The organism is Rubrivivax gelatinosus (assembly GCF_016583785.1).
Classification (GTDB): Bacteria; Pseudomonadota; Gammaproteobacteria; order Burkholderiales; family Burkholderiaceae_C; genus Rubrivivax; species Rubrivivax gelatinosus_B.
This window is the reverse complement of sequence record NZ_NRRU01000007.1, coordinates 1-57081: the sequence shown is the minus strand read 5'-3', so window position 1 is coordinate 57081 and position 57081 is coordinate 1. Positions and strand designations below refer to the sequence as shown.

The 57081-nt window shown below is 71.4% G+C and carries 48 protein-coding genes (1 of these 48 only partly in view); 10 read left to right on the top strand and 38 right to left on the bottom strand.

Features of this window, described 5'->3' with window-relative positions; genetic code table 11:
* Window positions 1–471, top strand: partial view of a protein-methionine-sulfoxide reductase catalytic subunit MsrP gene (msrP, locus tag CKO43_RS03385; protein ID WP_200377827.1) — the end only. It extends 501 nt beyond the left edge of the window; 471 of the gene's 972 nt are visible here — the last part of the coding sequence; its start codon lies off the left edge, out of view; the stop codon is at window positions 469–471.
* Window positions 472–475: 4 nt separating this feature from the next.
* Window positions 476–1105 carry a ferric reductase-like transmembrane domain-containing protein gene (locus tag CKO43_RS03380; RefSeq protein WP_200377826.1) on the top strand — a complete coding sequence of 210 codons (630 nt, stop codon included), beginning with the start codon at window positions 476–478 and terminating at the stop codon, window positions 1103–1105.
* On the opposite strand, the gene uvrA is transcribed toward CKO43_RS03380, so the two are convergent.
* Entirely contained in the window at window positions 1106–6949 is a 5844-nt protein-coding gene (uvrA, locus tag CKO43_RS03375; protein ID WP_200377825.1) for an excinuclease ABC subunit UvrA, read from the bottom strand.
* Between the two features lie 160 nt (window positions 6950–7109).
* Here uvrA and CKO43_RS03370 point away from each other — a divergent pair, with 160 nt between their 5' ends.
* Window positions 7110–8243 (top strand): ABC transporter substrate-binding protein, encoded by a 1134-nt coding sequence (locus CKO43_RS03370; protein WP_242481040.1) that lies wholly within the window; start codon window positions 7110–7112, stop codon window positions 8241–8243.
* Between the two features lie 81 nt (window positions 8244–8324).
* Here the strand turns inward: CKO43_RS03370 and CKO43_RS03365 are convergent, their stop codons facing one another.
* Window positions 8325–10469, bottom strand: a complete 2145-nt coding sequence (locus CKO43_RS03365; protein WP_200377824.1) for a D-(-)-3-hydroxybutyrate oligomer hydrolase — start codon at window positions 10467–10469, stop codon at window positions 8325–8327.
* Window positions 10470–10700: 231 nt separating this feature from the next.
* Here CKO43_RS03365 and CKO43_RS03360 point away from each other — a divergent pair, with 231 nt between their 5' ends.
* The 3 genes from CKO43_RS03360 (at window position 10701) to CKO43_RS03350 (ending at window position 13719) form a co-directional block, all read left to right on the top strand.
* Window positions 10701–11678, top strand: coding sequence for a Bug family tripartite tricarboxylate transporter substrate binding protein (locus tag CKO43_RS03360; protein WP_200377823.1), 978 nt, complete (start codon window positions 10701–10703; stop codon window positions 11676–11678).
* Between the two features lie 55 nt (window positions 11679–11733).
* Entirely contained in the window at window positions 11734–13269 is a 1536-nt protein-coding gene (locus CKO43_RS03355; protein ID WP_200377822.1) for a malonate--CoA ligase, read from the top strand.
* A gap of 93 nt (window positions 13270–13362) precedes the next feature.
* Complete coding sequence (locus CKO43_RS03350; RefSeq protein WP_200377821.1) at window positions 13363–13719, top strand: iron-sulfur cluster assembly protein; 357 nt, start codon at window positions 13363–13365, stop codon at window positions 13717–13719.
* Between the two features lie 81 nt (window positions 13720–13800).
* Here the strand turns inward: CKO43_RS03350 and CKO43_RS03345 are convergent, their stop codons facing one another.
* On the bottom strand, window positions 13801–15498 hold the full coding sequence (locus tag CKO43_RS03345; RefSeq protein WP_200377820.1) for an MFS transporter: 1698 nt from the start codon (window positions 15496–15498) through the stop codon (window positions 13801–13803).
* A gap of 483 nt (window positions 15499–15981) precedes the next feature.
* Here CKO43_RS03345 and CKO43_RS03340 point away from each other — a divergent pair, with 483 nt between their 5' ends.
* Window positions 15982–16932, top strand: coding sequence for a helix-turn-helix domain-containing protein (locus CKO43_RS03340; RefSeq protein ID WP_200377819.1), 951 nt, complete (start codon window positions 15982–15984; stop codon window positions 16930–16932).
* 7 nt (window positions 16933–16939) lie between these two features.
* On the opposite strand, the gene CKO43_RS03335 is transcribed toward CKO43_RS03340, so the two are convergent.
* The 9 genes from CKO43_RS03335 to CKO43_RS03295 all read right to left on the bottom strand — a co-directional run bounded on the left by CKO43_RS03335 (window position 16940) and on the right by CKO43_RS03295 (window position 25708).
* Window positions 16940–19090: a 3'-5' exonuclease gene (locus tag CKO43_RS03335; RefSeq protein WP_200228946.1), complete on the bottom strand. Its 2151-nt coding sequence runs from the start codon at window positions 19088–19090 to the stop codon at window positions 16940–16942.
* A complete protein-coding gene (locus tag CKO43_RS03330; RefSeq protein ID WP_200377818.1) occupies window positions 19087–19452 on the bottom strand; it encodes a response regulator transcription factor in 366 nt (121 codons plus the stop codon). The genes CKO43_RS03335 and CKO43_RS03330 overlap by 4 nt, the downstream gene beginning before the upstream one ends.
* 142 nt (window positions 19453–19594) lie before the next feature.
* Window positions 19595–21010, bottom strand: coding sequence for a putative nucleotidyltransferase substrate binding domain-containing protein (locus tag CKO43_RS03325; protein WP_200228944.1), 1416 nt, complete (start codon window positions 21008–21010; stop codon window positions 19595–19597).
* An 18-nt stretch (window positions 21011–21028) separates the two neighbouring features.
* On the bottom strand, window positions 21029–22762 hold the full coding sequence (locus CKO43_RS03320; RefSeq protein ID WP_200228936.1) for a cation acetate symporter: 1734 nt from the start codon (window positions 22760–22762) through the stop codon (window positions 21029–21031).
* 138 nt (window positions 22763–22900) lie between these two features.
* A complete protein-coding gene (locus CKO43_RS03315; RefSeq protein WP_200228934.1) occupies window positions 22901–23209 on the bottom strand; it encodes a DUF485 domain-containing protein in 309 nt (102 codons plus the stop codon).
* A 235-nt stretch (window positions 23210–23444) separates the two neighbouring features.
* On the bottom strand, window positions 23445–24014 hold the full coding sequence (locus CKO43_RS03310) for a 2-hydroxychromene-2-carboxylate isomerase (protein WP_200377817.1): 570 nt from the start codon (window positions 24012–24014) through the stop codon (window positions 23445–23447).
* Window positions 24011–24226, bottom strand: coding sequence for a DUF1289 domain-containing protein (locus CKO43_RS03305; RefSeq protein ID WP_200377816.1), 216 nt, complete (start codon window positions 24224–24226; stop codon window positions 24011–24013). The genes CKO43_RS03310 and CKO43_RS03305 overlap by 4 nt, the downstream gene beginning before the upstream one ends.
* 67 nt (window positions 24227–24293) lie before the next feature.
* Window positions 24294–24791 carry a YbaK/EbsC family protein gene (locus CKO43_RS03300; protein WP_200377815.1) on the bottom strand — a complete coding sequence of 166 codons (498 nt, stop codon included), beginning with the start codon at window positions 24789–24791 and terminating at the stop codon, window positions 24294–24296.
* A complete protein-coding gene (locus CKO43_RS03295; RefSeq protein WP_200377814.1) occupies window positions 24788–25708 on the bottom strand; it encodes a hydroxymethylglutaryl-CoA lyase in 921 nt (306 codons plus the stop codon). The genes CKO43_RS03300 and CKO43_RS03295 overlap by 4 nt, the downstream gene beginning before the upstream one ends.
* A gap of 62 nt (window positions 25709–25770) precedes the next feature.
* Here CKO43_RS03295 and CKO43_RS03290 point away from each other — a divergent pair, with 62 nt between their 5' ends.
* Window positions 25771–26064, top strand: a complete 294-nt coding sequence (locus tag CKO43_RS03290; protein ID WP_200377813.1) for a hypothetical protein — start codon at window positions 25771–25773, stop codon at window positions 26062–26064.
* Between the two features lies 1 nt (window position 26065).
* Here the strand turns inward: CKO43_RS03290 and CKO43_RS03285 are convergent, their stop codons facing one another.
* The 5 genes from CKO43_RS03285 to CKO43_RS03265 are packed head-to-tail and all read right to left on the bottom strand — an operon-like array spanning window position 26066 to window position 31643.
* On the bottom strand, window positions 26066–28072 hold the full coding sequence (locus tag CKO43_RS03285; RefSeq protein ID WP_200377812.1) for an acetyl/propionyl/methylcrotonyl-CoA carboxylase subunit alpha: 2007 nt from the start codon (window positions 28070–28072) through the stop codon (window positions 26066–26068).
* Between the two features lie 26 nt (window positions 28073–28098).
* Window positions 28099–28704, bottom strand: a complete 606-nt coding sequence (locus tag CKO43_RS03280) for a DUF4126 domain-containing protein (protein WP_200228922.1) — start codon at window positions 28702–28704, stop codon at window positions 28099–28101.
* Entirely contained in the window at window positions 28701–29489 is a 789-nt protein-coding gene (locus tag CKO43_RS03275; RefSeq protein WP_200377843.1) for an enoyl-CoA hydratase/isomerase family protein, read from the bottom strand. Before CKO43_RS03275 ends, CKO43_RS03280 begins: the two co-directional genes overlap by 4 nt.
* A complete protein-coding gene (locus tag CKO43_RS03270) occupies window positions 29489–30028 on the bottom strand; it encodes a DinB family protein (RefSeq protein WP_200377811.1) in 540 nt (179 codons plus the stop codon). Before CKO43_RS03270 ends, CKO43_RS03275 begins: the two co-directional genes overlap by 1 nt.
* Window positions 30029–30032: 4 nt before the next feature.
* Window positions 30033–31643: a carboxyl transferase domain-containing protein gene (locus CKO43_RS03265; protein WP_200377810.1), complete on the bottom strand. Its 1611-nt coding sequence runs from the start codon at window positions 31641–31643 to the stop codon at window positions 30033–30035.
* A 182-nt stretch (window positions 31644–31825) separates the two neighbouring features.
* Between CKO43_RS03265 and CKO43_RS03260 the strand changes: the two genes are divergently transcribed.
* Window positions 31826–32446 (top strand): hypothetical protein, encoded by a 621-nt coding sequence (locus CKO43_RS03260; RefSeq protein ID WP_200377809.1) that lies wholly within the window; start codon window positions 31826–31828, stop codon window positions 32444–32446.
* A 31-nt stretch (window positions 32447–32477) separates the two neighbouring features.
* Here the strand turns inward: CKO43_RS03260 and CKO43_RS03255 are convergent, their stop codons facing one another.
* The 16 genes from CKO43_RS03255 to CKO43_RS03180 form a co-directional block, all read right to left on the bottom strand.
* Window positions 32478–33932 (bottom strand): TrkH family potassium uptake protein, encoded by a 1455-nt coding sequence (locus tag CKO43_RS03255; RefSeq protein WP_200377808.1) that lies wholly within the window; start codon window positions 33930–33932, stop codon window positions 32478–32480.
* A gap of 8 nt (window positions 33933–33940) precedes the next feature.
* Complete coding sequence (gene trkA / locus CKO43_RS03250; RefSeq protein ID WP_200228911.1) at window positions 33941–35362, bottom strand: Trk system potassium transporter TrkA; 1422 nt, start codon at window positions 35360–35362, stop codon at window positions 33941–33943.
* On the bottom strand, window positions 35359–36798 hold the full coding sequence (locus CKO43_RS03245; RefSeq protein ID WP_200377807.1) for a DUF3482 domain-containing protein: 1440 nt from the start codon (window positions 36796–36798) through the stop codon (window positions 35359–35361). Before CKO43_RS03245 ends, trkA begins: the two co-directional genes overlap by 4 nt.
* Window positions 36795–38150: a DUF2868 domain-containing protein gene (locus tag CKO43_RS03240; RefSeq protein WP_200377806.1), complete on the bottom strand. Its 1356-nt coding sequence runs from the start codon at window positions 38148–38150 to the stop codon at window positions 36795–36797. Before CKO43_RS03240 ends, CKO43_RS03245 begins: the two co-directional genes overlap by 4 nt.
* Before the next feature lie 35 nt (window positions 38151–38185).
* Window positions 38186–38674: a MaoC family dehydratase gene (locus CKO43_RS03235; protein ID WP_200228906.1), complete on the bottom strand. Its 489-nt coding sequence runs from the start codon at window positions 38672–38674 to the stop codon at window positions 38186–38188.
* 137 nt (window positions 38675–38811) lie between these two features.
* Window positions 38812–39990, bottom strand: coding sequence for an acetyl-CoA C-acyltransferase (locus tag CKO43_RS03230; protein ID WP_200377805.1), 1179 nt, complete (start codon window positions 39988–39990; stop codon window positions 38812–38814).
* Entirely contained in the window at window positions 39983–41773 is a 1791-nt protein-coding gene (gene aceK, locus CKO43_RS03225; RefSeq protein WP_200377804.1) for a bifunctional isocitrate dehydrogenase kinase/phosphatase, read from the bottom strand. Before aceK ends, CKO43_RS03230 begins: the two co-directional genes overlap by 8 nt.
* A complete protein-coding gene (gene can, locus CKO43_RS03220) occupies window positions 41773–42435 on the bottom strand; it encodes a carbonate dehydratase (RefSeq protein ID WP_200228903.1) in 663 nt (220 codons plus the stop codon). Before can ends, aceK begins: the two co-directional genes overlap by 1 nt.
* A 59-nt stretch (window positions 42436–42494) precedes the next feature.
* The gene (locus tag CKO43_RS03215; RefSeq protein ID WP_200377803.1) at window positions 42495–43673 is read right to left on the bottom strand and encodes an isovaleryl-CoA dehydrogenase; all 1179 of its coding nucleotides are present in this window, start codon (window positions 43671–43673) and stop codon (window positions 42495–42497) included.
* 91 nt (window positions 43674–43764) lie between these two features.
* Window positions 43765–44190, bottom strand: coding sequence for a MerR family transcriptional regulator (locus CKO43_RS03210; protein WP_200228901.1), 426 nt, complete (start codon window positions 44188–44190; stop codon window positions 43765–43767).
* Between the two features lie 330 nt (window positions 44191–44520).
* Entirely contained in the window at window positions 44521–45357 is an 837-nt protein-coding gene (locus CKO43_RS03205) for a M48 family metallopeptidase (protein ID WP_200377802.1), read from the bottom strand.
* A 47-nt stretch (window positions 45358–45404) separates the two neighbouring features.
* Window positions 45405–46091 carry a GntR family transcriptional regulator gene (locus tag CKO43_RS03200; protein ID WP_200228897.1) on the bottom strand — a complete coding sequence of 229 codons (687 nt, stop codon included), beginning with the start codon at window positions 46089–46091 and terminating at the stop codon, window positions 45405–45407.
* Window positions 46088–46972: an ABC transporter permease gene (locus CKO43_RS03195; RefSeq protein ID WP_200377801.1), complete on the bottom strand. Its 885-nt coding sequence runs from the start codon at window positions 46970–46972 to the stop codon at window positions 46088–46090. The genes CKO43_RS03200 and CKO43_RS03195 overlap by 4 nt, the downstream gene beginning before the upstream one ends.
* Entirely contained in the window at window positions 46973–47851 is an 879-nt protein-coding gene (locus tag CKO43_RS03190; protein ID WP_200228893.1) for an ABC transporter permease subunit, read from the bottom strand. It abuts the gene before it with no gap.
* A 241-nt stretch (window positions 47852–48092) separates the two neighbouring features.
* Complete coding sequence (locus CKO43_RS03185; RefSeq protein WP_200228891.1) at window positions 48093–49361, bottom strand: ABC transporter substrate-binding protein; 1269 nt, start codon at window positions 49359–49361, stop codon at window positions 48093–48095.
* 26 nt (window positions 49362–49387) lie between these two features.
* Window positions 49388–50410 (bottom strand): ABC transporter ATP-binding protein, encoded by a 1023-nt coding sequence (locus CKO43_RS03180; RefSeq protein WP_200377800.1) that lies wholly within the window; start codon window positions 50408–50410, stop codon window positions 49388–49390.
* Window positions 50411–50584: 174 nt separating this feature from the next.
* Here CKO43_RS03180 and CKO43_RS03175 point away from each other — a divergent pair, with 174 nt between their 5' ends.
* Window positions 50585–51316 (top strand): aspartate/glutamate racemase family protein, encoded by a 732-nt coding sequence (locus CKO43_RS03175; RefSeq protein WP_200377799.1) that lies wholly within the window; start codon window positions 50585–50587, stop codon window positions 51314–51316.
* Here CKO43_RS03175 and CKO43_RS03170 read toward each other — a convergent pair.
* The 5 genes from CKO43_RS03170 to lnt form a co-directional block, all read right to left on the bottom strand.
* Window positions 51259–52056, bottom strand: coding sequence for a lysophospholipid acyltransferase family protein (locus CKO43_RS03170; protein ID WP_200377798.1), 798 nt, complete (start codon window positions 52054–52056; stop codon window positions 51259–51261). The genes CKO43_RS03175 and CKO43_RS03170 overlap by 58 nt on opposite strands.
* The gene (gmhB, locus tag CKO43_RS03165; protein WP_200228883.1) at window positions 52056–52661 is read right to left on the bottom strand and encodes a D-glycero-beta-D-manno-heptose 1,7-bisphosphate 7-phosphatase; all 606 of its coding nucleotides are present in this window, start codon (window positions 52659–52661) and stop codon (window positions 52056–52058) included. The genes CKO43_RS03170 and gmhB overlap by 1 nt, the downstream gene beginning before the upstream one ends.
* 130 nt (window positions 52662–52791) lie before the next feature.
* Window positions 52792–54906, bottom strand: a complete 2115-nt coding sequence (gene glyS / locus CKO43_RS03160; protein ID WP_200377797.1) for a glycine--tRNA ligase subunit beta — start codon at window positions 54904–54906, stop codon at window positions 52792–52794.
* Between the two features lie 4 nt (window positions 54907–54910).
* Complete coding sequence (glyQ, locus tag CKO43_RS03155) at window positions 54911–55828, bottom strand: glycine--tRNA ligase subunit alpha (RefSeq protein WP_200228881.1); 918 nt, start codon at window positions 55826–55828, stop codon at window positions 54911–54913.
* 32 nt (window positions 55829–55860) lie between these two features.
* Window positions 55861–57081, bottom strand: a 1221-nt coding sequence (lnt, locus tag CKO43_RS03150) for an apolipoprotein N-acyltransferase (protein WP_200377796.1), incomplete at its 5' end; no start/stop codon positions are given.

The window sequence follows — 57081 nt, the reverse complement described above, 5'->3', positions numbered from 1 at the left end:
AACGCACGCTACGTGCAGTTCGAGACGCTGGCCGACCGGGCGCAGATGCCGGGGCTGAGCTCCAACGTCATTCCCTGGCCTTACGTCGAAGGCCTGCGCATGGACGAGGCGATGCACCCGCTGGCGCTGCTCGCTTTCGGCCTGTACGGCGAAGTGCTGCCGCCGCAGAACGGCGCGCCGCTGCGCCTGGTCGTGCCCTGGAAGTACGGCTTCAAGTCGGCCAAGAGCCTGGTCGCGATCCGCTTCGTCGAGCAGCAGCCACGCAGCGCCTGGCAGGCGACGGCGCCGCAGGAATACGGCTTCTACGCCAACGTCAACCCGAACGTCGACCACCCGCGCTGGAGCCAGGCGAGCGAGCGCCGCATCGGCGAAGGCCTGTTCGCCAAGCGCCGGCCTACGCTGCTGTTCAACGGCTACGAAGCGCAGGTCGGCTCGCTCTACGCCGGCCTCGACCTGAAGAAGAACTACTGAGCCCGTGGCCCCGGTCAATGCGCTGCTGCTGAAGCCGGCGACCAAGCCGATCGCCTTCGTCCTCGCGCTGCTGCCCCTGGCCTGGCTGGTCTGGGGCGCGGCCGCGAACAAGCTGGGGGCGAACCCGGCCGAGGCGCTGATCCGATCGACCGGCGACTGGACGCTGCGTTTCCTGTGCCTGACGCTGGCGCTGACGCCGCTGCGCCAGGCCACCGGCTGGCACGCGCTGGCGCGGCTGCGGCGGATGCTGGGGCTGTTCTGCTTCTTCTACGCCGTCGTGCACTTCCTGTGTTTCGCCTGGCTGGACATGGGCTTCGACGTCGACGCGATCCTGCACGACATCGCCAAGCGCCCGTTCATCCTCGTCGGCACCGCCGCGCTGCTGACGCTGCTGCCGCTGGCCGCGACCTCGTTCAACCGCGCGATCAAGGCCTTGGGCGCGCGCCGCTGGCAGGCGCTGCACCGCCTGGTCTACGCCACCGCGGCGCTGGCGCTGCTGCACTTCTTCTGGATGCGTGCCGGCAAGAACGACTTCGCCGAGGTCGCGGTGTACGCCGCGATCGTCGGCGCGCTGCTGGGCTGGCGGTTGTGGCGCCGGCTGCGGCCCGCGCCGCGGGTGCAGCCGGCGCGCTGATCAGCGCGCCAGCACGGCCGCCAGCGCGTGCCCGGTGTGGGTACCGGCGGCCACCACCTGCTCGGGCGTGCCGGCGGCGACAACGCGGCCGCCCTCGCCGCCGCCTTCGGGCCCCAGGTCCAGCACCCAGTCGGCCTCGGCGATGATGTCCAGGTCGTGCTCGATGACGACGACGCTGTGGCCGGCGTCGACCAGCCGGTGCAGCACACGCGCCAGGCGCTCGACGTCGGCCATGTGCAGGCCCACCGTCGGTTCGTCGAGCACGTACAGCGTGTGCGGCATGCGGTTGCCGCGGCGCGTGACGTCGTCGCGCACCTTGGACAGCTCGGTGACGAGCTTGATGCGCTGGGCTTCGCCGCCGGACAGCGTCGGGCTCGGCTGGCCCAGCGTCAGGTAGCCCAGGCCGACATCCTTCAGCAGCTGCAGCGGGTGCGCGATCGCCGGCATGCTGGCGAAGAAGCCGACGGCGTCGTCGACCTCCATGCGCAGCACGTCGCCGATGCTCTTGCCGCGCCAGGTGACGGCCAGCGTCTCCGGGTTGAAGCGGGCGCCGTGGCAGACGTCGCAAGACACCTTCACGTCGGGCAGGAAGCTCATCTCGATCGTGCGCAGGCCCTGGCCTTCGCACGAGGGGCAGCGCCCGTCGCCGGTGTTGAAGCTGAAGCGGTTCGCGGCGAAACCGCGAGCCTTGGCTTCCAGCGTCTCGGCGAAGAGCTTGCGGATCGCGTCCCAGAAGCCGATGTAGGTCGCCGGGCAGGAGCGCGGCGTCTTGCCGATCGGCGTCTGGTCGACCTCGAGCACGCGGTCGATCGGCTCGTAGCCCGCCAGCCCGCGGCAGCCGACGAGGCCGTGGAAGCCATTGGCCAGCATCGCGTCGCGGCCGGCCTTGGTCGACTTCTGCGTCACCGCGGCCTGCACGCTGGCCAGCAGCACGTCGCGCGCCAGCGTGCTCTTGCCCGAACCGCTGACGCCGGTGACGGCGACCAGGCGCTTCAGCGGCACCGCGACGTCGACCGACTTCAGGTTGTGCAGCGACGCGCCCGAGAGCTTGAGCGCCGGCGCGTCGGCCTCGACCGGGCGCCGCGCCTGCAGCGGGTGTTTCGGCGGCGAGGCCAGGAAACGCCCGGTCAGCGACTCCGGCGCCGCGCTCAGGTCGGCCACCGTGCCCTGGGCGACCAGGCGGCCGCCGCGCACGCCGGCGCCGGGGCCGATGTCGATGATGTGTTCGGCGCGCCGGATCGTGTCCTCGTCGTGTTCGACGACGACCAGCGTATTGCCCTGCTCGCCCAGCTTGTGCAGCGCGTCCAGCAGGATGCGGTTGTCGCGCGGGTGCAGGCCTATCGTCGGCTCGTCGAGCACGTAGCACACGCCCTGCAGGTTGCTGCCCAGCTGCGCCGCCAGCCGGATGCGCTGCGCCTCGCCGCCCGACAGCGTCGGCGCGGCCCGGTCCAGCGTCAGATAGCCCAGGCCGACGTCCTCGAGGAACTGCAGCCGGCTGCGGATCTCGGAGACGATGTCGCGCGCGATCTCGGCGTCGCGACCCACGAGTGCCAGGCCCTCGACCCAGGCGCGGGTCTCGCGCACCGACAGGCGGGCGATCGTGCCGATCGGCGCGTCGTCGAAGGTCACCGCGCGCGCCGCCGGGTTCAGGCGTGCACCCTGGCACTCGGGACAGGGCTGGTCGGCCAGGCCGTCGATCTCGGGCTCCTCCGACGGGAAACTCTGTTCGCGGCCCTTGTTGTCCTCGTCGCGCACCGAATCGTCCAGCGCCTTGCGCTGCTCGCGCGTCAGCGCCAGGCCGGTGCCGACGCAGTGCGTGCACCAGCCGTGTTTGCTGTTGTAGCTGAACATGCGCGGGTCCAGCTCGGGGTAGCTGGTGCCGCAGACCGGGCAGGCGCGTTTGGTCGAGAAGACCTTGAGCTCGCCGATGCCGCGGCCGCTGCCGCCGTCCATCGCCTCGGCCAGGCCGTCCAGCGGGTGCAGCAGGTGCAGCACGCCCTTGCCCAATTCCAGCGCCTTGGCGAGCAGCGCGCGCAGCCCGGCTTCGTCGGCCGGGTCGACGACGATGTCGCCCACCGGCAGCTCGATCGTGTGCTCCTTGAAACGGTCCAGGCGCGGGAACGGCGCCAGCGCGACGAACTCGCCGTCGACGCGCAAGTGCGTGTGGCCACGCGCCACAGCCCACTTGGCGAGGTCGGTGTAGACGCCCTTGCGGTTGACGACCAGCGGCGCCAGCAGGCCGACGTGCTGGCCGCGGTGGTCGCGCAGCAGCTGCGCGGCGATGCTCTCGGTGCTCTGCGCGCGCACCGGCGCGCCGTCGTGCACGCAGTGCTGCAGCCCCAGCTTGACCCACAGCAGGCGCAGGAAGTGCCAGAGCTCGGTCGTCGTCGCCACCGTGCTCTTGCGCCCGCCGCGCGACAGGCGCTGCTCGATCGCCACCGTCGGCGGGATGCCCCAGACGGCGTCGACCTCGGGCCGCCCGGCGGGCTGCACGATGCTGCGGGCGTAGGCGTTCAGGCTCTCCAGGTAACGCCGCTGGCCTTCGTTGAACAGGATGTCGAAGGCGAGCGTGCTCTTGCCCGAGCCGCTGACGCCGGTGACGACGTTGAACTTGCCGCGTGGGATCTCCACCGACAGGCTCTTCAGGTTGTGTTCCCTGGCGTTGACGATGCGGATCAGCCCCTCTCCCTCTCGCGGGACGCCCGGGCTTGCCCCCTCTCCCGCCTGCGGGAGAGGGTCGGGGTGAGGGCCTGCGGACGTGGCACGGCTGCGGCGCAGGAGTGATTGCAGGGGTACGCCGGCACCCTCACCCCAGCCCTCTCCCGCGAGCGGGAGAGGGAGTGCACGTTCGGCCGCGCGTGCCACCCCCAGCCCCAGCGCCGCCTCGTATTCGCGCAGTGCAACGCCGGTATGCGAGCCCGGATGCGCCTTCAGGTCGTCGGGTGTGCCGGCGCAGATCAGCTCGCCGCCGGCTTCGCCGCCTTCGGGGCCGAGGTCGACGACCCAGTCGGCCGAGCGGATCACGTCCAGGTTGTGTTCGATGACCAGCAGCGAATGCCCGGCCTCGAGCAGCTTGCGCAGCGCGCGCATCAGCTTGACGATGTCGTCGAAGTGCAGGCCGGTGGTCGGTTCGTCGAACAGGAACAGCGTGCCCTGGCGCCGCATGCGCGTCTCGCGGTCGAGGAAGGCGCCGCCCCAGGGTGCGGTGGTCGACTGCAGCATCGTGCCCGGCCGCACCGCGTTGCGCGTGCCGGACGCGGCTTCGGCCAGGAAGCCGGCGAGCTTCAGGCGCTGGGCTTCGCCGCCCGACAGCGTCGGCACCGGCTGGCCCAGGCGCACGTAGTCCAGGCCGACGTCGACGATGGGCTGCAGCCGCTGCACGACCTCGCGGTCGCGCTGGAACCAGTGCGCGGCTTCGGCGACGGTGAGGTCGAGCACGTCGGCGATCGACAACTGCAGCGTGCCGCGCACCAGCTTGACGTCGAGGATCTCGGGGCGGTAGCGGCGGCCGTCGCAGTCGGGGCAGCGCAGGTAGACGTCGGACAGGAACTGCATCTCGACGTGCTCGAAACCCGAGCCGCCGCAGGTCGGGCAGCGGCCGTCGCCGGCGTTGAAGCTGAAGGTGCCGGCGGTGTAGCCGCGTTCACGCGCCAGCGGCGCGTCGGCGAACAGCTTGCGCAGTTCGTCGAAGGCGCCGACGTAGCTCGCCGGGTTGCTGCGTGCGGTCTTGCCGATCGGGCTCTGGTCGACGAAGACGGCGTCGGACAGCCAGTCCATGCCCAGCAGCCGGTCGTGCGCGCCCGGGGTCTCGGTCGGCTTGCCGAAATGGCGCGCCAGCGCCGGGTACAGCACGTCCTGGATCAGCGTGCTCTTGCCCGAGCCGCTGACGCCGGTGACGACGACCAGGCGCTGCAGCGGCAGCTCGACGCTGACGTTCTTCAGGTTGTGCTCGCGTGCACCTTCGAGCAGCAGCCGCGGCGTCGACGAGGCCACCGGGCGCCGGGTGCCCATGCCGACCTGGCGCCGGCCGCCGAGGTAGGCGCCGGTCAGCGTGTCGGCGTCGCGCGCTTCGTCGGGCGTGCCGTCGAAGACGATCTGGCCGCCGCGTTCGCCCGGGCCCGGGCCCATGTCGATCAGGCGGTCGGCGGCCAGCATCACCGCCGGGTCGTGTTCGACGACGACCAGCGTGTTGCCGGCGTCGCGCAGCCGGTGCATCGCCGTGACGATGCGCCCCATGTCGCGCGGGTGCAGGCCGATCGAGGGCTCGTCGAGCACGAACATCGTGTTCACGAGCGAGGTGCCGAGCGCCGTCGTCAGGTTGATGCGCTGGACCTCGCCACCCGACAGCGTGCGGCTCTGGCGGTCCAGCGTCAGGTATCCCAGGCCGACGTCGCACAGGTACTTGAGGCGGGTGCGCACCTCGTCCAGCAGCAGCTTCAGCGCCTCGTCGAGCATCGTGCCGGGCAGCGTCAGGCCGTCGAAGAAGCGGCGCAGCCGGTCGATCGACAGCTGCATCAGGTCGTGCAGGTTCAGCCCCGGCAGGGCCTCGAGCTGCTCGCGGCTCCAGGCCGCGCCCACCGGCAGGTAGCGGCGTTCGGGCGGCAGCACCGCGTCGGCGTCGGCCTTGGAGCCCAGGCGCCAGAGCAGCGGCTCGAGCTTGAGCCGCGCGCCGCCGCAGGCGCCGCAGGGCGTGTAGCTGCGGTACTTGGACAAGAGCACGCGGATGTGCATCTTGTACGCCTTGCTCTCCAGATAACCGAAGAAGCGGCGGATGCCGTACCACTGCTTGTTCCAGTTGCCGGTCCAGCTCGGCGAGCCTTCGATGACCCAGTCGCGCTGCGCCGGAGTCAGCTGGTTCCAGGCGGTGTCGCGCGGGATGCCGGCCTCGCCGGCGTACTTGATCAGGTCGTCCTGGCAGTCGGCCCAGGCAGGGGTCTGCAGCGGCTTGATCGCGCCGTTGCGCAGCGTCTTGCGCTCGTCGGGGATGACGAGGCCGAAGTCGACGCCGATGACGCGGCCGAAGCCGCGGCAGGTGTCGCAGGCGCCATAGGCCGAGTTGAAGCTGAACATCGCCGGCTGCGGCTCGGCGTAGCGGATGTCGCTCTCGGGGCAGTGCAGCCCGGTGCTGTATTTCCAGGTCGTGCCGTCGTCGCCGACGTGCACCGTGAGCCGGCCGCCGCCGCGTTTGAGCGCGAGCTCGATCGCCTCCATCACGCGCGAGCGCTCGGCGCCGGCAAAGCGGAAGCGGTCGGCGACGACGTCGAGAATCTTGCGGCCTTCGACCACGCGTTCGCCCTGCACACGCGTGAAGCCGGCAGCCGACAGCCACTGCTCCTGCTGCTCGGCCGTGGTGTCGGCCGGCAGTTCGACCGGGAAGCTGAACACCAGGCGCGGGTCGCCGGCGGCGGCGGCGCGCACGGCCAGGTCCTCGCGGATGGTCTCCGGCGTGTCGTGGCGCACCGCGAGCGCGGTCTCGCGGTCGAAGAGTTGCGCGGCGCGTGCGTACAGCAGCTTCAGGTGGTCGTTGAGCTCGGTCATCGTGCCGACCGTGCTGCGGCTGGTGCGCACCGGGTTCGTCTGGTCGATCGCGATCGCCGGCGGCACGCCGTCGACGCGGTCGACCGCCGGGCGGTCCATGCGGTCCAGGAACTGGCGCGCGTAGGCGCTGAAGGTCTCGACGTAGCGCCGCTGGCCCTCGGCGTACAGCGTGTCGAAGACGAGGCTGGACTTGCCCGACCCGCTGGGACCCGTCACGACCGTCAGCTCGCCGGTCTGGATATCCAGGTCGAGGTTTTTCAGGTTGTGCTGGCGGGCGCCGCGGATGCGGATGGAGCCTGTCGACATCTTGGAGGGCTCTGCGAATGGGCGAACTGGTCATTCTAGGAGCCGGCCGCGACGGCTGCCGGGGCCGGCACAAGCGCACGATCGAGCGCCGGGCGTGAACTCTTGATCCGCTATCTCAAACCGACGCCGGAGCCTGTTGGCTATCCTCAGCGTTTTAACGATGCGCCCGCGGTCCGATATGCGTGAACTCCGGAGATGTGCCGCCGTCCTGTTCCTGGGCGTGCTCACCAGCCTCGGCGCCTCGGCACAGATCCTGATCGGGCAGACCACCGCATTGACGGGCCCGGCCGCCTCCAGCGTGAAGGAAACGGTGGACGGCGCGAAGCTGTGGTTCAACCGCGTCAACGCGACCGGCGGCATCTACGGCCGGCGCATCGAGCTGATCTCGCTGGACGACCACGCCAGCGCGGAGCAGGCGGCAGCGAACGCCCTGCAGCTGATCACAGGACGCCAGGTCGTGGCGCTGTTCATGACCCGCGGCACGCCCCACACCGAGGCCGTGCGCCCGCTGCTGGCGCGTTATGAAGTGCCGCTGGTCGGGCCGCTGACCGGCGCGGCGCTGTTCCACAACCCGGTCGACCCGTGGATCTTCAACGTGCGCGCGCCCTACCAGCGTGAAGCCGAGAAGCTGGTGCAGCAACTGGCCACGGTCGGCATGAGCCGGATCGGTCTGGCCGTGTCCGACGACGCCTTCGGCGAGGACACCAAGGCCGGCGCGTTGCGCGGCCTGGAAGCCGCCAAGCTCAAGCCGCTGTTCGTCGAGGTCTTCAACCGCGCCAAGCCCAGCTTCGCCGGGCTGGCGCAGAAGGCCAAGGCGGGCGAAGCCCAGGCCATCCTCTTCTTCGGTGCGCCCGAGATCGTCGCCGAAGGCACGCGCCAGGTCCGCGCCGCCGGCTCGAACGCCCAGATCGGCACCCTGTCGAACAACGCGTCCGCCGGCTTCGTCAAGGACATGGGGGCCAACGCCGCCGGCACCATCGTCACCCAGGTGTTCCCCAACGAACGCTCCAGGGGCACGCCCATGGTCCGCGAGGCAATCGAACTCGCGCGCGCCGCCGGCATCCACGAGCTGACACCGGCGATGCTCGAGGGCTACGCCTCGGCCAAGGTGCTGGTCGAAGGCCTCAGGCGCACCGGCTCGACGCTGACGCGCCCAGGCCTGCGCCAGGCACTGGAAGGCCTGCAGCGCCTGGACATCGGCGGACTCGAACTCGGCTACAGCGCCAACGACCACACCGGCTTCGACTACGTCGAGGTGTCGATCATCAGCAGCGACGGCCGTTTCCGCCGCTGAGCCTGGACGTGCAAGGCCGGAAGGCCTTGCACGCCTGGCTCAGGCCCGAACGCGATTGCACGCGTGAGGGCTGAGTCCGGCTCACTTCGGCACGACCAGCGTGCCGTCGCCGAAGACGATGCGGTCGGCCTCGGCCGGCGCAGCCAGGATGGGCGGCACGTTGGCAGGCGCCAGTGCCGGCGCCGCGCCGCTGCTGCCGCCGCGCGGCACGGTGCGCACCAGCTGGCTCGGCGGCAGCGGCGTGCCCTGCGTCAGGTGGGCCCACATCGCGTCCAGCGCGCGGTTGAAATAGACGTGCAGCGGCACGAAACGTGTGTCGTAGCCGAGCAGCGCACCGAGCGCGATGAAACCGTCGAAGTGCTGGGCGTTGGTGACCTCGACGTAGCGCACCTGCTCGCCGCGCCCGTTGGCCTGGGTCTTGGCGAAATAGGCGCGCGCGGTGTGGTTCACCGGCAGCAGCGCGTCGCTGCGGCCGGCGACGATCAGCACCGGCTTGCCGCGCAAGCGGCCGTCCAGCTTCACTTCGGCGACGCCGTGGCGCACGCGTGACGCGGCTTCGCGCGCGCTGCCGGTCAGCAGCCGGCCGGCGGCGTCGCGCCCGCTGACCAGCGAGCGCTGGCACAGCGCGCCGTCGAGCGCGAAATCGGCCAGCCCGGTGCTCGGCGAGACCGCCAGGAAGTCCAGCCGCGGCCCGCCGACGGCGGCGTCGTAGACCAGGTTGACGCCGGTCGTCGGCGGCACGCCGTTGCCGGTGGAGAAGATCGAAGCCAGCGCTGTGGCCGACTGCGGCGCCGGCGCGCCGGCGGCGTCGGTGTTGGCCAGCGTGAAGCCGCACAGCCGGTCCTCGACGCCGAATCGGCCGTAGGCGTTGGTATAGGTCGTGACGATCGCGTTCGTCGCGAAGCGGTAGTGCGACTGGTGCAGGAAGTCGGCGTCGGTGGGCCAGCCGTAGGCGTGCAGCCGCGCGAGCGCGTCGGCGGCCTGTTCGGCCAGCGTCGCGCCGGCGAGCAGGCCCTTGGCCGCCAGCGCCGTGCAGCGGTTCTGCGCCGACGCGGTGAAGGCCGCCGGCCACAGCGCCGCTGCCACCGCGCTGCCGCCGCCGGCCGCCGGCGCCAGCAGCGCGCAGGGCTGGTAGAGGTTGGCGTAGCTGAAGTAGTCGGCCAGCGGCCGGCCGAAACTCGCCACCGGCGTGTCGCCTTCGCGGATCGCCAGGCCTTGCAGCAGCCGCGGCTGGGCGTTGGGTTCGCTGACGGCGACGCCGTCGATCAGGCCTTCGCGGTCTTGTTCGGCGGCGGCGAGCGCGGCGCCGCCGCCGTTGGACACGCTACTGGCGATGACGATGGTGTTGCGTGCGTTCAGCGTCGCTTCGTGGCGGCCGTCCTGGCCGGTCTTGCCGTAGCGCTCGTTGAGCACCCAGAACGCGAACCGCAGCGCCTGCAGCGTGTGCCGGCCCCAGTCGGCCTCGGGGTTCAGCTTGGAGTGCGCGTGTTTGTAGGCGACGCGGTACGGCGCCTGCGCGAGCAGAGCCTCGCGCTCGGCGTCGGCCAGCGGCGCGCGGAACAGCGCCTCGCTGCCGGCGGCGTCGGCATCGGCGAGCGTGCCCTCGCGCTTCGTGACGCTGTCGCTCGTCAGCTCGTGCAGGCCGTTGCCGCTGCCCTTGTCGGTGTAGGCGACGGCGCAGCCGCGCTTGAGCCCCCATTCGCCGGCGGTGCCGATGGCGCCGTAGATGCCGCGCGAGCCCGAGGACGTGGCGCTGACGATGCAGGGCCGCGCCGGGTCGAAGGACGCCGGCACCTGCACCATCAGCGTGACGTTCTCGCGGCCGCTGCCGTCGTCGGCCCAGGCGAAGCTCTCGCTGCCGGCGACCTTGCCTTCGCCCAGCGTGTCGTGGCCGTCGGCGTCGATGTTGGGCCCGTAGAACACGCCCATGCCGCCAGCGGCGGTGTAGTCGACGAGGGCGCGGTAGTTCACGTAGATCGCGTTGCGGCGCAGCTCGGCCGGCGTCGGGTGCAGCGGGTCGGCGAAGGCCGGCGTCGCGCCCATCAGCCCGGTCCTGCCCAGGCCGGCGGTCAGCAGGTCGTCGGCGACACCGTCGTAGCTCGCCTGGGTGACGGGCCCGCGCACGCCGGCGGGCAGCACGTTGGCCGGCGCCGCGGTTGCGGACGCGGCCCACAACAGGCCGGCGGCCGCGGCGGGCCAGGACATCGATCGCGGGGTCTGCTTCATGGTCGGTTCTCCTGGCGGTGGAGCGGGCCGACAGCCCCGCCCGGCGGCTGATGCGCCGGCGCGCAGGATGCACTGCCGCGCCAGCGTCGCGGCACGGTGGAAACCCACCGCCTGGAACAGGGGGAGAGCGCCGGGCATGGTCTTCGCCCTCGGGCTTCACCGGGGCTGCGGACGGCACCCGGGATGGCACGATCCCGGCGCCCGCGCCACGCGGGTGACCCAGGAGACGCCATGACCGACCGGTCCCGCCGCCGGCTGCTCGCCGCCAGCCCCGCGCTGCTGCTCCCGCACTGGGCCGCCGCCCAGGCGCCGAACGCGCAGCGCCCGGTGACCATCGTCGTGCCCTTCCCACCCGGCGGCGGCACCGACGCCTTCGCCCGGCCGCTGTTCGCGGCGCTGAGCAAGGCCAGCGGCCGCCAGTACCTGATCGACAACCGCGGCGGCGCCGGCGGCAACCTCGGCGCCAGCCTCGCCGCCAAGGCCGCGCCCGACGGCAGCAACTTCTTCATGGGCGCGGTGCACCACGCGATCGCGCCGGCGATGTACCCCAAGCTGGACTACAGCCTGGAGGGCGACTTCACGCCGGTGACGCTGGTCTCCAGCGTGCCCCAGGTCATCGTCGTCAACCCGCAGCGTGTCGCCGCGCGCACGCTGCCGCAGCTGCTGGAACTGCTGCGCAGCCAGCCCGGCAAGCTGAACTACGGCTCGGCCGGCAACGGCACCTCGCACCACCTAGCCGGCGAGCTCTTCAAGCTGCAGACGCGCACCTTCATCACCCACATCCCCTACCGCGGCGCCGGCCCGGCGCTGCAGGACCTGCTGGCCGGCCAGGTGGACCTGATGTTCGACGGCCTGGGCTCGTCGGCGACGCACATCAAGTCGGGCAAGCTGCATGCGATCGCGGTCGCGGGCCAGCGCCGCGCGCCAGGCTTCGCCGACATCCCGACGGCGCGCGAGTCGGGCCTGCCCGACTATCTGGTCTCGACCTGGTACGCGCTGTTCGCGCCCAAGGCCACGCCGCGCGACGCGGTCGAGCGCTTCGGTGGCGACGTGCGGCGCACGATCGCCGGCGACGAGCTGCGCGCCACCTGGACCGGCCTGGGCGCGGAACCGCCCGACCTGCAGGGCGAGGCGCTCGGGCGTTTCGTCGCCGCCGAGATCCGGCGCTGGGCCGACGTGGTCAAGAAGTCGGGCGCAAAGCTGGACTGAGCGACATCGAATCGTCCTAGCATGGGCTCAGGTTCATTCCCCCAGCAGGAGCCCGATGCCCGACCAGAACCTGTTCAGCGCGCTGCGCGCTGCCTTCCCCGAAACGCTGGACACGGCCGCGATCGAATGCGCCGACGGCCCCCAGCCGCTGGTCTACAGCTGGCGCGACCTGGAGCGCGGCACGGCGATGATCGCCAACCTGCTGGGCTCGCTGGCGCTGCCACCGCATTCGCGCGTGCTGATGCACGTCGACAAGAGCGTCGAGGCGCTGATGCTGCACCTGGCGGTGCTGCGCGCCGGCCACGTCGTCGTGCCGCTGAACATCGCCTACCAGGCGGCCGAGATCGAGTATTTCGTCGCCGACGCCGAGCCGGCGGTGCTGGTCTGCACGCCGCGCCATTTCGGCTGGGCCAGCCGCATCGCCTTCCAGGCCGGCACGGCGCACGTCTTCACGCTCGGTGACGACCGCCGCGGCACGCTGCTGGACCGCGCCGGGTTCCAGGACGACCAGCACGTGCCGGTGCGGCGCAAGGCCTCGGACCTGGCGGCCATCGTCTACACCAGCGGCACCACCGGGCGCAGCAAGGGCGCGATGCTGTCGCACGGCAACCTGCTGTCCAACGCGCGCGTGCTGCACGAAGCCTGGGGCTGGCGGCGTGACGACGTGCTGATCCACGTGCTGCCGATCTTCCACGTGCACGGCCTGTTCGTCGCCGCCCAGGGCGCGCTGCTGGCCGGCGCACGCATGATCTGGTTCGCCCGTTTCGACGCCGCGGCCGTCGTCGCCCGGCTGCCCGAGGCCACGGTCTTCATGGGCGTGCCGACGCTGTACGGCCGGCTGCTCGCCGAGCCCGGGCTCAACCGCGAGAGCTGCGCCGGCATGCGGCTGTTCGTCAGCGGCTCGGCGCCGCTGCTGATCGAGACCTTCCGCGCCTGGCGCAACCGCAGCGGCCACACCATCCTCGAGCGCTACGGCATGAGCGAGACGGTGATGCTGACCTCGAACCCCTACCGCCCCGAGGAAGGCCGCCGCGGCGGCACCGTCGGCCCGGCGCTGCCGGGGGTCGGGATCCGCGTGCGCGGCGAACGCGGCGAGGAACTGGCGGCGGGCGAGATCGGCGGCCTGGAGGTGCGCGGGCCGAACGTGTTCTCGGGCTACTGGCGCATGCCGGAGAAGACCGCCGAGGAGTTCAGCGCCGACGGCTGGTTCAAGACCGGCGACCTCGGCCGTGTCGACGCCGACGGCTGGGTCAGCATCGTCGGCCGCAGCAAGGACCTGGTCATCAGCGGCGGCTTCAACGTCTATCCGGCCGAGATCGAGAGCCTGATCAACGAACTGGCCGGCGTCGTCGAGTCGGCGGTGATCGGCGTGCCGCACCCGGACTTCGGCGAGGCGGTGGTCGCGGTCGTCGTGCCGCGCCCGGGCGCGGCGCTGGACGGCGCCACGATCATCGGCGCTTTACGCGAGCGCATCGCCCACTTCAAGGTGCCCAAGCAGGTGCTGGTACAGCCCGAACTGCCGCGCAACACGATGGGCAAGGTGCAGAAGAACCTGCTGCGCGACCAGCACCGCGGTTTGTTCGGGGCTTGAAGCGCGGCGCCGTCATTTGTCCATGACAAATCGGCAGCGCCATTCCTGAGTGTCCTAGTTGATTGCCGTCAGAGCCCCGCCATAATTACGGGTATGAACAAGACACAGCCGATCCGTCTGCTGCCCGAACCGGGCTGTGGCGGCTGCCAGCCCAGCCATTCCGGCTGCGGCGGCGGCTTCGGTCGCCCCTGCACCTCGCCCGAGCTGCGTGGCCAGCCCGAACTCGTGCGCTGCGTGCTGGATTCGCTGCGCGGCGTCGTCGACGTCGAGGGCGGCAACATCGTCGACCGCCAGCTCGTCAAGGCGCTGCGCATAGACGATGGCGAGGCCGAGCTGACCGTCAGCTTCGCGCCCAGCTGCGGCATCGGCCGCGACCTCGCCGAAGGCGCGTTCCAGACCCTGCGCCGGGTGCTGCCGAACACCGACGTCTACGTGCGCCACGCGGTCTGAAGACCGTGCGATGAAAAAAGGCCGGGCGCTCGCGCGACCCGGCCTTTGTTTTGGGGCGGCCGCACGAGGCGGCCGCGGGCGTCAATCCGCCGCGTAGATGTCGCGGTCCTTCGTTTCGCGCACGAAGAGCAGACCGATGACGAAACACACCGAGGCGATGACGATCGGGTACCACAGGCCGTGGTACATGTTGCCGTTGGCCGCGACCATCGCGAAGGTGATCGACGGCAGCAGGCCGCCGAACCAGCCGTTGCCGATGTGGTACGGCAGGCTCATCGAGGTGTAGCGGATGCGGGTCGGGAACAGCTCGACGAGCATCGCCGCGATCGGGCCGTAGACCATGGTCACGTAGATCACGAGGATGGTCAGGATGCCGACGATGGACCACCACTGCCCGCTCAGGAACTCGATCGGCTTGGCCTTGGCCGGGTAGCCCGCGCCCTTGAGCGTATCGCTCAGCTCCTTCTTGAAGCCGGCGATCGCCTTCGTCGAGTCTTCCGAGAACTTGTGGCCGCCGGCGATCGTCGTCGCCGTCGGCGGCGTGATCTGCTTGTCGCCGATCAGCACGATGGTCGGCGAGCCGGCCGGCAGCGCCTCGTTGCTGTAGCTGGCCGAGTTCTGCGTCAGCGCACGCTTGGCGATGTCGCAGCCGGAGGTGAAGTCGACCTCGCGTGCGATCGGGCTGCCCTGGAACGAGCAGGTGGCCGGGTCGGCGCGCACCACGATCTGCGAGGCGGCCTGGGCGGCGGCCAGTTCCGGGTTCGCGGCGTTGGTCAGCGCCTTGAACAGCGGGAAGTAGGTCAGCACAGCCAGCAGCATGCCGGCCAGGATGATGGGCTTGCGGCCGATCTTGTCCGACAGCGTGCCGAAGACGACGAAGAAGGGCGTGCCGATCAGCAGCGAGGCCGCGATCATGATGTTGGCCGTCGCCGGGTCGACCTTGAGCGAGCTGGTCAGGAAGAACAGCGCGTAGAACTGGCCCGAGTACCAGACCACGCCCTGGCCCATCACCAGGCCGAACAGCGCCAGCAGCACGATCTTGAGGTTCTTCCACTGGCCGAAGCTCTCGGTCAGCGGCGCCTTCGAGGTCTTGCCCTCCTCCTTCATCTTGCGGAACGCGGGCGACTCGTTCATCGACAGCCGGATCCAGACGCTGATGGCCAGCAGCAGGATCGAGACGATGAACGGGATGCGCCAGCCCCAGGCGGTGAAGGCCTCTTCACCCATCGCGGTGCGGGTGCCGAGGATGACCGCAAGGCTCAGGAACAGGCCCAGCGTCGCGGTGGTCTGGATCCACGAGGTGTAGGCGCCACGCTTGCCGTGCGGCGCGTGTTCGGCGACGTAGGTCGCGGCACCGCCGTACTCGCCGCCCAGGGCCAGGCCCTGCAGGATGCGCAGGCCGATCAGGATGATCGGCGCGGCGATGCCGATCGAGGCGTAGCTGGGCAGCACGCCGACGATGAAGGTCGACAGGCCCATGATCAGGATCGTCACCAGGAAGGTGTACTTGCGGCCGATCATGTCGCCCAGGCGGCCGAAGACCAGCGCACCGAAGGGCCGCACGATGAAGCCGGCGGCAAAGGCCAGCAGCGAGGCGATGAACTGCGCCGTGGGGTCGAGCGCGGCGAAGAACTGCTTGCCGATGATCACGGCGAGCGAGCCGTAGAGGTAGAAGTCGTACCACTCGAACACCGTGCCCAGCGAGGAGGCGAAGATGACCTTCTTCTCCTCGCGAGTCATCGGGGCGTTCGAGGGCACCGCTGCGGTGGTGGATGCCATGCCGGTTGTCTCCTGACGTTGCGTGCCGCACGCCCGACGGCGGCACTTGCGGCGCAATGTCGAGGCGGCCTCTGACCGCTTTCTGACGCCGAACTGAACGATTGCTTACGCTTTACGGTCGAACCCGTAAGCTCGCTTCCGCATGGCGGGATACGGGCTGGCGCTTCGGGAAATTCCTGAGTGCCGCACCCTGGCATCGGGGACCCGGGTTTTCCAGCGAGCGGTGGCGTTTTCCGGGCGCGACGGGCGCGCGGCCGTGGCCCAAGGCGGGGACCCGACACGGCAGCCTGGTGGGCAGCAGATGCACTTCGCGGAACGATCGCCGGGACTTCGTACCGGGCGGTACACGCGCGCCACGCCGTGCGCGCCAGTGCCGGGCGACCCACCCTTGGTGAACCCGCCACCGCGGCAGCGCGCATGGAATTTGCGTCGTGCCGCACGGCGCCCCTTCCGGCGCCTGCCCGCGAGCCGTCCTTCACCGCCATGCACCCGTCTCTTCAAGCGCCCCCGCCGCCCGCGCCGGCCCCGGAACTGCCCCCCAGCCTGGCGCGCGAGCTCGAACGCCTGGGCGCACTGCTGGCACTGGCCGAGCCGCTGCTGATCGGCGGCGCCGGCGGTGCCGGCAAAGCCTCGATCGCACGTGCGCTGCACGCCCGGCGGCCCGGCGGCGGCGCGCCGCTGGCGTTCATCGACGTCGGTGCCAGGCAGCTGTCGCGCGAGCTGCTGGCCCGCTGGTGCGATGGCGCGACGCTGTTCCTGCGCCATGTCGACGAACTCGAGCGCGGCGGCCAGCGCCTGCTGCTGGACGCGCTGGTCGCGGCCGAGGCGAGCACGGCGCAGCCGCCGCTGCAGCTGATCGCCACGTCCTGCGGCGATCTGCGCATGCGCGTGCTCAGCCGGCGTTTCGACGCCGCGCTCTACCACCGGCTGAACGCCTTCCCGTTCGACGTCGCGCCGCTGGCCGAACGCCCCGAGGACACGCTGTGGTACGCGCAGCGTGTGCTCGAGGACTTCGGCCGCGCCACCGGCCGCAGCCTGCAGCTGGGCGCCCGGGCCCGCGCGGCGCTGACGGCCTGCAGCTGGCCCGGCAACCTGACCCAGCTGCGCGCCTGCGTGCTGCGCGCCGCCGGCCAGTGCAGCAGCGCCTGCCTGGACGCGCTGCCCTGCGGCGACAGCCGCTGCCTGGTGGCCGCACCACGCCGTGCCGACGCCGCGCCGCGCGACGCTGGCGAACGGGTGCCGCCGTCCTCGGTCTCGGGAGCCGCGGCGATGCGCCGCGGCCAGCGCGGGCTGGCGGTCGAACGTGCGGCGCTGGTCGACGCGCTGGAGCGCAGCGGCTGGGTGCAGGCGCAGGCCGCGCGCCGCCTGGCGCTGACGATCCGCCAGGTCAGCTACGCGATCCGCTGCTACGGCATCGACGTCCAGCGGCGCTAACAGCCGCTCAGTAGGCGAGCTTGGCGAGCGCGCTCTGGCGCGAAGCCTCCAGCGCCTGGCCCAGCGTGCGGATGCCACGCGCCTGCAGCAGCGGCAGCATCTTCAGGAACACCTCGGCGGTGACGATGGCGTCGCCGAGCGCGGTGTGGCGGCCGAGCACGGTGACGCCCAGGCGTTCGGCGATCGCCTCCAGCGAATGCCCGTCCTGGTTCGGGTGCAGCAGCTGCGACAGCAACAGCGTGTCGAGCACCGGCAGGTCGAAAGACACGCCGGTGGCGCGCTCCTTCAGCTCGAAGAAACGCAGGTCGAAAGCGGCGTTGTGCGCCACCAGCACCGTGTCCTGCACGAAGGCGTGAAAGGCCGGCAGCACCTCGCGGATCGTCGGCTGGCCCACGACCATGTCCTGCGAGATGCCGTGGATCGCGGTCGTGCGCGCCGGGATGCTGCGCTGCGGGTCGACCAGCTGCTCGAAGCTCTCGTGGCGGCGCAGCTTGCCGGCGACGATGCGGGTGGCGCCGATCTGCAGGATCTCGTCGCCGGCCGACGGCTCCAGGCCGGTGGTCTCGGTGTCGAACACGGTGTAGGCGAGTTCGGCCAGGCTGCGCTCGGCCATCTCCAGCGCCATCTCGCGTGTCTGGAACAGGTCGAAGTCGTAGAACTCGGGGCGGCTCTCGCGGCGTGCGATCAGCCCGCTGTCCAGCGGCTCGGCGGCGTCGGCCAGCGGCAGCAGGAAGCGGAAGAAGGCCTCGGCCCGCACACGCTCGCGCTCGAACCAGAAAGCACCGCCGTGGCGCTGGACGACGTCGCGCACCGTCAAGGCGCTGGCCTCGCCGTCGATGTGCATGGCCTCGGTCTCCCAGGCGACCGCGGTCTCGGTGCTGACGCCGGGGCCTATCCAGGCGAGGTCGAGCTGGGCGCGTTCGCCGGCGCGCTGCAGCCGCAGCTGCACCAGCTTGACGCCGTACTCGTCGACCACGCGCCCGGCCAGGAAGACCAGCGCCTGGATCAGCGAGAAGCTGTCCAGCCGCAGCCACAGCGTCGGGTCGACCTCGGCGGCGGCGGTGCGGCAGCGGTGCAGCGCCTCGATGCGGCGCAGCGCCGCGGCGACGAAGTCGGCGCCCTGCATGTCCTCGAGCGGCCAGCGTGTGCGCTGGGTCTCGGTGGTGTAGTGCGCGAGCTCGCCGATGCGCCGGCCCAGCGCCTTCACCTCGTCGCGGATCACGCCCTGCAGCCGCGCCGCGGTCGGCGCGTCGAGTGCCGGGTCCTCGCTCAGTTCGACCGCGGCCTGCAGGTTGGCGAGCGAGGCGCGGCCGGCTTCGGTGTGTTCGTGCAGCCGGCGGTCGCGTTCGGACTCCTCGGCGAAGTCGCGCGTGATGTTGTCCAGCATCAGCACGAAGCCGGCGAGCGGGCCGGCTTCGTGTTCGCGCACCGGCGCCAGCTGCACCCGCAGCAGCTGGCCGCCGCGCGTGGCGGTGACGAACTGCGCCGACGGGTGCGGCACGCCGCGCTGCAGCCGCTGCTGCACCATCTCGAGCGCGTGCGCGACCAGCGCGCGGTCGAAGACGGCGTAGATCGAACGCCCGATGCCCAGGTACTCGGCGCCGCCGATGGCCGGTGCCGGCGACAGCGCGCGGAACTGCAGCCGCGCGCGGCCGTTGTAGAGCAGGATGCGGCCGTCGAGGTTGCAGACGACGACGCTCTGCGTCAGCTCGGCCATCAGCGCCGCGAGCCGGCTCTTCTCCTGCTCGACCAGGCGGCTGGCCTCCTGCACCCGGGCCTCGACGTCGGCACGCCAGGCGGCACGCTCGTGCAGCAAGGTGTTGATGGCCGCGGCCAGCGCGCGGCTGCCGGCGCCGCCGCGCGGCTCGAGTTCACGCCCGGGCTCGCCGGCCAGCAGCACCGGCAGCAGCTCGGCGATGCGCCCCGGCGCGGCGCCGAAGCGGTGCCAGGCCCAGCGCATCCAGACGCCGCCGGCGACCGCCAGCAGCACCGCTGCCAGCAGCAGCAGCGTCGCCCGCGGCGCCAGCAGCGCGGCCAGCGCGGCGCGTTCATCGGGAGAAAGCGTCGCCGCCAGCAGCAGCGCGGCCAGTGCCGCCGCCGCCGCCAGCAGCGCCGCCGGCGCCAGCGCCGCGGCCCATTCGTGCAGGCTGGGTTTCATGCCAGCAGCGCACGCACGCGCGCGGCCAGCTCGCGGGTCGAGAAGGGTTTGGCGACGAAAGCGTCGGCGCCCAGGCCCATGCCCTGGGCGACGTCGGTGTCGCGGCAGCGCGCGCTGAGGAAGACGACCTTGGTGGCGGCGAGCTCGGCGTCGGCACGCAGCGTCTGCAGCACCTCGAAACCGCTGCGCCGCGGCATCAGCACGTCCAGCAGCAGCAGGTCCGGGTGTTCGCGGCGCGCGGTGCCCAGCGCCTCGTCGCCATCGTGCGCGACGAGCACACGCCAGCCTTCGCGCCGCAGCAGGCATTCGAGCGGGATGACGCTGTTGGGTTCGGCATCGGCGACCAGCACGGTCTTGGTCATGTCGTCTCCTCGGCTCGGGTCGGCCGCGGGTGGCCGCCGGGCGCGTCGGCGCGGCGCCCGCCGCGATGCTCGGGCATCGCGCCGCGCGGCGCCAGTCGCGGCGAACCCGCGCACCGCAACGTGCAGTGTGTCGGCACCACCCTCAGAGCTTGTCGTAACGGAAGTGCTGGCGCAGGAAGGCGCGCAGGCGCTTGACCACCGCCAGCGAGTCGCGCAGCGGCTCGCGTTCGAGCAGGCCCAGCGCCGCCGGCTGCACCTCGTTGCCGGCGGGCTGGCCGGCAGCCAGTGCCTGCAGCTGGTGCTGCAGGCGCAGCGTCATCAGCAGGTGCAACGCGTCCTGCAGGTCGCGCGCCAGCGTCGCGTCCAGGCCACCGGCCGCCACCAGGGCCTGCAGCCGCGCGACGGTGCCGGTGGCACGCACATGGTGCTGCAGCGCGAGTGCACGCACGCCCTGCACGATGGGGAACAGGCCCTGCTTCTTCAGGTCCAGCGCCTGGTCGTCACGCCGGCCGGGCAACCAGCCCAGCCAGTGGTGCGGCTCCTGGAACTGCTCGGCGGCGGCGGCAAAACGGGCCAGGTAGGCGTCGTGGTCGCCGAACAGCCGGCCCAGGTGCTCGACCAGGCCGTCGAGCAGCGCGGCATCGCCGGCGACCGCGACCGCGTCGCAGAAGATCGCCAGCCGCATCGGCCCGTCGGCGTCGTGGCCCATCACCCATTCGCGCAGCTGCTCGCGCCAGGCGGCCACCGGGCGCCGCCACAGCGGATTCGTGACCATGATCTCGCCCGGACAGGGCGGGTAGCCGAAGTCGGCCAGCGCGGCGCTGAAACGCTGCGCCGCGGCTTCGGTGTCGGGGTGCTCGAAGCCGTCGCGCAGGATCAGCGCGTTGTCCTGGTCGGTCTTCAGCACCTGTTCGCCGCGGCCTTCGCTGCCCATCACCAGCAGGCAGCTGTTGGCCACCAGCTCGGCCGGCGCGACCAGCGACCACAGGCGCTGGAACAGCCGCGCGTGCAGCTCGCCCACCAGGTGCGCGATGCGCTCGACGTGCACGCCGCTGGCGGCGAAGAGCGCGATCATGCGGTCGATCTGCAGCGCCGCGGCGCGCAGCTCCTCGACCGAGGCCGCGTCGTCGATCTGCAGCGCCGCCAGGTGCGAGTGGTTGGCGACGAAGCTCACCAGGTCGAGCTGGCCGAGCAGGCCGACGATGCGTTCGCCGTCGCGCACCAGCAGCCGGTGCACGCGGTGTTTGACCATCAGCCACAAGGCCTCGAAGACCTCGGCGTCGGCCTGGACGTCGAGCACCGGAAAACGCGCCACCTCGCGCACCGCCAGCGCCGCCGGCGGTTCGGGCCGCAGCAGCGCGTCGCGCAGGTCGGTGGTGGTGAAGATGCCCAGGCGCTCGCCGTCCTGCACCAGCGCGTGCGTCAGCCCGCGTTCGGCGAGCTGGCGGCACAGCGACACCAGGTCGGTGCCGCCGTCCACCGTGTAGGGCTTGCGCACGTAGGCGTCGCGCACCCGCGCGGTGACCAGCGACAGCAGCTCCTGCCGGGGGTCGGACACGGGTGCGGGCCCCGCGCTTCAGTGGCCGCTGGCCGACGAAGCGCCAATGCCGGTCTCGGAACGCACCTGCTGGGCGAGGAAACCGGCGCGGTCGACCTTGGCGCGAGCGCTCTTGTCGAGCACCGAGAACAGCCAGATGCCGACGAAGCCGATCGTCATCGAGAACAGCGCCGGGCTGGTGTACGGGAACAGCGCCGAGCCCTTGGGGTTGCCCAGCGTCGCTTCCCAGACCGAGGGCGAGACGATGGTCAGGCCGACCGAGGAGATCAGGCCGAGGAAACCGCCGATCACCGCGCCCTTGGTCGTGCAGTCCTTCCACAGCACGCTCATGAAGAGCACCGGGAAGTTGGCCGAGGCCGCGATCGCGAAGGCCAGCGAGACCATGAAGGCGATGTTCTGCTTCTCGAACGCGATGCCCAGCACGACGGCGACGATGCCCAGGCAGACCGTCGTGATGCGCGAGACCTTCAGTTCGGCGGCGCTGTCGGCCTTGCCCTTCTTGATGACGGTGGCGAACAGGTCGTGCGAGACCGCCGACGCGCCCGACAGCGTCAGCCCGGCGACGACCGCGAGGATGGTCGCGAAGGCCACCGCCGAGATGAAGCCGAGGAAGACGTTGCCGCCGACCGCGTTGGCCAGGTGCACCGCGGCCATGTTGTTGCCGCCCAGCAGCCCGCCCTTGGCGTCGAGGAAGCCGGGGTTGGTCAGCACGAAGGTGATCGCGCCGAAGCCGATGATGAAGGTCAGCAGGTAGAAGTAGCCGATCCAGCCGGTGGCCCACATCACCGACTTGCGCGCTTCCTTGGCGTTGGGCACGGTGAAGAAGCGCATCAGGATGTGCGGCAGGCCGGCGGTGCCGAACATCAGCGCCATGCCGAAGCTGATCGCCGAGATCGGGTCCTTGACGAAGGTGCCCGGGCCCATGATGGACTGCCCCAGCACCGCCGCCTCCTCCGGCGTCTTGCCGCCCTTGGTCGCGATCTCGGCCTTGATGCGCACCGCCTCGGCGAACATCGCCTCGGGCGAGAAGCCGAAGTGCAGCATCACCATGAAGGCCATGAAGGACGCGCCGCCGAGCAGCAGGCAGGCCTTGATGATCTGCACCCAGGTGGTGGCCGTCATGCCGCCGAAGAGCACGTAGACCATCATCAGCGCGCCGACGATGACGACCGCGATCCAGTACTCCAGCCCGAACAGCAGCTTGATCAGCTGGCCGGCGCCGACCATCTGCGCGATCAGGTAGAAAGCGACGACGACCAGCGTGCCCGAGGCCGCGAATACACGCACCGGGGTCTGCTCGAAGCGGAACGCGGCGACGTCGGCGAAGGTGAACTTGCCCAGGTTGCGCAGGCGTTCGGCCATCAGGAAGGTGATGACGGGCCAGCCGACCAGGAAGCCGATCGAGTAGATCAGGCCGTCGAAGCCCGAGGCCATCACCGCGGCCGAGATGCCGAGGAAGGACGCCGCCGACATGTAGTCGCCGGCGATCGCCAGGCCGTTCTGGAAACCGGTGATGCCGCCGCCGGCGGTGTAGAAGTCGGACGCGCTCTTGGTTCGTGCCGCGGCCCACTTGGTGATGAACAGCGTGCCGACGACGAACAGCCCGAACATGCCGATGGCGGTCCAGTTGGTCGCCTGCTTCTGCGCCTGACCGAGGTCGGCACCGGCGGACCAGGCCGCGAACGAGACGCCGCCGAGCGCGGCCAGCGTCAGCAGGCGGCGCAGATGGGTGGAGAGGGAGGTTGAACGCATCGTGTCAGCCCTCGATGGCGCCAAACGCCACTTCTTTTGCATGAATCTGGAGCATCAAGCGGACGCCGCGGACGGGCTCCGCCCGGCCGCTGGCGGCGCCCCCTTGAGGGGGAGCGCCGAAGGCGCTGCGGGGGTGGGTCATTTCAGCACCGCCTTGGCGATTTCTTCCGAGAGGTCGTCGTAGCTGCTGTTGGCACGACGCACGTAGATCGCGGTGATCACGATCGTGAAGACGATGACGCCGAAACCGATCGGGATGCCGATCGTCATCACCCCGTCGCCCAGGCGCTGGGCGAGGAACTGCTTGTCGAAGGCGACGAGCGTGATGAAGCCGTAGTAGACGACCATCATCGCCGCCGTCAGCCACCAGCCGAAGCTGGAGCGCTTGGACTTCAGTTCCTGGTACTTCGGGTGGCTCGCGATACGCCGTGCGAGTTCTGCGTCCATGGTTTTGTCTCCGGTATTTGAGGACTTGGAGCCCATGGTTCAGGCGCGGACTGACCGCCTTCTGACGCAATGCCAACAGGGGCTGACGGGGAACTGAACCTGCGCTTACAAACGCGGCCGCTCCTCCTAAGAACGCTGCCGCCGGCTCTGCCGGCCCCCCGATTTGCCCTATCAGGGATAGTCCCGAGCGCGCTGGCAACCGCGGTCAACCGCGGCTTAAGGGCTCACCCGAGGTTCAGCGGGTGGCGCCGTGCAGCCGGTCGGCCAGCATCGGCAGCGCGTCCAGGCCCCAGAACAGTTCGCCGTCGAATTCGACCGTCGGCACGCCGAAGACGCCGCGTGCGGCCGCCTCGTCGGTGTGACGGCGCAGGGCGGTTTTCACCGCTTCGCCGGCCGGGTCCAGCGCCGGCGCGAGCGCCGCCGTCAGCGCCGCCAGCCGCTCGGGATCGTTCGGGTCGCCGCCTTCGGCCCAGACGTGGCGCAGCACGGCCTCGACGACGCGGCGGTTCGGCCCGCAGGCCAGCACCAGGCGCAGCAGCGCCAGCGAGCTGAACGGGTGCGGCGACGGCAGCTCGAACGGCAGGCCCTGCTGCGCCGCCAGCCAGCGTGTCTGGCGGTAGATCCAGTCGCGTTTGGGCGCGACTTCCACCGGCGCTTTCTGGCCCCAGTGTTTCAGCAGCCCGCCCAGCAGCACCGGGCGGTATTCGACCGCGACGTCCAGGCCTTCGAGCGCGTCGGGCAGGCGCTCGAACGCGAGGTAGGCGTAAGGCGAGACGGCATCGAACCAGAAGACCAGCGGCTTCATCGCTGCGGCGCCGGCGGCTGGCGCCGCGCCCATTCGATGCGGCGTTCGGCGATGCGCGCCAGCACCTCGCGCCGGCCCTCGTCGGGCAGCGTCGACCAGGCGGCGATCTCGCCCAGGGTGCGCAGACAGCCTTCGCACCAGCCGCTGGCCGCGTCCATGCGGCAGACGTCGATGCAGGGCGAGGGCACGCCGGCGGCCGGGCGAGTGGTCACTGGAGCACCCTTCGGCCTGCGGCCGGTCCCGCCAGGCGGGAATGAGCCCCGGACAAGTCCTGAGGGCTCATGCCTGCACCACGTCGGCCACCGGCGCGCCGGTCAGCGCCTCGAGCTCGGCCGGCGACAGCCGGAACACACCGTGCGGGTGCCCGGCTGCGGCCCAGATCACGTCGAAGCGGAACAGCTCGCGGTCGATCAGCGTGAAGGCCGGCGTCGCATGCGCCACCGGAGCGACGCCGCCGATCGAAAAGCCGGTGCGCGCCTTGACGAAGTCGGCGTCGGCGCGGCCGAGCGCACCGGCGATCGCGGCGACACTTTTTTCGCAGACGCGGCGGTCGCCCGAGGTCACGACCAGCACCGCGCTGTCGTCGGACTTGCGGCGGAAGATCACGCTCTTGGCGATCTGGCCGACCTCGACACCGAGCGCGGCGGCGGCCTCGGCCGAGGTGCGTGCGGGTGTCTCCAGCCACAGCGGCGCATGCGGGTGGCCACGTTCGGCGAGCACGCGCGTGACACGCTGGAAACCTTCGGGACGATCGAGCAGGGGGTCTTTGGCGTTCATGAGGCGGTTGCGGCGGCGGCGCGGCGCGCCAGCAGCGCGCGGGCGGCGCGCGAAGCCGGCGGCCGGCCGATGACGCCGGAGATGTAGGCGCCGGCGTCGACCAGCGCGTCCAGGTTGAGCCCGGTTTCGATGCCCATGCCGTGCAGCATGTAGACCACGTCCTCGGTCGCGACGTTGCCGGTCGCGCCCTTGGCGTAGGGGCAGCCGCCGAGTCCGGCGACGCTGGTGTCGAAGCAGTGCAGCCCCAGCTCCAGGCAGGCCAGGATGTTGGCCAGCGCCTGGCCGTAGGTGTCGTGGAAGTGGCCGCTGACCTCCACCAGCGGGTAGTGCTTCAGCGCACGTTCGACCGCCCGCTGCACCGCCAGCGGCGTGCCGACGCCGATGGTGTCGGCGATGCCGACGTGGTCGACGCCGATGGCCTTCATCAGCACGACGACACGTTCGACCTCGTCCGGCGTGACCTCGCCCTGATACGGGCAGCCGAGCGCGCAGGACACCGCTCCGCGCACCTTGACGCCAGCGGCGTGCGCCGCCTCGACCACCGGGGCGAAACGTTCGATGCTCTCGGCGATCGAGCAGTTGATGTTGCGCCGGCTGAAAGCCTCGCTGGCGGCGCCGAAGACGACGACTTCGTCGGGGCGGGTCGCCAGCGCCGCTTCCAGCCCCTTCAGGTTGGGCGTCAGCACCGAGTAGCGCACGCCGGGGCGGCGCTCGATCGCGGCCATCACCTGCGCCGCGTCGGCCATCTGCGGCACCCACTTCGGGCTGACGAAGCTGGTGACCTCGATCTCGCGGCAGCCGGCGTCCTGCAGCCGGCGCACGAGTTCGACCTTCTCGGCGGCTGTGACCGGCGCGGCTTCGTTCTGCAGCCCGTCACGCGGGCCGACTTCCACCAGGGTGACGTGCTTCGGTCTCATCGTGCGGCCACTATAACGAGCGTCATCCGACATCATCAGAGGGATGGATGCGGCGGCGGCCGGTGTCCAGACTGGCCGCTTCACCACCGGCCGACTCCATGCCCGACCCGACACCGCCGCAAGCCCTGGCCACGCGCATCGCCGCGCTGCTGGGCGCCACGCTCGAGACCGAGGTCGACGCCCGCCGCCTGCTCGCCGACCCGCTGTACCGGCGCGACGTGCTGCTGGTCTGCGACGCCCACGTCGACCACGAACTGGCAGTGCTCGCGGTGAAGTTCCGGGCCGCGATCGACGGCCCGCCCGCGGCGCCGGCACGCGGCCACGGGCGCGGCCCGGCGCCGCTGTCGCAGCGCTGAGTCACGCGTCCCCCGACAGCCGCAGCAGCTCGGCCCCTTCGGCGACCGCGTCGCCCGGCCGGTAAGGCAGCGCCAGCACGACGCCGTCGCGCGGCGCGACGATGGTGTGCTCCATCTTCATCGCCTCCATCACCGCCAGCGGCTGGCCGCGGCGCACCGCCTGGCCGGCCTCGACGAGCAGCGCGACCAGCTTGCCGGGCATGGGCGCGCTCAGGCGCCCGGTTTCGCCGGCATGGTCGCCGGCGTGCACGATCGGGTCGTGCAGCGTGATCTGCACGCTGCCGGCGGGCGCGAACACCACGCGCTTGTCGCCGTCGCGGTAGACCGCGAGCACCACGCGTTCGTCGCCGAGCACGATCTCGTGGCGCGCGGCGCCGAGTGCACGCGCGGCCAGCGGCCAGCGCGACGCGCCGATCTCGAGCGCGGTCTCGCCGCCGTGCTGGCGCTGCACCTGGGCGACGTGGCGCTGGCCGCCGATCTCGAGCTCGAAGCGCCGGCGCGCGCCGCCGTGCAGCCGCCAGCCGTCGCGCCGCGACCAGGGGTCGGCGTCCTGCGCCGCCTGCTCGGCCGCCAGCGCGTCGGCGACGACGGCGGCAGCGGCCCAGTGCAGCGCCAGCGGCGGCGCCTCGAACAGCGCCGCGTGTTCGCGTTCGATCAGCGCGGTGTCCAGGTCGGCCTCGGCGAAGGAGCGGCTGGCGACGACGCGGCGCAGGAAGGCGACGTTGTTCGCCGGCCCGACCAGGTGCGTCGCCGCCAGCGCGGCGTCCAGCCGCGCCAGCGCATGGGCGCGGTCTTCGCCCCAGACGATCAGCTTGGCGATCATCGAGTCGTACCAGGGCGTGATCGTGTCGCCTTCGCCGAAACCGCCGTCGACACGCGGCAGGCGCTCGTCGTGGCGGAAGGCCACGTGTTCGGGCCAGCGTGCGACGACGAGCCGGCCGCTGGCCGGCAGGAAACCGGCCTCGGGGTTCTCGGCGCAGAGCCGGGCTTCGATCGCATGGCCGTGCTGGCGCACCTGGGCCTGCGCCAGCGGCAGCGGCTCGCCGGCGGCGACGCGCAGCTGCCACTCGACGAGGTCCAGGCCGGTCACGGCCTCGGTCACCGGGTGCTCGACCTGCAGCCGGGTGTTCATCTCCATGAAATAAAAACGCAGCTCGCCGTCGCCGACTTCCTCGGCGATGAACTCGACGGTGCCGGCGCCGACGTAGCCGACGGCCCGGGCCGCGGCGACCGCGGCCGCACCCATCTCGGCGCGGCGCGCGGCGCCCAGGCCCGGCGCCGGCGACTCCTCCAGCACCTTCTGGTGGCGGCGCTGCACCGAGCAGTCGCGTTCGCCGAGGTGGATGCAGTGGCCGTGGCCGTCGGCGAAGACCTGGATCTCGATGTGCCGCGGCTTGAGCACGTAGCGCTCGACCAGCACCTGCGCGTCGCCGAAGCTGGCCTGGGCCTCGCGCTGGCAGGAGGTGAGCGCGGCGGCGAAGTCCTCGGCGCGGTCGACGCGGCGCATGCCTTTGCCGCCGCCGCCGGCGCTGGCCTTGATCAGCACCGGGTAGCCGATGCGCGCCGCCTCGGCCGCCAGGCGCGCCGGGTCGTTGTCGGCGCCGTGATAACCGGGCACCAGCGGCACGCCGGCTTCGGCCATCAGCGCCTTGGCGGCGGACTTGCTGCCCATGCTGCGGATCGCAGCCGGCGGCGGGCCGATGAAGACCAGGCCGGCTTCGGCGCAGGCCTGGGCGAAGTCCTCGTTCTCGCTCAGGAAACCATAGCCCGGGTGCACCGCCTCGGCGCCGCTGGCGCGGGCTGCTTCGAGGATGCGCTGCCAGCGCAGATAGCTGTCGCGCGGCGCGGCGCCGCCGATGGCCACCGCTTCGTCGCAGGCCTGGACGTGGCGCGCCTGGGCGTCGGCGTCGGAATACACCGCGACCGTGCGCACGCCCAGCCGGCGCGCGGTCGCGGCGACGCGGCAGGCGATCTCGCCGCGGTTGGCGATCAGGATCTTGCGGAACATCGGCATGCTTTCGGGGTTCGCGAAGTTCAGGACGCACGCGGCCGCGGCAGCAGCCGCGCGACGAGCGCACGCAGGAAACGCCAGAGCACGGCGACGATGACGACGCAGGCCAGCGCCGCCAGCGCGGTGGTGACGAGTGCCGCCACCGGGTGCTGCCAGGCCAGCCACAGCAGCGCCGGCACCGCGGCGTCGCCGGCCAGCGACAGCGCCAGGTTGCTGAAGGGTTCGGGCGAGGTGTTGGCCGCGGCGCGTGCCGTCGCCTTCGCGGCATGGGCGCTGGCCGCCAGCGTGCCGCCGAGCAGCGCCGCCAGCAGCGCGCCGGTAGCCGAGTCGGCACCGAGCGCGGCCGCCGCCAGCGCCGCGCCGGCGGGGATGCGCAGCAGGGTCTGCAGGCCGTCCCAGATGCTGTCGACGACGGGGATCTTGTCGGCGGTGAACTCGACTGCCGCCAGCAGCGCGCTGGCGCCCAGCACCAGCGGCTGCTGCAGCGGCTGCAACCCCGGCGGCAGCTCGACCCAGCCGAGCCAGCCGGCGCCGCCGGTGATCAGCAGCACCGCGTACAGGCGCAGCCCGCTGGCCCAGCCGAGCGCGGCGGCCAGCGCCAGCAGCTGCGTCGTGTCCAGGCCGTTCATCGCCAGCCGGGTTCGCGTTTGCCGAGGAAGGCGGCGACACCTTCGCGCCCTTCGGCGCTGGCGCGCACGTCGGCGATGCGGCGCGCGGTGTCGGCGCGCAGCGCGGCGTCGATCTCGCGGCCGGCGAGGTCCTGCACCAGGCGTTTGCAGGCACGCACCGCCTGCGGCCCGTTGGCGACCAGCGCCGCGGTGAACTCGGCGACACGCGCGTCCAGCGCCTCGGGCGCGACGCACTCGTGCACGAAACCCAGTGCCCGGGCCTCGGCGGCCGAGAAGCGCTCGGCGCTGACGAAATAGCGGCGCGAGGCCTGCTCGCCGAGCGCGCGCACGACGTAGGGGCCGATCGTCGCCGGCAGCAAGCCCAGCCGCGCTTCGCTGAGGCAGAAGTGCATGCCGTCGGCGGCGACGACGATGTCGCAGGCCGCAGCCAGGCCGACGCCGCCGGCGTAGCAGTCGCCGTGCAGCCGCGCGACCACGGGCACCGGGCAGCGCCAGACGGTCCACAGCATCTCGGCCAGGCGCTCGGCGTCGGCGCGGTTCTCGTCCCAGGAGTAACCGGCCATCGCGCCCATCCAGCCCAGGTCGGCGCCGGCGCAGAAGGCCTTGCCGCGGCCGGCCAGCACGATGGCGCGCAGCGCCGGGTCTTCGCCCAGCGTGCGGAAGGCCGCAGTCAGTTCGGCGACGACGCCGTCGTTGAAGGCGTTGCGGACCTCAGGCCGGTTGAGCCAGACCTCGGCGACCTGCGGCGACGGCCGCAGCACCTGCAGCGTCGCGGCGGCGTTCATCATGCCGCCCCCGCGGCTTCGGCCTGCAGCATCTGGACGAGGTCAAGTTCGGGCGCCGGCGAGCCCAGGGCGGTCAGCGCGCCGCTGATCTGGCCGCGGTGGTGGGTGCCGTGGTTGAAGACGTGCGCCAGCGTCGCCGCGAACGGCAGCGACACCGTGCCGCCCGCCAGGCGCAGGTATTCGATGCGCCCGCCCAGGCGCTCCGGGCTCCAGCCGGCGATGCGCGGCAGCCAGGCCTCGGCGCCCTCGATCAGGCGCTGGCGCAGCCGCACGCGGTCGCGCTCCAGCTCCTCGTCCAGCCGCAGCGCCGGCGTCGTGCCGTCGGTGAAACGGGCCGACCACAGCCGGTGCTCGGCGACCAGCAGGTGGTTCAGCGTGCCGTGCATGCTGCGGAAGAACAGGCCCAGGTCGCGGCGGTAGTCGGCGTCGGGCACGGCGTCGACGGCGTCCAGCAGCCGCCGCGTCGCCCAGACGTTGTAGCGCGCGAGCAGGCGCAGGTGTTCATGCAGTGCGTCGCGGCCGGTGTCGGGAGTCGTCATGGCTTCACATGCGGAAGACGCCGAAACGCGGCGTCTCGGGAATCGGCGCGTTCAGGCTCGCCGACAAGGCCAGCGCGAGCACGCGGCGCGTGTCGGCCGGGTCGATGATGCCGTCGTCCCAGAGCCGGGCGCTGGCGTAGTACGGGTGCGCCTGGCGCGCGAACTGCTCGAGGATGGGCTGCTTGAACGCCGCCTCGTCTTCGGCCGGCCACTGGCCGCCCTTGGCCTCGATGGCGTCGCGGCGCACGGTGGCCAGCACGCTGGCGGCCTGCTCGCCGCCCATCACGCCGATGCGTGCGTTGGGCCACATCCAGAGCAGGCGCGGGCCGTAGGCGCGGCCGCACATGCCGTAGTTGCCGGCGCCGAAGCTGCCGCCGATGATCACCGTGAACTTGGGCACCGTCGCGGTGGCGACCGCCGTCACCATCTTCGCGCCGTGTTTGGCAATGCCTTCGGCCTCGACCTTGCGGCCGACCATGAAGCCGGTGATGTTCTGCAGGAAGACCAGCGGCACGCGGCGCTGGCAGCACAGCTCGATGAAGTGCGCGCCCTTGGTCGCGCTCTCGGAGAACAGCACGCCGTTGTTGGCGACGATGCCCACCGGCATGCCCTCGATGTGGGCGAAGCCGGTGACCAGCGTCGCGCCGTAGCGCGCCTTGAACTCGTCGAACTCGGAGCCGTCGACGAGGCGGGCGATGACCTCGTGCACGTCGAAGGGTTTGCGCGCGTCGGTCGGGATCACGCCGTGCAGCTCGGCCGGGTCGTACAGCGGCGGGCGCGGCGGCTGCAGGCGCAGCGGCTGCGGTTTGTTGCGGTTCAGGCCGGCGACGATGGCGCGAGCGATCGCGAGCGCGTGCAGGTCGTTCTCGGCCAGGTGGTCGGCGACACCCGACAGCCGCGTGTGCACGTCGCCGCCGCCCAGGTCCTCGGCGCTGACGACTTCGCCGGTGGCGGCCTTCACCAGCGGCGGGCCGCCGAGGAAGATCGTGCCCTGGTTGCGCACGATGATGGTCTCGTCGCTCATCGCCGGCACGTAGGCGCCGCCGGCGGTGCAGGAGCCCATCACGACGGCGATCTGCGGGATGCCCAGTGCCGACATCTGCGCCTGGTTGTAGAAGATGCGGCCGAAGTGCTCGCGGTCGGGAAAGACCTCGTCCTGGTTGGGCAGGTTGGCGCCGCCGGAATCGACCAGGTAGAGGCAGGGCAGCCGGTTCTCCTGCGCCACCTCCTGCGCACGCAGGTGCTTCTTCACCGTGACGGGGTAGTAGGTGCCGCCTTTCACGGTGGCGTCGTTGCAGACGACCATGCACTCGACGCCGCTGACGCGGCCGATGCCGGCGATCAGCCCGCCGCCGGGAGCGGCGCCGTCGTACAGCCCGAGGCCGGCGAGCGCGCCGATCTCTAGAAAAGGCGTGTCCGGGTCGAGCAGCATCTCGACGCGCTCGCGCGGCAGCAGCTTGCCGCGCGCGGCGTGTTTCGCCCGCGCGGCCTCGCCGCCGCCTTCGGCGATGCGCGCGAGCTGGGCGTTCAGGTCGCCGACGAGCTGGCGCATCGCCAGGGTGCTCGCCTGGAACTCGTCGGAACGTGGATCGAGCAGCGACCTCAGCACCGGCACGGCGTGTCTCCTGTCGGCCATCTGGTGCGGCCGCTTTACGTTTACGTTAACGTCAATTCTGCCTGCGGCACCCGGGCCGCGCCTCAGGGCCGGCCCGTAGCGGCGGCCGTCATGGCCGGACGCCGCCGACGCTATTCGCAGCGCCCAAACCCGTCCATCGGCAACGGCCTTAGGATGGTCCGATGGTGTGGTTGGAAGCCTTGTTCGCCTTCGTCGCCGTGGCCGCGGCGCTGACGATGCGCCCCTGGCGCGGTGTCGGCCCCGGCGGCCCGCCCTGGCCCTGGCTGGCCTGGGCGGCGGTGCTGCCGGTGATGTGGGGCGCCGACCGTTATGCCGAAAGTGCGGTGGCGCAGCCGCTGTCGGGCGCCTGCCTGCTGATGCTGATGATGGGCTGGCCGCTGGCGGTGCTGGCGCTGCTGCCGGTGGCGCTGGTGACGGCGCTGGCCGGCGACCTGGGCGCGCAGGCCGGCATCGAACGCCTGGTCTGGCTCGGGCTGGTGCCGGCGACGCTGGCGATGGGGCTGGGTGCGGCGCTGCGGCGCTGGCTGCCGCAGCACCTGTTTGTCTACATCCTGGGCCGCGGCTTCTTCGCCACCGCGATCGCCGGCGCGCTGGCCGGCACGCTGGCCGCGCTGCTGCACCCGACACCCGGCGGCCTGGGCGACGACGACCTCGCGCTCGCACGCTGGCTCGCCGCCTGGGGCGACGCCTGGCTCGCCGGCATCCTGGTGGCGATCTTCGTCGCGTTCCGCCCGGAGTGGCTCGCGACCTATACCGACCGGCTCTATTTGCCGAAGAGTTGAGCCCCGGCCGCCAGGCGGCCGGGGCTCACACTCAGTCTCGCCAGAAGGCGGGCATGAAGAGCACGAGCACGGCCAGCAGCTCCAGCCGACCGACCAGCATCGCGAACGCGCAGATCCAGGTCTGCACGTCGCTGAGCCCACCGTAGTTGACCGCAGGGCCGACCTCGCCCAGGCCGGGGCCGATGTTGTTGACGCAGGCCAGCACCGCGGTGAAGGCGGTGACCGCGTCGAGACCGGTGAACAGCATCGCCATCGTCAGCCCGACCAGCACTGCGCCGTAGGTCATCATGTAGCCGATGACGTTCTGCATCACGCGGTCGCCGATGGCCTGGCCGTTGAGCACCACCGGGTTGACGACGTTCGGGTGGATGATGCGCACGAACTCGTGGCGCGCCTGCTTGAGCAGCAGGATCAGCCGGACCATCTTGATGCCGCCGCCGGTGGAGCCGGCGCAGGTGGCGAAGCAGCCGAGCAGGATGATCCACAGCGACGCGAACAGCGGCCACTGCGCGTAGTCGTAGGTCGCGTAGCCGGCGGTCGTCGCCACCGAGACGACGTGAAAGGCCGAGTGCCGCAGCGCGCGCAGGAAGCTGTCGTAGCCGCCGGCCGTCCACAGGTAGGCCGCGATCAGCAGCACGCTGGCGCCGACGACGAGGTAGAAGGCGCGCGCCTCGACGTTGCGCCACAGCGGCGCCGGCGAACGTTCGCGCCAGACCACGTAGTACAGCGTCAGGTTCACGCCCGACAGCATCATGAAGACGATGGCCACGGCCTCGATCGCCGGCGAGTCCCAGTGGCCGAAGCTGGCGTCGTAGGACGAAAACCCGCCCAGGCTGACGGTCGAGCCGGTGTGCACGAAGGCGTCGAACCAGCTCATGCCGGCGCCGCGGTAGGCGAGCGCGCAGGCCAGCGACATCAGCACGTAGACGCCCCAGATCGCACGCGCGGTGTCGGCGATGCGCGGCGTCAGCTTGCTGTCCTTCATCGGCCCGGTGACCTCGGCACGGAACAGCTGCGAGCCGCCGATGCCCAGCAGCGGCAGGATGGCCACCGCCAGCACGATGATGCCCAGGCCGCCGACCCAGGTCATCAGGCAGCGCCAGACGTGCACCGCGCCGGGCATTGCATCCAGGCCGGTGAAGACCGTCGCGCCCGAGGCCGTCAGCGCAGACACGGCCTCGAAATAGGCGTCCGTCACCGACACCCCCGGCAGCATCAGCCACAGCGGCAGCGCGCCAAAGGCCGGCAGCACCGACCAGGTCAGGCCCACGAGCAGGAAGCCGTCGCGCGGCTGCAGCTCGCGCCGGAAGCGCCGCGTCATCAGGCTGGCGGCGACACCGACGGCAAAACTCGTCGCCACCGCCTTGACCAGCGCGTCGACGACCGGCTCGCCGGCGAACACCGCCCAGGCCAGCGGCACCAGCATCAGCAGCGAGAACATCGCCACCATGCGGCCGATCATCGCGACGACGGCGAGTGCGCCCATCGTCGGCGTCAGAAGAAGAAGGTGGCCGACACCTGGAACAGGCGCTCGACCTCGCGCAGCAGGCGTTTGGTCGGCACGAAGACGATGACGTGGTCGCCGGTCTCGATGACGGTGTCGTGGTGCGCGATCAGCACCTCGGCGCGTGCGCGCTGGCGCCGGCCCTCGGCGTCCTGCAGCCCGCGCACGATGGCGCCGACCTGGGCCCCGGCCGGCAGCGGGATCTCGTCGATGCGCCGCCCGGCCATGCGGCAGGTCTTGCGGTCGCCGCGCACCACGCCTTCCAGCGCCTCGGCGGCGCCGTGGCGCAGGCTGTGCACGGCCTCGACGTCGCCGCGGCGCACGTAGGCCAGCAGCTCGCCGATGACGGTCTGCGCCGGCGAGATCGCGATGTCGATCTGCCCGCCCTGCACCAGGTCGGCGTAGGCCTGGCGGTTGATCAGCGAGAACACGCGCCGTGCGCCCAGCCGCTTGGCCAGCAGGCAGGCCATGATGTTGTCCTCGTCGTCGTCGGTGAGCGCGAGGAACAGGTCCATGTCGCGCACGCCTTCGTCCTCGAGCAGCTCCTCGTCGGTGATGTCGCCATTGAGCACCAGCAGCGGCGCCGGCAGTTCGGTGGCGAGGTACTCGCAGCGCAGCCGGTTGCGCTCGATGAGCTTGATGCGGTGGCTGGCCTGCATCTCGCGCGCCAGCCGCAGCCCGACCTTGCCGCCGCCGCCGATCATCAGCCGGCGCACCGGATCGACGCGCGGCGCCAGCGCGTGCAGCACCTGGCGGATGTCGGCGGTGGCCGCGAGCACGAAGACCTCGTCGCCGGGATCGATGCGGGTGGCGCCGTCCAGGTCGTCGACGACCTTGTCGCCGCGGTAGACGGCGACGATGCGCATAGCCGCGCCCGGCACCAGCTGCGGGATCTCGGCCAGCGTGCGCCGCACCAGCGGCGCGCCGGGGCCGGCGCGCACCGCGATGAGGCTGACAAGCCCGTCGGCGAACTCCAGCACCTGCAGCGCCTCGGGGTACTCGATCAGCTTGCGGATGTAGGCGGTGACGCTCTGCTCGGGGCAGATCACTTGGTTGACGGCGAAGCCGCCCTCGGTGCCGAGCAGCGGGTTGCCGTCGACGAACTCGGGGCTGCGCAGCCGCGCGATCGTCGTCGGCACGCGGAAGGCGTCGTGCGCGACCTTGCAGGCGACGAGGTTGGTCTCGTCCAGCGGCGCGCACGAGATCAGCATGTCGGCGTCCTCGATGCCGGCGGCGCGCAGCACGCTGGGCTGGATGCCGTTGCCGACGACGCCGCGCAGGTCCATGCGGTCCTGCAGTTCGCGCAGCCGGATCGGGTCGGTGTCGATGATCGTGATGTCGTTGCGCTCGGACAGCAGGCTCGCCGCGACGCTCTGCCCGACACGGCCGGCGCCGAGGATCAGGATCTTCATGGCGCGCGATTATCGACAGCGGCCCAGGCCTGCGGGTACAGGCGCTGCAGGGCGGCGCGCAGCACCGCTTCCAGCGGCGCCCGCAGCGCGCGCGCCAGGGCTTCGGCGTCGCCGGTGTTGTCGCTGCGGCTGCTGCGGCCGTCCCACAGCGCCGCCAGTTCGGCCTGGCGTGCGGCCAGCAGCTCGGCGACCAGCACGCGCCAGTGCGGCGGCGCCTCGCCCTGGGCCCACTCGCCTCGGCCGCGGCCGAAATGGGCGACGGCCAGGTAGCGCAGCAGCGCGGCCTCGACCAGCGGGCCCATCGCCTCGGCGCTCCAGCTGGCGAAACCGCGGTCGGTGCCGCGCACGACGTTGAGCCCGCGGGCGATGCCGGCGGCGCCGAGCGCACCGAGCAGGCCGCCGGCGAGCATGCCGCCGCCCAGCGTCAGCCCGCCGCTGGCGAGGTCGGCCTTGAGCCCGGCGAGCGCGCCGCTGAGCACGCCGCCCATCAGCGCCGCCCGGCCTTCGCCTATGCGGGCGTGCAGTTCCACCTGGGCGGCGACACGCTCGAGGATCTCGCGCTCGGCGCGGCCGTCGAGGCCGTGCAGCGCCAGCAGCCGGCCGGTGCTGGCGCGCACCTCGGTGTCGAGCATCGCGGCGAGCGCGCGGCGGGCGTCGTCGGCGTCGTGCCGGCGTGCGAGCCAGCCGCCCTCGCCCAGCGGCGCCCGCGCGCAGGCCGTGCGCGCCAGGCTGGCGGCGAGTTCGTCGACCGCGGCGTCGAAGGTCTGCAGCCGTTGCGCCGCCCAGGCCGTGGCCAGGCGAGCGGCGGCGGCGCGGGCCTCGCCGTCAAGCACGCCGCCGATCGCGTGCAGCAGCACGCCTTCCTGCACCCAGCAGCGCGCGAAGGCGTCCATCGCCAGCACGCCCTTGACCTGCGCCTGCGGCGCCAGATGGCGGCGCCAGAGCTCCAGGTCGGCGGCCTCGGCCGCGGGCGCCCGCGGCGCGCCGAGCTGGTTCAGCAGCACCAGCACCGGCTTGCCCAGCCAGGCGAGCAGTTCCATCTCGGCGGCGACGTAGCCCGCGGCTTCGGGCGACTCGGCGGCGTTGACGAGGTAGAGCACCAGGTCGCTGGTGTCGCGCACGTGGCGCAGCGCCTGCTGCGTGGCCCAGAACGGGCGGTCGCGCCAGCGGTCCCAGACTTCGCTCAGGAACCAGCCGACGGGGCTGCCGTCGCGCCGCAGCCGGCGCACCAGGCGCACGGTGTCGCCGAAACCCGGCGTGTCCCAAAGCTCGAGCACGTCGCCTTCGGGGCTCTGCACCAGCGGGTGCATCTCGGCGAACTCGGTGACGTGGGGCGCGTCGCGCACCTCGCCGACGTCGCGGCCGAGCAGCGTGCGCGCCAGCGTCGTCTTGCCGACGTTGGTGTGCGAAACCAGCGACAGGCGGACCGTCGTCATCGGCCGAGCGCGCGTGCCAGCGCCCGTTCGGCGGCGGCCAGGTCCGGCGCTTCGAGGTCGGCGCACAGCAGCGGCAGGCCGCGTGCGTCGGCCAGCGCCTGCCAGGCGGCGCGGCGCTGCGCCAGGCGTTCGGGCAGGCCGCCGAAGCGGCGCCGGAACGCGGCTTCGTCGGCGACGACGAGCAGCGGCAGCTCGCGCCCGAGCGTGTCGACGAAGCGGCCTTGGGCCTCGGCCTCGGGTGTCGCGCCGAAGTCGAAGACGGCGATGCGCAGCGTGTCGCCGGCTTCGGGCCGCAGCGCCTTCGCCGCGTCCTCGTCGCCGAAAGCGGTGAGCGCGCCGATGCGCAGCCGGACCTCGTCGCCGAAACTCGCCGCCAGCAGCGTGCGCAGCCCCAGCGCCGACTGCGCGCCGATGCCGGCGGCATACGGCAGCACCTGGGCCTGGGTACGGCTGCCCTGCTGCTGCAGGCGCAGGCGTTCGTAATACGGCTCGGCCAGCGGCAGCGGGAAACGTCGCGCCAGCGAGCGCGCCCGCCAGGCGGCGACGGCGCCGAGCACGGCACGCGGCAGCACGACAGCGAGCGCCAGCAGCGCCGCGTACAGGTGGATCCAGGGCGCGGCCGGCGCGGCCGCGGCGGCGCCGGCCTGCAGCCGCAGCGGCGCGACCTCGGGCACGGCGATGCCGGTGACCCAGGACGCCGGCGCCAGCAGCACCGTCAGCAGCGACTGCACGAAGGGCGCGTCGAGGAAGGTGCTCTGCCAGCCGGCGCGGTAGTCCAGCACCAGCCCGCGCAGGTACATGCCGGCGACGACACCCAGCGCCAGCATCGCCGCCGCCGCGTGCAGCAGCGCCGTGGCCCGCGCCACCGACAGCGGCAGCGCCAGCCGCGCCCAGAGCGCGCCGACACCGGCACCGTCGCCCAGCCAGCGCCGCGCCAGCAGCGCACGCAGCCCGGCCACCGGGCGCGGCAGCAGCAGTCCGACATAGACGACGAGGTTCCAGGCGATGACCGCCCAGACCGGCGGCGCCAGCAGGTCCACACGCTGGAACGAACCCAGGTGGTCGACGACGGCGCCGAGCACGAAGGCCGCGAGCAGCAGCAGCGCCGCCCCGACGCCGTGGCCGCCGCGGCGCTCGAGCCAGCGCCGCGCCGCGGCGTCGCGCGGCAGCAGGCGCTCAAGCGCGTGGCGCGCACGTTCGAGGGCGAAACCTTCGAGCGGCGCCTCGGGGCCGGCGGTCTGCAGCGCCAGGCGGGTCGCCCAGGCGCGGTCTTCGGCCGTCCACAGCGCTGTCTCGCCGGCCGACTCGGCGGCCTGGATCAGCACGACGCGGCGGGCCTCTTCTTCGGTCATCTCGCCGCACTGTAGCGCGGCACGGTGAAGGACTTTCAGCCGCCGGGGGCTCGCACGCGCAGCGTGGCGCGGCCGATCACGCAGGGCTTGCCGGCGACGCCGGCGCGGCCGTCGACGTGGGCGATGACGCCGCCGCGGTGCGAGGGCTCGAGCTGGGTGACGCGCCAGACGAGGTGCAGGTCCTGCTCGGCGAAGACCGGCGCCTTGAACGCGAAGTTGACGTTGAGCACCAGCAGCTCGCGCGCCAGGCCGTCGTCGGAACGCGAGAAGCGCGAGGCCAGCAGCCCCAGCAGCCGCGACACCGTCTGCTGGCCGCTGGCGATGATCTCGCCGAAATGCGCGCGTTCGGCGGCCTTGCGGTCGCGGTGCAGCGGGTTGGCGTCGCCCGACAGGCGGGCGAAGTCTTCGATCTCGGTGCGCGTGTAGCGCAGGCGTTCATGCGCTTCTTCGCCGACGGCGATCAGCGCGGGGCTTTCGACTTCTTCGGCCGCAGCCGGTGCGGCCAGCGTGGCGAGGCGGTTCATCGTCTCGGACTCCTGGTCTGGGGGTCGAAGCCTGGGCTCCGGGTTGCCACCAGTCTGCCAGCCCAGGCCCCGCCAGCCCAAGACCGTTTGCGTAACACGGCATCACAAACCGCATCACGAAACGGCGACGCCCTCGCTCAGAGCATTTCGAGCGCCAGCGCCGTGGCTTCGCCGCCGCCGATGCACAAGGCGGCGACGCCGCGCCGCTTGCCCTGCCGGCGCAGCGCACCCAGCAGCGTGACGACGATGCGCGCGCCCGAGGCACCGATCGGGTGGCCGAGCGCGCAGGCGCCGCCGTGCACGTTGACCTTCTCGTGCGGCAGCGAGAACTCGTGCATCGCCGCCATCGTCACCGCGGCGAAGGCCTCGTTGACCTCCCACAGGTCGACGTCGGCGGGCTTCCAGCCGGCCTTGGCCAGCACCTTGGAGATGGCGCCCACCGGCGCGGTCGTGAACCACTCGGGCGCCTGCGCGTGCACCGCGTGCGCGACGATGCGCGCCAGCGGCTTGACGCCGCGTGCGGCGGCGCTGGACTCGCGCATCAGCACCAGCGCCGCGGCGCCGTCGGAGATGCTGGAGGCGCTGGCAGCGGTGATCGTGCCGTCCTTCCTGAACGCGGGCTTGAGCCCCGGGATCTTGTCCGGCCGGGCCTTGAACGGCTGCTCGTCGCGGCGCACGACGGTCTCGCCGCCCTTGCCGGCCAGCGTCACCGGGGCGATCTCCCAGTCGAAGCTGCCGTCCTCGTTGGCCTGCTTCGAGCGTGCGGTCGAGGCGATCGCGAACGCGTCCTGGGCTTCGCGCGTGAAGCCGTACTTCGCGACGCATTGTTCGGCGAACACGCCCATCGCCTTGCCGCGTTCGTAGGCGTCTTCCAGGCCGTCCAGCGCCATGTGGTCATACAGCGCCGAGGCGCCGTACTTGATGCCCTTGCGCGCGAACACCAGGTGCGGCGCGTTCGTCATGCTCTCCATGCCGCCGGCGACCAGCAGCTCGGCGCTACCGGCGGCGAGCATGTCGTGCGCGAACATCATCGCGCGCATGCCCGAGCCGCACATCTTGCTGAGCGTCACGGCACCGGCCGAATCGGGCAGCCCGGCGCGGCGCAGCGCCTGGCGCGCCGGCGCCTGGCCCTGGCCGGCCATCAGGCAGTTGCCGAGCAGCACCTCGTCGACGGCGTCGCCGGGCACGCCGGCGCGTTCGACCGCGGCCTTCACCGCGACGGCGCCCAGCTCCCAGGCCTGCAGCGCGGCGAAGTCGCCGAGCAGGCCGCCGATCGGCGTGCGCGCGGCCGAGGCGATGACGATGGACTCAGGCATGGCGTGTCTCCTGTAGGGGTCGTGAGTCGTTCGGGCGACCGCTCGAAAACCGTTTGGACGGCTCGTAGGGAAAGACGTCGTGCACGTGGCCGGCGGCGATGCGCTGCTTGTGCGTCTGCCAGAAGGCCGCATCCAGCAGGTCGGCGTGGTGGGCCATGAACACCTCGCGCACCGCCGGGTTGCCGAGCAGGAAGGGGCCGAAGGTCTCGGGGAACACGTCCTTCGGACCGACCGAATACCAGATCTCGCCCGACATCTCGTCTTCTTCGTTGCGCGGCGCCGGCACGCGGCGGAAATTGCAGTCGGTGACGTACTCGATCTCGTCGTAGTCGTAGAAGACCACCTTGCCGTGGCGCGTGACGCCGAAGTTCTTCCACAGCATGTCGCCGGGGAAGATGTTGGCGGCCACCAGGTCCTTGATCGCGTTGCCGTACTCGACGACTGCATGCGCCACCTGGTCCGGCGGCGCTTCCTGCAGGTAGATGTTCAGCGGGATCATGCGGCGCTCGATGTAGAGGTGGCGGATGACCAGCATGTCGCCCTCCTCCTCGAGCAGGCTGCCGCAGAAACGCTTCAGTTCGGCCACCAGTTCTTCCTCGAAGCGGTGGCGCGGGAAGGCGACGCTGCTGTACTCCAGCGTGTCGGCCATGCGGCCGACGCGGTCGTGCTGCTTGACCAGCAGGTACTTGGACTTGATCTGCTCGCGCGTCGTCTCCTTCTGCGGCGGGTAGTAGTCCTTGATGACCTTGAAGACGTACGGGAACGAGGGCAGGTCGAAGACCAGCATCACCATGCCCTTGATGCCCGGGGCGATGCGGAACTTGTCGCTGCTGTAGCGCAGGTGGGCCAGGAAGTCCCGGTAGAACATGTTCTTGCCCTGCTTCTGCAGGCCCAGCGCGCTGTAGAGCTCGGAGCGGTCCTTGTGCGGCATCATCGAACGCAGGAACTGCACGTAGGCCGACGGCACCTCCATGTCGACCATGAAGTAAGCGCGCGCGAAGCTGAACAGCATCAGCAGGTCGTCCTCGCCGAAGAGCGCGGCGTCGATGACCAGGGCGCCGCTTTCGCCGTGCAGGATGGGCAGCGCGAACGGCGTCTCGTTGAAGCCGTTGATGATGCGGCCGACCAGGTAGGCGCCCTTGTTCCGGTAGAACAGGCTGGACAGCACCTGGATCTGGAAGTTGGCGCGCGGCCGGAAGCCGCCCAGCTCCGACAGCATCGCCTGCAGCACGCGGTCGACGTCGCGGTCCAGGTCCTCGAAGGCGAGATCGAGCTGGAAGTTGTCGACGATGCGGTGCCAGGTCTCGGCCAGCGTCATGTGCGTCGGGTAGTAGGCGCGGTAGGTGGGCTTGGTGCCGGGTTCGTCGCTTTCCAGGTACTCGGTGCTGATCGCCGGGCGCACGAAGATGAAGTCGTTGTTGAAGTAGCTGCGGTGCAGAAGCTTGGCGGTGACCGAGTTGAAGAAGGTCTCGGCGAGCTCGGGCTGGCTGTGGTCGGTGAGCAGGCCGATGTAGTGCAGCTTGACCTGCTGCCAGGTGTGCATCGACAGGTCTTCGATGTGGAACTCGCCGCGCAGGCGCTGCACGGCCTCCATCACACGCAGGTCGTAGTACTCGATGCGTTCGCGCTGCGCGCGCTGCTGGCCGTGCCAGTCGGCGCGCTCGAAACGCTGCTTGGCCGCGGCGCTGGCCTCGCGGAACAGCCGGTAGTGGCGGTTGAAGCCGTCCAGCATGGCACGCGCGATCTCGTAGGCGCGCCCGTCCCCGAGGTGGCGCGGGAACATCAGCCGTCCCCGAAGCGCCGGTGCAGCGCGGCCAGTGCGGCCTCGTAGGCCGGCTCGACGTCGGCCGGCCCGGAGGCGGTGATGGCCAGGTCGGCGATCAGGCCGTTGTGCAGGCCGTAGACCCAGCCGTGCACGGCGACGTCCTGGCCGCGCGCCCAGGCGTCTTCGACGATGGTCGTGCGGCAGAGGTTGCGCGACTGCTCGAGCACGTTCAACTCGCACAGCGCGTCGACGCGGCGCTCGGCGGGCAGGCGGTCGAGAAACTCGCGGTGCCGGTCGCGCACGTCCTGCACGTGGCGCAGCCAGTTGTCGGCCAGGCCGACACGCACATTGCCCAGCGCCGCCATCACACCGCCGCAGCGCGAGTGGCCGACGACCATCACGTGGCGCACGCGCAGCTGGTCGACCGCGTACTGCAGCACCGACAGGCAGTTCAGGTCGGTCGGGATGACGACGTTGGCGACGTTGCGATGCACGAACAGTTCGCCCGGCAGCAGGCCGACGAGTTCGTTTGCCGGCACCCGGCTGTCGGCGCAGCCTATCCACAGGTACTGCGGCGTCTGCTGGTGCAGCAATCGGGTGAAGAAACCCGGCTCGCGGGCTTCGACGTCCTCGGCCCAGGCTCGGTTGTTGGCGAACAGGTCGTTCAGCTTTTCGGACATGGCGACGATGTGCAGGGGGGACGCTGGCGAGTGTACGCAGCGCCCCCAGCCCCCAGGGTTCAGGCCGTCTGCGAGAACAGTTCGCGGCCGATCAGCATGCGCCGGATCTCCGAGGTGCCGGCGCCGATCTCGTAGAGCTTGGCGTCGCGCCACAGCCGGCCCAGCGGGAAGTCGTTGATGTAGCCGTTGCCGCCGAAGATCTGGATGCCTTCGCCGGCCATCCAGGTGGCCTTCTCGGCGCACCAGAGGATGACGCTGGCGCAGTCCTTGCGCACCTGGCGCACGTGGCCGCTGCCGAGCGCGTCGAGGTTCTTGCCTATCGTGTAGCAGAAGGCGCGGCCGGCCTGCAGCACCGTGTACATGTCGGCCAGCTTGGCCTGGATGAGCTGGAACTCGCCGATGCTCTTGCCGAACTGCTTGCGCTCGTGCACGTAGGGCACGACGGCGTCCATCACCGCCTGCATGATGCCGATCGGCCCGGCGGCGAGCACCGCACGTTCGTAGTCCAGCCCGCTCATCAGCACCTTGGCGCCGCCGTTGACGGCGCCAAGCACGTTCTCGGCCGGCACCTCGACGTCCTGGAACACCAGTTCGCCGGTGTGGCTGCCGCGCATGCCCAGCTTGTCGAGCTTCTGCGCCACCGAGAAACCCTCCATGCCCTTCTCGACGATGAAGGCGGTGACGCCGCGGCCGCCGAGCTCGGGCTCGGTCTTGGCGTAGACCACCAGCGTGTCGGCGTCGGGGCCGTTGGTGATCCACATCTTGCTGCCGTTGAGAACATAGACGCCGCCGCGTTCGACGGCCCGCAGCTTCATCGCCAGCACGTCGCTGCCGGCGCCGGGCTCGCTCATCGCCAGCGCGCCGACGTGTTCGCCGCTGATCAGCCGCGGCAGGTAGCGCTGCTTCTGCGCCTCGCTGCCGTTGCGCCGGATCTGGTTGACGCACAGGTTGCTGTGCGCGCCGTAGCTCAGGCCCACCGAGGCGCTGGCGCGCGAGATCTCCTCCATCGCCACCATGTGCGCCAGATAGCCCATGTTGGCGCCGCCATAGGCTTCGGGCGCGGTGATGCCGAGCACGCCCAGGTCGCCCAGCTTGCGCCACAGGTCCATCGGGAAGCGGTCGCTGCGGTCGATCTCGGCGGCGCGCGGGGCGATCTCGGCCTGGGCGAAGGCGCGCACGGCGTCGCGCAGCGCCTCGATGTCCTCGCCGAGCATGAAGTCCAGTCCGGGCAGGCTCATGCGTTGTCTCCAGTGGGCGGCGGCGCGGTCCGTGCCGCGCCGCTCGTTGACGTTTACGTAAACGTCAATCTACCCGAGCCGGGCCCGGCACTCAACGAGGGGCGACCCGACGTCGCGGCGCCGCCGCGGCCGCCAGCAGCTCGCGGCAGCGCTGCTCGTGCTGCTCGATCTCGGCCAGCGTGACCTCCAGGTCTTCGCGCTGCTGCTCGAGCTGGCGCCGGTGCTCGGCCAGCGTGCCGAGGAAGGCCTGCAGCTGCTGCGCCGTGTCCGAGGGCGAGTCGTAGAGGTCGACGAGCTGCTTGATCTCCTGCAGCGAAAAACCCAGGCGTTTGCCACGCAGCGTCAGCTTCAGCCGGGTGCGGTCGCGCGCCAGGTAGACGCGGTTGCGGCCGCGGCGCTCGGGCGTCAGCAGGCCGACGTCTTCGTAGAAGCGGATCGCGCGCGGCGTGATGTCGAACTCGTGCGCGAGCTCGGTGATCGTGTAGGTGCGGGCGGCGCCGGGGCGCGTCGAGTCCATGGCGAAGTGACGTTGACGTCAACGTGAACCGGGAGCCGAACTGTAAGTCGCCCGGCACGCGCCACGGCACAGGGCCGCCCCGCAGGGCGGCACAAAGACAGGATGGAGTGGCAGGCGCCAGGGCTGCTGGATAGAGCAGGCGGCGGGCCCGAGGGGCCCGCCGCCACCCTGCCGGTTTCATTGAACCGTTCCCTGCGCCGACGGTGATGACAGCGTTGTGCCAGAGTGTGACGCAAGACTGCACCGCCGCCCATACGTTGGGGGACGGATTCCGCCCCCATACCTTTGTAGGTTGCAGGCTTGCGGCCTGACCGCCGTCAAGCCGCGGCCTCAGTCGAAAACCGGCAGCACCTCGTGGCGCAGCGCACCGCGCGCCTGTTCGTAGTCGGGCATCACCGAACGCACGACGCCCCAGAAGGCGGCGCTGTGGTTCATCTCGCGCAGGTGGGCGAGTTCGTGCGTGACGACGTAGTCGATGACCGGCAGCGCGAAATGCACCAGGCGCCAGTTCAGCCGCACCGAGCCGTCGGCGCTGGCGCTGCCCCAGCGCGTGGCGGCCGAACTGAGCGACAGGCGTTTGACCGCGACCCCGAGCTGCGGTGCGAAGCGCCCGACACGTTCCTCGAAGATGCGGCGCGCCTGGCGCTGCAGCCAGCTCTGCACCACGTCGCGCCACTGCTCGGGCGCGGCGCCCTGCGGCAACCCCAGGCGCAGCGTGCCGCTTTCGGCGTCGAGCACGGCGCCGGCGGCCAGCGGGTCCAGGCGCAGCACGATCTCGCGGCCGAGAAAGGGGATGGTCGCGCCGTCGCGCCAGTCGATGCGCGCCGCGGCCAGGCGCCGGCCGCGTTCACGTTGCTCGTGCAGCTTGCGCAGGATCCACTGCGCCTTGGCGCGCAGCGCGGCGTCGATGTCGCCCGCCGGCACCCAGCGCGGCGCGCTGACGCTCAGGCCTTCGGCGCCGATGACGAAGCCGATGCTGCGCCGGCGCGCACGCCGCAGCTCGTAGCCGACCAGGTGCTCGCCGAGGCGGATTTCGCGCTGCGCACGCGGGTGCACGAAACCCGGCGACGGCGCCGCCACGCGCACGGTGGGTGGCGCGAGCGACGCGTGCGGCGCGTCGAACAGGGACAGCTGGCTCGCGGGCGCGGCGTCTGGCACGGGCGGCATGAGACGCGATTCTAGGAAAACGGCGCGAGCCGGCGCCGCGGCCGCTCTCAGCCTTCGCGGTAAGGCGCGAACAGGTCGCGCAACGGCGTCGGCGCGACCGCCTCGCCGACGCTCAGCGAACGTTCGATCTCGCCGAGGTGGCGGCGCATCTCGGTGGCGGCGCCGCTGCCGCGCCCGGCCAGCGCCGCCAGCAGCCCGGTGTGCGTGTGCGCGGCGCAGGTGCGGGCGTGGCCGCCCTGGTAGAGCGCGATCAGCAGCGAGGTCGTCGGCAGCAGTTCGTCGAGCAGGCGCACGAAGACCGGGTTGCCGGCGAAACGCGCGAGCGCGCGGTGGAATTCGCCCGACAGCCGGATCGTCGCCGGCGCGTCGCCGCGGGCCTCGGCCTCGGACTCCTGGCGCACCAGCGCCTCGAGTTCGGCGCATTGCTCGCTGCTCAGCCGGCCGGCCAGGCGCCGCACCAGCTCGCACTCGACGACACGGCGCGCGTCGAAGACCTGCGCCGCCTGCTCGCGCGTGGGCTGCGGCACGCGGGCGCCGCGGTTGTGTTCGAGCTCGACGACCTGGTCCTGCCCCAGCCGGTGCAGCGCCTGGCGCACCACCGTGCGCGAAACGCCGAAACCTGCGGCCAGTTCGACCTCGCGCAGCCGGGTGCCGGGCGCGAGCCGGTGTTCGACGATCGCGGAGTGGATGGCGTCGTAGACGCGCTGCGTCGCGGTGGCGGGCGTCGCCTTCATGCGCGCGCCCCGGCGCGTCGGCGCCAGGCCCAGACCACCGCCAGCGTCGTGCCGACGACGGCGAACGAGATCACCGTCGTCACCGTGCCGAGCGCGTAGATCACCGGCGTCGTCACCGTCGTCGTCAGGCCCTGCAGTTCCAGCGGCAGCGTGTTCAGGTCGCCCATCACCTGCGACGAACGGGCGATCTCGTCCCAGGACAGCGTGAAGCCGAACATGCCGATGCCGACCAGGCTGGGCCCGATCAGCGGCAGCACGACGTGCAACAGGCTCTGGCGAGGGCTGGCGCCGAGGTCGCGTGCGGCTTCCTCGTAGGCGGGGTTGAAGCGGTTGAAGACGGCAAACATGATCAGCAGGCCGAAAGGCAGGGTCCAGGTGAGTTGTGCGCCCAGGCCCGAGGTGAACAGGCCGAGCGCGCTGACGTAGTTCTCGGCGACGGACGGCGCATGCGCCTCCAGCCAAGCACGCAAAAAACCGTCGAGCAGCCGGAACATCAGCGCTATGCCCAGCGAGACGACGATGGACGGCATGATCAGGCTGGCGACGACGATATAGAAAAGCGCCGTGCCGCCCGGCAGGCGCTTGCGGTAGGCCAGGCCTGCGGCCAGCGACAGCGCCACCGTCAGCCCCATGACGACGGCGCCCAGCGCCAGCGAACGCCGGAACGCGGCGCCGATGTCCACCGTGCCTATGCCTTCCCAGAGCTGCCGGAACCAGTGCAGCGACACGCCGCGCAGCGGGAAGGTCAGACCGCCCTCGGGGCCCTGGAAGCTGAGCACGAAGATGGCGAACATCGGCCCGTACAGGAACAGCACGAAGGCGCAGAAGAAGAGCGCGAGAAACCAGAAGCTGGCGGGCCGGGCGCGGCGTTCGGCGGCCATCTACAGCTCCTTCCTCAGGTCGACCAGGCGCATCAGCGCGACGATCATCATCAGCACCACCGCCAGCAGCACGACGGCGTTGGCGGCTGCGGCCGGGAACTGCAGGTAGCTGGCCTGCACCTGGATGGTCTTGCCGACCGAGGCGATCTGCTGGCCGCCCATCACGCCGACGGTGACGAAGTCGCCCATCACCAGCGCGACGACGAAGATCGAGCCGATCAGGATGCCGGTCTTGCTGAGCGGCAGCACGACGTGGCGCACCGTCTGCCAGGCGCTGGCGCCGCCGTCGCGCGCGGCCTCGATCAGCGAGCGGTCGATGCGCATCATCGAATTGAAGATCGGCACGATCATGAACATCGTGTACAGGTGCACGAAGGCCAGCACGACCGAGAAGTCGGAGTACAGCAGCCACTCGACCGGCTGCTTCACGAGGCCCAGGCCGAGCAGCGCGTCGTTGACCAGGCCGTTGCGGCCCAGCAGCGGGATCCACGAGATCATGCGGATCACGTTGCTGGTCCAGAACGGCACCGTGCAGACGATGAACAGCAGCGTCTGCACCAGCGTCGAGCGCACGTGGAAGGCGAGGAAGTAGGCGACCGTGAAACCGACGAGGCCGGTGATGGCCCAGGTCAGCAGCGCGAACTTCAGCGTCGAGCCGTAGGTGCGCAGCGTGACGCAGAGGTCGTCGGGGCCGCCGCCGCAGCCCGAGAACAGGTCGATGTAGGCCTGCGGCGTGAACGCCGGGATCAGCTCGTAGTCGGTCGCCTGCCAGAAGCTGACGGTGACGATCAGCGCCAGCGGGATCAGGAAGAAAACGGCGAACACCGCCGCCAGCGGCAGTGCCTGGAGCCAGGCCGACACGGCGCTGCGGTTCACCACCGGGCGCCCCTGCTCCCTCTCCCTCTCCCGCTCGCGGGAGAGGGTTGGGGGCGAGTCAGGACGTCATCGGTCCGGTGGACCGATGACGCCGGCCGAGCGGCCGAGCCGCCGGCTCGGCGCGGCCCGCAGGGTGAGGGACGTCGTCCGCCACCACCCTCACCCCGGCCCTCTCCCGCCGGGCGGGAGAGGGGGAGCAAAGCCGCGCGCTGCAGCGGCGCGAGGTGCCGGCCCGGCCGCCGGCTCAAGCCGCGACGAACTCGTTCCACTTCTGCACCATGTACTGGTTCTCGTCCATGATCGAGTTCCAGCACGCGATGCCGCCCATGCGCGCTTCGTAGCTGCCGCCGTCGCGCACGCTGCCGGCCTTGGCGAGCAGGTCGCCGGTGGGGCTCTTGATGTCCTGGGCGGCGGGCTTGCCTTGCATCCAGTAAGCCCACTCGTAGGCTTCCATCTTGGACCTGGCGGTCTCCAGCACGGCGCTGTAGTAGCCCTGGCGGTTCAGGTAGGCGCCGGCCCAGCCGTCGAGGAACCAGTTGATGAACTCGTAGGCCGCGTCGGCCTTGCGGCCGGTCAGGGTGCGCGGAATGCCGAAGCCGGCGGCCCAGGCGCGGTAGCCCTCCTTCAGCGGCTGGAACACGCAGGGGATGCCCTTGGTGCGCACCGCGGTCACCGCCGGCGACCACATCGACTGGATCACGACCTCGCCCGAGGCCATCAGGTTGACGCTCTCGTTGAAGTCCTTCCACAGCGCGCGGAACTGGCCGGCACGCTTGGCCTCGATCAGCGTCTTGATGGTGAGGTCGATCTCCTTCTTCGTCATGTTCCCCTTGTCGGGGTACTTGTAGAGGCCCATCGCCTCGACGACCATCGCCGCGTCCATGATCCCGATCGACGGGATGTTGAGGATCGCCGCCTTGCCCTTGAACTCGGGGTTCAGCAGCTCCTTCCAGCTCTCGATCGGGCGCTTGATCAGGTCGGGGCGGATACCCAGCGTGTCGGCGTTGTAGACCGTCGGGATCAGCGTCATGTACGGGGTCGGCGCGGCGGAGAAGGTCTTCGCGTCGGGCTTGTCCAGGTACATCACCTTCTTCGGCGCCGTGCCCTGGTCGCCGACCTTCTTGCCGCCGACCGTGCCCTGGGTGAACAGCGTGGTGATCTTGTCGGCGTTCTTGATGCGCTTGGTGTCGATGCCCAGCAGGTTGCCGGTCGGCAGGATCTTCTTCAGGCTGAAGTACTCGGTGTCGATCAGGTCGAAGGAGTTCGGCGCCGTCACCGCGCGCTTGGTGACGTCGTCGGTGGTCACCGCGATGTACTGGATCTTGATGCCGGTGTCGGCCTCGAACTTCTCGGCGATGCGGCGGTCCTGGTTGACCGCGGTGCCGAGGTAGCGCAGCGTGATCTTCTCCTGCGCGTGCACGTAGGGGAAACCGGCCAGGCCGACGCCGGCGGCGCCGGCCATCTTCAGGACCTGGCGGCGCGTGTTGCCGGCGGGACGTTGTTGATCGCTCATCGGGTGCTCCTGGGGCGGGTGGAAGTTCAGGCTTCGAGCGCGTGCGCTTCGGCTTCGGGCCAGCGCATCGCCAGACGCTGCCCGGGCTCGAACGGGCGCGCGTGGAAATCGGCATCGGACAGCGCCGCGGTCCAGGTGTGGACCGGCGCTTCGTCGTCGGCGGCGTCGTCGGCCGCGCGCGGCTCGCCCAGCGCCTGCACGTGCACCTGCACCTGCGCGCCCTGGTATTCGATCGCCTGCACCGTGACCGGCACGCCCTCGCCGTCGAAACCCAGGCGCACGCGGTCGCTGCGCACCGCCACCTTGCCGGCCGGCGTCTCGATGACGTTGTGGGCGCCGATGAAGCGCGCGACGAACTCGGTGCGCGGGCGCTCGAAGACCTCGCGCGCGCTGCCGGCCTGCTCGATGCGGCCGTGGTTCATCACGACGACGAGATCGGCCAGCGCCATCGCCTCTTCCTGGGAGTGGGTGACGTGCACGAAGCTCATGCCCAGCTCCTGGTGCCAGCGCTTGAGTTCGGCGCGCATCTTCAGGCGCAGGAAGGGATCCAGCGCCGACAGCGGTTCGTCCAGCAGCAGCACGCGCGGGCGCATCATCAGCGCGCGCGCCAGCGCCACCCGCTGCTGCTGGCCGCCCGACAGCGCCGCCGGCAGCCGCGCGGCGTACGGCGTCATCGCCACCAGTTCCAGCAGCTCGCGCGCCCTCGCCTCGCGTTCGGCGCGCGCCACGCCCTTCATCCGGGCGCTGAAGGCGACGTTGTCCAGCACCGTCAGGTGCGGGAACAGCGCGTAGCTCTGGAACATCATCGCGGTGCCGCGTTCGGCCGGCGACAAGTGCGTGATCTCGCGCCCGGCGAGCACGACATGGCCCGCGGTCGGTGTCTCGTGACCCGCGATCATGCGCAGCGTCGAGGTCTTGCCGCAGCCCGAGGGGCCTAGCAGGCAGCAGTAGCTGCCACTGGCGATCTTCAGGTCTATACCGGCGACGGCGACCGCATCGCCGAAGTGTTTGGCCAGCGAGACGAGTTCCAGGTCGGTGCGCGCGCTCATCGGCGCCGGCAGGACGCAACGAGCGTGCCAGACGAGGGGCCACGGGCCCGGCCCTTGCAGGCGGACGATTGTCGACAGCCCCCGGCACCAGAGGCGCTCACCGACACGGTGAAACAACGCACCAGCCCGGCCTGTTTGTATGCAAACTGCACCGCTGTGGACAGGAGAGGACGCGTGAGACTGCTGCTGATCAACCCCAATACCTCGGCCGCGATGACGGCGTCGATCGCGGCCGCGGCGCGCGAGATCGCCGCCGCCGGAACCGAGATCATCGCGCGCCAGCCGAGCTTCGGGCCGGCCTCGATCGAAGGCCATTTCGACGACGCTTTCGGCGCTGCCGGCGTCGCCGAGCAGGCGCGCCTGGCCGCCGGCGACGGCGTCGACGCGACCGTGATCGCCTGCTTCGGCGACCCCGGCCTGGACGCCGCACGCGAGGTGCTGGCCGGCCCGGTGCTGGGCATCGCCGAAGCCGCCTTCCACGCCGCGGCGATGCTGGCCACCGGCTTCTCGGTGGTGACGACGATGTCACGCACCTGCGTCATCGCCGAACGCCTGGTGCAGCGCTACGGCTTCGAACGCGCCTGCCGCGGCATCCACGGCACCGACATCCCGGTGCTGGACCTGGAGGCCGCCGGCGACGCGCTGGTCGCCACGCTGGAAGCCGCCGCGCGGCGCGCGCTGGCGGCCGACCGCAGCGAGGCCATCGTGCTCGGCTGCGCCGGCATGGCCGGGCTGGCGCGCACGCTGCAGGCGCGCCTGGGCGTGCCGGTGGTCGACGGCGTCGCCGCCGCGGTCAAGTTCGCCGAAGCGCTGGCGGCGCTGGGCCTGCAGACGCCGAAGGTGGGCGACTACGCGCCGCCGCGGCCCAAACCCTGGGCCGGCTGGGCCTCGGGCTTAGTCGCGTAGGCCTCGGGGTCCAGGCGGCGCATCTCGGCTTCGATCCAGGCCTCGACCTGGCGCATCAGTTCGTCGGGCTGGCGGCCGGCAGAAGCTATCGGCGCGCCGATCGAGACCTCGACCAGACCCGGGCGCAGCAGCATGCTTTTGGCCGGCCAGCAGCGGCCGGCGGTGACCGCGATCGGCACGATGGGCACGCCGGCGGTGATGGCCAGGCGCGCGGCGCCGGTCTTGTAGGCACCCTGGGTGCCACGCCGCGTGCGTGTGCCCTCGGGGAACATGATCACCCAGTTGCCCAGGTCGAACAGGCGCCGGCCCAGCTTCGCCACCTTGTTCCAGGCCTCGGCGCGGCGCGAGCGGTCGATGTGGATCATGTCCAGCCGCGCCAGCGCCCAGCCGAAGAACGGCACCCACAAGAGCTCGCGCTTGAAGACGTAGGCGATCGGGTGCGGCATCAGCATCGGCAGCGCGAAGGTCTCCCAGGTCGACTGGTGCTTGGCGGCGAGCACGACGGCCGCATGGCGGTCGGCCAGCGTGGGCACGTTCTCGATGCCGTGCACGCGCCAGGCGACGCCGCAGATGAAGCGTGCGCTGCGGATCGCCAGCGTCAGCCAGCCGACGCAGACGCGCCAGCAGATGCGCCGGGACGCGAAGGCCGAGACCAGCACCAGCACCGTCGCCCAGGGCATGACGGTCAGCGTCAGCCAGGCCCAGTACAGCACCGAGCGCAGCAGCCAGGCAACGCGCATCAGCTGCGCTCTCCCGGTGCGGCCTCCGGCTGGCTGCGGTCGCGCTGGAGCACGAAGTCGACGAAGGCGCCGAGGTTGGCGTGGGCGCGTGCGCCGGGCACCTGGTGCAGGGTCTGGTGCAGCTGCTCGTCGTCGAGCGCGGCGGCGCGGCCGGTGAGGATCAGGTGCGGCTCGCAGCCGGCGGCACGCGCGGCGGTCAGGTCGCGCACGGTGTCACCGGCCACCGGCACGCCGCGCAGGTCGACGCCGTAGCGCCGGCCGATGTCCAGCAGCAGCCCGGGCAGCGGCTTGCGGCAGTCGCACTGCTCCTCGGGCGTGTGCGGGCAGAAGAACACCGCGTCGAAACGCCCGCCGAGCACCGCGAGCTGGCGGTTCATGTGCGCATGCACCGCGTTGACCGAGACCATGTCGATCATGCCGCGGCCGATGCCGGCCTGGTTGGTCGCCAGCACCACGTGCCAGCCGGCGTGGTTCAGCCGCGCCACCGCCTCCAGCGAGCCCTTGATCGGCGCCCACTCCTCGGGCCCCTTGACGTGGTCGTCGCGGAACTCGTTGAGGATGCCGTCGCGGCCCAGGATCACGAGCTTGATCGACGGCGCAGGCATGGACTATCTCCTCGGAATGCGAAGAACAACGGCCGCTACCGCTCAAGCTTCCCGCCACGGGTCCGGCTTTGCCGGCCCGTCGGCGGACGGCCCCCTCGGGGGGTAGCGAGCGCGAGCGAGCTTGGGGGCGTCATGTCGCCAACCGCGACAGGTCGGCGACGCGGTTCATCGCAGCATGGAGCGTGCCCAGCAGCGCCAGCCGGTTGCGGCGCAGCGCCGGATCCTCGGCGTTGACCATCACGGCGTCGAAGAAAGCGTCGACCGGCGCCTTCAGCGCCGCCAGCGCCTGCAGCGAAGCCGCGTAGTCGCCACGCGCGAAGGCGGCATCGGCCTGCGGCGCGACGCGGCCGAGCGCGTCGAACAGCGCCGCTTCGGCCGGCTCGACCAGGCGCGCCGCGTCGACCGCGCCGCCGGTGGTCTCGTCGCTCTTCTTCAGGATGTTGCCGACCCGCTTGTTGGCAGCGGCCAGCGCCGGCGCCTCGGGCAGCGCGGCGAAAGCGCGCACCGCGGCCAGGCGCTGCGGCAGCTCGGCCCAGCGTTCGGTGCGCAGCGCGACGACGGCGTCGACCTCGTGCGCGCTGTAACCCTGTTCACGCAGCCAGCCGACCAGGCGTTCGTCGAGGAAACGCAGCACCTCGGCCTGGGCCTGGCCGTGGCCGGCCGGGAAGGCAGCAAACGCCGCCGAGACCAGCGCCGGCACCGACAGCGGCAGCGCCTTCTCGACCAGCATGCGGATCACGCCCAGCGCGTGGCGGCGCAGCGCGAACGGGTCCTTGTCGCCGGTGGGCAGCTGGCCGATGCCGAACAGCCCGGCCAGCGTCTCCAGCTTGTCGGCCAGCGCGACCGTGATGCCGGCCAGGCCGGCGTCGGTACGCGGCAGCGCGTCGCCGGCGAAACGCGGGCGGTAGTGGTCCTCGACGGCCAGCGCGACGGCTTCGGTCTCGCCGTCGTGGCGCGCGTAGTAGCCGCCCATCACGCCCTGCAGCTCGGGGAACTCGCCGACCATGTCGGTCAGCAGGTCGGCCTTGGCCAGCAGCGCGGCGCGATCGGCCAGCGCCGCCAGCGACGCGCCGCCGAGCTGTTCGCCGATGTGGCGCGCGATCGCCCGCACGCGCTCGACACGTTCGCCCTGGCTGCCCAGCTTGCCGTGGTAGACCACCTTGGCCAGCGCCGGGATGCGCGAGGCCAGCGTCTTCTTGCGGTCCTGGTCGAAGAAGAACTTGGCGTCGGCCAGGCGCGGGCGCACGACACGTTCGTTGCCGCCGATCACGCGGCTGGCGTCGGCCGGGCGGATGTTGCTGACGACGAGGAAACGTTCGGTCAGCCGGCCCTGGGCGTCGAGCAGCGGGAAGTACTTCTGGTTGGCCTTCATCGTCAGGATCAGGCACTCCTGCGGCACGGCCAGGAACTCGGGCTCGAAACGCGCCAGCAGCACGTTCGGGCGCTCGACCAGCGCCGTCACCTCGTCGAGCAGCGCGTCGTCGTCGATCGGCTTCAGGCCTTCCTTGGCGGCGGCCGCGTCGAGCTGGCGCACGATCTCGGCGCGGCGCTCGGCGAAGCTGGCGATGACGGCGCCTTCGTCGCGCAGCTGCGCGGCGTAGCTGTCGGCGTCGTGGATCTCGACCGTCGGCGTGGCGGCCTCGAAACGGTGGCCACGCGTCGTGCGGCCGGCCTGCAGGCCGAGCGCGCCGACCGGCACGACATCGCTGCCGTGCAGCGCCACCAGCCCGTGCGCCGGGCGCACGAAGTCGACGCTGGTCCAGCCGTCGGCGAGCTGGTACTTCATCACCTTCGGGATCGGCAGCTTGGCGATGGCTTCGGCCAGCGCCTTCTGCAGCCCTTCGGCCAGCGTCGCGCCGGGCTGGATGCTGTCCAGGTACAGCGCCTCGTTCTTGCCTTCGCCCTGGCGCTTGAGCTGGGGCACGACGTCGGCGCCGTGGCCGAGCGCGGCCAGCTTTTTCACCAGCGCCGGCGTGGCGCCGCCGTCGGCGGCCAGCGCCACGGCCACCGGCATCAGCTTGGTGCTGACGGCCTGGTCGGGGGCCTTGGCGGCGACGCCGGCGACCTGCACCGCGAGGCGCCGCGGCGAGGCGTAGGCGGTGACGGCGGCGTCGGCGCTGGCCAGCTGTTGGGCGCGCAGGCCGTCGGCGAGCACGCCGGCGAAAGCCTCGCCCAGCTTCTTCAGTGCCTTGGGCGGCAGTTCCTCGACGAAGAGTTCGACGAGCAGGTTCTTCTTGTCGGTCATGGTGTCAGGCCGCCTTCTTCGCCAGTTGCGCGGCGACTTCGTCGGCCCACTCGCGCGGCGCCAGCGGGAAACCCAGGCGCGCGCGGCTGTCGAGATAACTCTGGGCGACGGCGCGCGCCAGGTTGCGGATGCGGCCGATGTAGCCGGCGCGTTCGGTGACGCTGATCGCGCCGCGCGCGTCCAGCAGGTTGAAGGTGTGGCCGGCCTTCAGCAGCTGCTCGTAGGCCGGCAGCGCCAGCTGCTGCTCCATCAGGTACTTGCTCTGCTTCTCGTGCGCGGCGAAGGCGGTGAGCAGGAACTCGACGTCGCTGTGCTCGAAGTTGTAGGTGCTCTGCTCGACCTCGTTCTGGTGGTAGACGTCGCCGTACTTCAGCGTGTCGGTCCACTGCAGGTCATAGACGTTGTCCACGCCCTGCAGATACATCGCCAGGCGCTCCAGGCCGTAGGTGATCTCGCCGGTGATCGGCTTGCAGTCGATGCCGCCGACCTGCTGGAAGTAGGTGAACTGCGTCACTTCCATGCCGTTCAGCCACACCTCCCAGCCCAGGCCCCAGCAGCCCAGCGTCGGGTTCTCCCAGTCGTCCTCGACGAAACGCACGTCGTTGGCCTTCAGGTCGAAGCCCAGCGCTTCGAGCGAACCGAGGTACAGGTCCAGGATGTTGGCCGGCGCGGGTTTGAGCACCACCTGATATTGATAGTAGTGCTGCAGCCGGTTCGGGTTCTCGCCGTAGCGGCCGTCCTTGGGGCGGCGGCTGGGCTGCACGTAGGCGGCTTTCCAGGGCTCGGGGCCGATCGCGCGCAGGAAGGTCGCGGTGTGGCTGGTGCCGGCGCCGACCTCCATGTCGTAGGGCTGCAGCAGCGCGCAGCCCTGGGCGTCCCAGTAGGACTGGAGCTTGAGGATGATCTGCTGGAAGGTGAGCATGGAGCGGGACGCGGGCGACAAAACCCGGAAGTTTACGCAGCCCGCCGCCGCCACCCCGCCGACACGATCACGACCAGCGCCGCCAGCAGCCCCATGGGCCACAGCCCGAAACGCGCCGCCCACCAGGCAAACGGCGTGATGCCGCTGCGGCCTTCGACCTTGGCCTCGAGCACGCCGCGGATGCCGGGCTCCAGCCGCGCCGTGACCTCGCCGCGTGCGTCGATGACGACCGTCATGCCGGTGTTGGTGGCGCGGATCATCGGCCGCTGGAACTCCAGCGCCCGCATGCGCGAGATGTTCAGGTGCTGCGGCAGCGCCACCGAGTCGCCGAACCAGGCGATGTTGGACAGGTTGGCGAACAGCGTCGGCGCCGCGGCCGGGTCGACGAAACGCCGCGCCAGCTCCTCGCCGAACAAGTCCTCGTAGCAGATGTTGGGCGCGATGCGCTGGCCGGCGGCGGCGAAGGACGGCGGGTTCACGAGGCCGCGGTCGAAGTCGCCCAGCGGGATGTTCATCAGCTCGGTGAACCAGCGGAAACCCGTCGGCACGAACTCGCCAAATGGCACCAGGTGGTGCTTGTCGTAACGGTAGGGCGCGCCGCCCGAGAGCCCGGCGACCGAGTTGGTGTAGCCGCGGTCGAAGTCGCCCAGCGGCACGCCGACGAGGGCAGCGCGCCCCGGCGCGGCAAACAGCGCCGTCAGCTGCTCCCAGTAGCCGGGCGCGAAGTCGGCGAGCTGGAAGGGCAGCAGCGGCACCGCCGTCTCGGGCGCGACGACGAGCTGGCCGCGCGCGCCGCGCAGCGCCTGCGCCAGCCAGGCCATCGCCTCGGGCATGCGCTCGACGGCGAACTTCTCGTCCTGGGCGATGTTGGTCTGCACCAGCGACACCGTCAGCGCGCCGGCCGGCGCGTCGAAACGCAGCGGCGCCGCCAGCCCCGGCAGCAGCACGATCGCCAGCGCCACCAGCGCGGCCCCGGCGCGCCGCCGCAGCGCCGCGTGGGCGAACAAGGCCGCCGCCAGCGCCAGCAGCGCGCCGATGCCGTAGACGCCGATCCAGGGCGCCAGCGCCGCCAGCGGGCCGTCGACCTGGGCGTAACCGGCCGCCACCCACGGGAAACCGGTGAAGAGCACGCCGCGCGCCAGTTCGGCCAGCAGCCAGACGGCGGCAAACAGCAGTGCGTCGGGCAGCGCCCGGCCGCGCCGCCAGCGCGCGTAGGCCGCCATCGCCGCCGTCTGGCTGCTGGCCGAACTGGC

Coding starts and splice junctions, on each gene's coding strand:
- aceK (WP_200377804.1), bottom strand. CDS start 41,773: ATGTTCCCGCGCCACCTCGGGGACGGGCGCGCCTACGAGATCGCGCGT.
- can (WP_200228903.1), bottom strand. CDS start 42,435: ATGTCCGAAAAGCTGAACGACCTGTTCGCCAACAACCGAGCCTGGGCC.
- CKO43_RS03240 (WP_200377806.1), bottom strand. CDS start 38,150: ATGACCGAAGAAGAGGCCCGCCGCGTCGTGCTGATCCAGGCCGCCGAG.
- trkA (WP_200228911.1), bottom strand. CDS start 35,362: ATGAAGATCCTGATCCTCGGCGCCGGCCGTGTCGGGCAGAGCGTCGCG.
- CKO43_RS03295 (WP_200377814.1), bottom strand. CDS start 25,708: ATGAGACCGAAGCACGTCACCCTGGTGGAAGTCGGCCCGCGTGACGGG.
- CKO43_RS03245 (WP_200377807.1), bottom strand. CDS start 36,798: ATGACGACGGTCCGCCTGTCGCTGGTTTCGCACACCAACGTCGGCAAG.
- CKO43_RS03195 (WP_200377801.1), bottom strand. CDS start 46,972: ATGGCCGCCGAACGCCGCGCCCGGCCCGCCAGCTTCTGGTTTCTCGCG.
- CKO43_RS03340 (WP_200377819.1), top strand. CDS start 15,982: ATGCACCCGTCTCTTCAAGCGCCCCCGCCGCCCGCGCCGGCCCCGGAA.
- CKO43_RS03210 (WP_200228901.1), bottom strand. CDS start 44,190: ATGGACTCGACGCGCCCCGGCGCCGCCCGCACCTACACGATCACCGAG.
- CKO43_RS03205 (WP_200377802.1), bottom strand. CDS start 45,357: ATGCCGCCCGTGCCAGACGCCGCGCCCGCGAGCCAGCTGTCCCTGTTC.
- CKO43_RS03300 (WP_200377815.1), bottom strand. CDS start 24,791: ATGAACGCCAAAGACCCCCTGCTCGATCGTCCCGAAGGTTTCCAGCGT.
- CKO43_RS03235 (WP_200228906.1), bottom strand. CDS start 38,674: ATGAACCGCCTCGCCACGCTGGCCGCACCGGCTGCGGCCGAAGAAGTC.
- CKO43_RS03280 (WP_200228922.1), bottom strand. CDS start 28,704: ATGAACGGCCTGGACACGACGCAGCTGCTGGCGCTGGCCGCCGCGCTC.
- CKO43_RS03310 (WP_200377817.1), bottom strand. CDS start 24,014: ATGAAGCCGCTGGTCTTCTGGTTCGATGCCGTCTCGCCTTACGCCTAC.
- CKO43_RS03355 (WP_200377822.1), top strand. CDS start 11,734: ATGCCCGACCAGAACCTGTTCAGCGCGCTGCGCGCTGCCTTCCCCGAA.
- CKO43_RS03320 (WP_200228936.1), bottom strand. CDS start 22,762: ATGCGTTCAACCTCCCTCTCCACCCATCTGCGCCGCCTGCTGACGCTG.
- glyQ (WP_200228881.1), bottom strand. CDS start 55,828: ATGCTCACCTTCCAGCAGATCATCCTCAAGCTCCAGTCCTACTGGGAC.
- CKO43_RS03285 (WP_200377812.1), bottom strand. CDS start 28,072: ATGTTCCGCAAGATCCTGATCGCCAACCGCGGCGAGATCGCCTGCCGC.
- CKO43_RS03345 (WP_200377820.1), bottom strand. CDS start 15,498: ATGGCATCCACCACCGCAGCGGTGCCCTCGAACGCCCCGATGACTCGC.
- CKO43_RS03315 (WP_200228934.1), bottom strand. CDS start 23,209: ATGGACGCAGAACTCGCACGGCGTATCGCGAGCCACCCGAAGTACCAG.
- CKO43_RS03255 (WP_200377808.1), bottom strand. CDS start 33,932: ATGGGCGCACTCGCCGTCGTCGCGATGATCGGCCGCATGGTGGCGATG.
- CKO43_RS03370 (WP_242481040.1), top strand. CDS start 7,110: ATGCGCCCGCGGTCCGATATGCGTGAACTCCGGAGATGTGCCGCCGTC.
- uvrA (WP_200377825.1), bottom strand. CDS start 6,949: ATGTCGACAGGCTCCATCCGCATCCGCGGCGCCCGCCAGCACAACCTG.
- CKO43_RS03275 (WP_200377843.1), bottom strand. CDS start 29,489: ATGAACGCCGCCGCGACGCTGCAGGTGCTGCGGCCGTCGCCGCAGGTC.
- CKO43_RS03200 (WP_200228897.1), bottom strand. CDS start 46,091: ATGAAGGCGACGCCCGCCACCGCGACGCAGCGCGTCTACGACGCCATC.
- CKO43_RS03170 (WP_200377798.1), bottom strand. CDS start 52,056: ATGCGCGTTGCCTGGCTGCTGCGCTCGGTGCTGTACTGGGCCTGGCTG.
- CKO43_RS03365 (WP_200377824.1), bottom strand. CDS start 10,469: ATGAAGCAGACCCCGCGATCGATGTCCTGGCCCGCCGCGGCCGCCGGC.
- CKO43_RS03180 (WP_200377800.1), bottom strand. CDS start 50,410: ATGAGCGCGCGCACCGACCTGGAACTCGTCTCGCTGGCCAAACACTTC.
- CKO43_RS03335 (WP_200228946.1), bottom strand. CDS start 19,090: ATGAAACCCAGCCTGCACGAATGGGCCGCGGCGCTGGCGCCGGCGGCG.
- CKO43_RS03360 (WP_200377823.1), top strand. CDS start 10,701: ATGACCGACCGGTCCCGCCGCCGGCTGCTCGCCGCCAGCCCCGCGCTG.
- CKO43_RS03260 (WP_200377809.1), top strand. CDS start 31,826: ATGGTGTGGTTGGAAGCCTTGTTCGCCTTCGTCGCCGTGGCCGCGGCG.
- CKO43_RS03185 (WP_200228891.1), bottom strand. CDS start 49,361: ATGAGCGATCAACAACGTCCCGCCGGCAACACGCGCCGCCAGGTCCTG.
- CKO43_RS03270 (WP_200377811.1), bottom strand. CDS start 30,028: ATGACGACTCCCGACACCGGCCGCGACGCACTGCATGAACACCTGCGC.
- glyS (WP_200377797.1), bottom strand. CDS start 54,906: ATGACCGACAAGAAGAACCTGCTCGTCGAACTCTTCGTCGAGGAACTG.
- gmhB (WP_200228883.1), bottom strand. CDS start 52,661: ATGCCTGCGCCGTCGATCAAGCTCGTGATCCTGGGCCGCGACGGCATC.
- CKO43_RS03230 (WP_200377805.1), bottom strand. CDS start 39,990: ATGCCTGAGTCCATCGTCATCGCCTCGGCCGCGCGCACGCCGATCGGC.
- CKO43_RS03350 (WP_200377821.1), top strand. CDS start 13,363: ATGAACAAGACACAGCCGATCCGTCTGCTGCCCGAACCGGGCTGTGGC.
- CKO43_RS03330 (WP_200377818.1), bottom strand. CDS start 19,452: ATGACCAAGACCGTGCTGGTCGCCGATGCCGAACCCAACAGCGTCATC.
- CKO43_RS03215 (WP_200377803.1), bottom strand. CDS start 43,673: ATGAGCCTGCCCGGACTGGACTTCATGCTCGGCGAGGACATCGAGGCG.